Annotated in this window: 32 protein-coding genes and 1 pseudogene (1 of these 33 running past the window's edge); 18 read left to right on the forward strand and 15 right to left on the reverse strand. The window is 56.4% G+C overall.

Features of this window, described 5'->3' with window-relative positions; translation table 11 throughout:
• Positions 1-617: the 3' portion of a metallophosphoesterase family protein gene (locus IAE37_RS06325; RefSeq protein ID WP_201171066.1), read on the forward strand. Its footprint begins 112 nt before the window's first position; only the last 617 of its 729 coding nucleotides appear in the window; the start codon falls outside the window, past its left edge; it ends in the stop codon at positions 615-617.
• A 636-nt stretch (positions 618-1,253) separates the two neighbouring features.
• On the opposite strand, the gene IAE37_RS29145 is transcribed toward IAE37_RS06325, so the two are convergent.
• Positions 1,254-2,078, reverse strand: a complete 825-nt coding sequence (locus tag IAE37_RS29145) for an IclR family transcriptional regulator (protein ID WP_442967772.1) — start codon at positions 2,076-2,078, stop codon at positions 1,254-1,256.
• Positions 2,079-2,119: 41 nt separating this feature from the next.
• Here IAE37_RS29145 and IAE37_RS06335 point away from each other — a divergent pair, with 41 nt between their 5' ends.
• Positions 2,120-2,872, forward strand: a complete 753-nt coding sequence (locus IAE37_RS06335; RefSeq protein WP_201171070.1) for an SDR family NAD(P)-dependent oxidoreductase — start codon at positions 2,120-2,122, stop codon at positions 2,870-2,872.
• A 538-nt stretch (positions 2,873-3,410) separates the two neighbouring features.
• On the opposite strand, the gene IAE37_RS06340 is transcribed toward IAE37_RS06335, so the two are convergent.
• Positions 3,411-4,658, reverse strand: a complete 1,248-nt coding sequence (locus IAE37_RS06340; protein WP_201171078.1) for an amidohydrolase family protein — start codon at positions 4,656-4,658, stop codon at positions 3,411-3,413.
• Positions 4,659-5,869: 1,211 nt separating this feature from the next.
• Between IAE37_RS06340 and IAE37_RS06345 the strand changes: the two genes are divergently transcribed.
• Entirely contained in the window at positions 5,870-6,235 is a 366-nt protein-coding gene (locus IAE37_RS06345; protein ID WP_201171081.1) for a histone-like nucleoid-structuring protein, MvaT/MvaU family, read from the forward strand.
• Between the two features lie 173 nt (positions 6,236-6,408).
• Here IAE37_RS06345 and IAE37_RS06350 read toward each other — a convergent pair whose 3' ends face one another.
• A complete protein-coding gene (locus IAE37_RS06350; RefSeq protein WP_201171084.1) occupies positions 6,409-7,377 on the reverse strand; it encodes a hypothetical protein in 969 nt (322 codons plus the stop codon).
• 547 nt (positions 7,378-7,924) lie between these two features.
• Between IAE37_RS06350 and IAE37_RS06355 the strand changes: the two genes are divergently transcribed.
• From IAE37_RS06355 to IAE37_RS06365, 3 genes are all read left to right on the forward strand, one after another.
• Positions 7,925-8,971, forward strand: coding sequence for a DUF4062 domain-containing protein (locus tag IAE37_RS06355; protein WP_201171086.1), 1,047 nt, complete (start codon positions 7,925-7,927; stop codon positions 8,969-8,971).
• A 246-nt stretch (positions 8,972-9,217) separates the two neighbouring features.
• A complete protein-coding gene (locus tag IAE37_RS06360; RefSeq protein WP_236409810.1) occupies positions 9,218-10,150 on the forward strand; it encodes a DUF4041 domain-containing protein in 933 nt (310 codons plus the stop codon).
• Between the two features lie 37 nt (positions 10,151-10,187).
• Complete coding sequence (locus tag IAE37_RS06365) at positions 10,188-10,397, forward strand: hypothetical protein (protein ID WP_201171088.1); 210 nt, start codon at positions 10,188-10,190, stop codon at positions 10,395-10,397.
• A gap of 703 nt (positions 10,398-11,100) precedes the next feature.
• On the opposite strand, the gene IAE37_RS06370 is transcribed toward IAE37_RS06365, so the two are convergent.
• Positions 11,101-11,502, reverse strand: a complete 402-nt coding sequence (locus IAE37_RS06370) for a helix-turn-helix domain-containing protein (protein ID WP_201171090.1) — start codon at positions 11,500-11,502, stop codon at positions 11,101-11,103.
• Between the two features lie 432 nt (positions 11,503-11,934).
• Here IAE37_RS06370 and IAE37_RS06375 point away from each other — a divergent pair, with 432 nt between their 5' ends.
• From IAE37_RS06375 to IAE37_RS06390, 4 genes are all read left to right on the forward strand, one after another.
• A complete protein-coding gene (locus IAE37_RS06375; RefSeq protein WP_201171092.1) occupies positions 11,935-13,056 on the forward strand; it encodes an NAD(P)/FAD-dependent oxidoreductase in 1,122 nt (373 codons plus the stop codon).
• Positions 13,050-14,069, forward strand: coding sequence for an arsenic resistance protein (locus IAE37_RS06380; protein WP_201171094.1), 1,020 nt, complete (start codon positions 13,050-13,052; stop codon positions 14,067-14,069). The genes IAE37_RS06375 and IAE37_RS06380 overlap by 7 nt, the downstream gene beginning before the upstream one ends.
• A 101-nt stretch (positions 14,070-14,170) precedes the next feature.
• Positions 14,171-14,380 carry a hypothetical protein gene (locus tag IAE37_RS06385; RefSeq protein ID WP_201171096.1) on the forward strand — a complete coding sequence of 70 codons (210 nt, stop codon included), beginning with the start codon at positions 14,171-14,173 and terminating at the stop codon, positions 14,378-14,380.
• Positions 14,377-14,706, forward strand: a complete 330-nt coding sequence (locus IAE37_RS06390) for a hypothetical protein (RefSeq protein ID WP_201171098.1) — start codon at positions 14,377-14,379, stop codon at positions 14,704-14,706. The genes IAE37_RS06385 and IAE37_RS06390 overlap by 4 nt, the downstream gene beginning before the upstream one ends.
• A gap of 522 nt (positions 14,707-15,228) precedes the next feature.
• Here the strand turns inward: IAE37_RS06390 and IAE37_RS06395 are convergent.
• From IAE37_RS06395 to IAE37_RS06405, 3 genes are all read right to left on the reverse strand, one after another.
• Positions 15,229-15,459, reverse strand: coding sequence for a hypothetical protein (locus IAE37_RS06395; RefSeq protein ID WP_201164661.1), 231 nt, complete (start codon positions 15,457-15,459; stop codon positions 15,229-15,231).
• Between the two features lie 133 nt (positions 15,460-15,592).
• Positions 15,593-17,251 (reverse strand): UvrD-helicase domain-containing protein, encoded by a 1,659-nt coding sequence (locus tag IAE37_RS06400; protein ID WP_201171102.1) that lies wholly within the window; start codon positions 17,249-17,251, stop codon positions 15,593-15,595.
• The gene (locus tag IAE37_RS06405) at positions 17,248-19,179 is read right to left on the reverse strand and encodes an ATP-dependent nuclease (RefSeq protein ID WP_201171105.1); all 1,932 of its coding nucleotides are present in this window, start codon (positions 19,177-19,179) and stop codon (positions 17,248-17,250) included. The genes IAE37_RS06400 and IAE37_RS06405 overlap by 4 nt, the downstream gene beginning before the upstream one ends.
• Before the next feature lie 2,113 nt (positions 19,180-21,292).
• Here IAE37_RS06405 and IAE37_RS06410 point away from each other — a divergent pair.
• Both IAE37_RS06410 and IAE37_RS06415 read left to right on the forward strand, forming a co-directional pair.
• Entirely contained in the window at positions 21,293-23,026 is a 1,734-nt protein-coding gene (locus IAE37_RS06410; RefSeq protein WP_201171106.1) for a DUF262 domain-containing protein, read from the forward strand.
• Between the two features lie 187 nt (positions 23,027-23,213).
• Positions 23,214-23,771, forward strand: a complete 558-nt coding sequence (locus tag IAE37_RS06415; protein ID WP_201171107.1) for a hypothetical protein — start codon at positions 23,214-23,216, stop codon at positions 23,769-23,771.
• Between the two features lie 177 nt (positions 23,772-23,948).
• On the opposite strand, the gene IAE37_RS28745 is transcribed toward IAE37_RS06415, so the two are convergent.
• From IAE37_RS28745 to IAE37_RS06440, 5 genes and pseudogenes are all read right to left on the reverse strand, one after another.
• Positions 23,949-25,415 carry a tyrosine-type recombinase/integrase gene (locus IAE37_RS28745; RefSeq protein ID WP_236409811.1) on the reverse strand — a complete coding sequence of 489 codons (1,467 nt, stop codon included), beginning with the start codon at positions 25,413-25,415 and terminating at the stop codon, positions 23,949-23,951.
• A 72-nt stretch (positions 25,416-25,487) separates the two neighbouring features.
• The gene (locus tag IAE37_RS06425) at positions 25,488-26,138 is read right to left on the reverse strand and encodes a hypothetical protein (RefSeq protein ID WP_201171111.1); all 651 of its coding nucleotides are present in this window, start codon (positions 26,136-26,138) and stop codon (positions 25,488-25,490) included.
• Between the two features lie 41 nt (positions 26,139-26,179).
• Positions 26,180-28,252: an integrase gene (locus IAE37_RS06430; protein ID WP_201171114.1), complete on the reverse strand. Its 2,073-nt coding sequence runs from the start codon at positions 28,250-28,252 to the stop codon at positions 26,180-26,182.
• On the reverse strand, positions 28,239-30,581 hold the full coding sequence (locus tag IAE37_RS06435) for a hypothetical protein (protein ID WP_201171117.1): 2,343 nt from the start codon (positions 30,579-30,581) through the stop codon (positions 28,239-28,241). The genes IAE37_RS06430 and IAE37_RS06435 overlap by 14 nt, the downstream gene beginning before the upstream one ends.
• Before the next feature lie 548 nt (positions 30,582-31,129).
• A pseudogene (locus tag IAE37_RS06440) lies at positions 31,130-31,438 on the reverse strand (nicotinamidase); the annotation flags it as partial.
• A 138-nt stretch (positions 31,439-31,576) separates the two neighbouring features.
• On the opposite strand from IAE37_RS06440, the gene IAE37_RS06445 reads away from it, so the two are divergent.
• Complete coding sequence (locus IAE37_RS06445) at positions 31,577-32,281, forward strand: NUDIX hydrolase (protein ID WP_201171120.1); 705 nt, start codon at positions 31,577-31,579, stop codon at positions 32,279-32,281.
• A gap of 54 nt (positions 32,282-32,335) precedes the next feature.
• Here IAE37_RS06445 and IAE37_RS06450 read toward each other — a convergent pair whose 3' ends face one another.
• Positions 32,336-33,265 (reverse strand): DMT family transporter, encoded by a 930-nt coding sequence (locus tag IAE37_RS06450; RefSeq protein WP_201171123.1) that lies wholly within the window; start codon positions 33,263-33,265, stop codon positions 32,336-32,338.
• 291 nt (positions 33,266-33,556) lie between these two features.
• Entirely contained in the window at positions 33,557-34,150 is a 594-nt protein-coding gene (locus tag IAE37_RS06455; protein WP_201171126.1) for a helix-turn-helix domain-containing protein, read from the reverse strand.
• A 346-nt stretch (positions 34,151-34,496) separates the two neighbouring features.
• On the opposite strand from IAE37_RS06455, the gene glnT reads away from it, so the two are divergent.
• The 5 genes from glnT to IAE37_RS06480 all read left to right on the forward strand — a co-directional run bounded on the left by glnT (position 34,497) and on the right by IAE37_RS06480 (position 40,309).
• Positions 34,497-35,831: a type III glutamate--ammonia ligase gene (gene glnT, locus IAE37_RS06460; protein WP_201171129.1), complete on the forward strand. Its 1,335-nt coding sequence runs from the start codon at positions 34,497-34,499 to the stop codon at positions 35,829-35,831.
• 63 nt (positions 35,832-35,894) lie between these two features.
• Complete coding sequence (locus IAE37_RS06465) at positions 35,895-36,800, forward strand: class II glutamine amidotransferase (protein WP_201171138.1); 906 nt, start codon at positions 35,895-35,897, stop codon at positions 36,798-36,800.
• A 26-nt stretch (positions 36,801-36,826) separates the two neighbouring features.
• A complete protein-coding gene (locus IAE37_RS06470; RefSeq protein WP_201171139.1) occupies positions 36,827-37,501 on the forward strand; it encodes a protein glxC in 675 nt (224 codons plus the stop codon).
• A 15-nt stretch (positions 37,502-37,516) separates the two neighbouring features.
• Positions 37,517-38,842 carry an FMN-binding glutamate synthase family protein gene (locus IAE37_RS06475; RefSeq protein ID WP_201171140.1) on the forward strand — a complete coding sequence of 442 codons (1,326 nt, stop codon included), beginning with the start codon at positions 37,517-37,519 and terminating at the stop codon, positions 38,840-38,842.
• 165 nt (positions 38,843-39,007) lie between these two features.
• On the forward strand, positions 39,008-40,309 hold the full coding sequence (locus IAE37_RS06480) for an ammonium transporter (RefSeq protein ID WP_201171141.1): 1,302 nt from the start codon (positions 39,008-39,010) through the stop codon (positions 40,307-40,309).
• A gap of 118 nt (positions 40,310-40,427) precedes the next feature.
• Here IAE37_RS06480 and IAE37_RS06485 read toward each other — a convergent pair whose 3' ends face one another.
• Complete coding sequence (locus IAE37_RS06485; protein WP_201171143.1) at positions 40,428-41,840, reverse strand: purine-cytosine permease family protein; 1,413 nt, start codon at positions 41,838-41,840, stop codon at positions 40,428-40,430.
• Positions 41,841-42,186: the final 346 nt, after the last annotated feature.

Genomic DNA, 42,186 nt, shown 5'->3' on the forward strand with positions numbered 1-42,186 from the left:
GAGTAGACTGGGCGAACGGCAATTTCAAATGTCAGGTGATCTACGTCTGCGGCAATCACGAGTTCTACAAGGGCCATCTAGACCGGACGTTCACAAAAATGCGTGATTCGGCTGCTGAGCACGTGCACGTCCTAGAAAACCAAATCCTGATCATCGGTAACACGCGTTTTCTGGCCGCTACAGCTTGGACGGACTACACGGCTACGGGCGACTACAGAGCGGCGATGAGGGTCTGTGCGGAGTGGATGACCGACTTCAAGAGGATCCGCACCGGAGAGGGCTACAGCAAGCTTCGTCCTGTCGATCTCATCGCTCGAAATATCGCAACACGCGAGTTCCTAGCTACAGAGTTGGCGAAGGACTTTGACGGCAAGACTGTCGTTATAACCCACCATTGCCCCATCCAAGATGTCGCCGGCGAGGGTCACGAAGGGCATCTCGGCGCAGCGTACTTCAATCAGTGGCATGATCTGGTCGCTCAAGCTGATGTCTGGATTTTTGGTCACACTCATCAAGCAGTGGACACGGTTGTTGAAGGCTGCAGAGTGTTATCGAACCCGAGAGGTTATCCTGGCGAGCCCACGGGTTTCTCGCCTGATTTCACCATCGAAATTTAACCACACATGTGACGATTTCTGAGCGTTCCGCAGCGGTGCTGGCAGCCTGGGGATTGGTGCGATATCGATACATGATCTGGCACGCTTGGCCTCCTAAACGCTCACCGAAATCAATCAGGGGGAACGACTCTAATTGCTGAAAACGTAGGCCGGCCTCGGACAAACTTTCCAAAAAGCGACATTACTTTTATAGATGCGACATCCTGTCCACCCCCCCCTCTTGAAAATTTTTAAGCGAGACGGAGTTCTTATATTTGAGAGCAAGAGAAAAGCTGCGGTGCCGGAGCCTCGCCGTTTTGCCAGGAAAAACCGGGTCTGCTTTTCCCTTTTCTGCTTTTGCCTTGGCTCTTGATGTTGATCTGAAGGCACTCGGTTTTCCAGCCAGATGGGTCAGCCGACAGGCCGCGGTGGAAAAGGGGATCGGTATTTCGGCGGCAAGGCCGCCGCTTTCGCTTTGACTCCAAATGGAAGCTTCTGAAAGGCAAAAAAATTGAGCGCCGGACACAGGGCCTTTATTCGGATCAGTCTGTCCGGAATTTGAAGCTTGGCCACCCTCGATCGTAGGGATGCGGAAAGGCCATGCCGGCCTGAGTTGAGCGGCTAGCGATTTCAGCGCAAACCAACTTCATGGGCGGCCTACATGCAAACCAAAGATGCGAGCTCACGCACCGCTTGCCGGGCTTTCACTTCCATCCAGCGCGGCTCCATATCCTCTTCAGCCCCACTGATTCCGAGTGCTCCCACGAGTACTCCTTGGTGGCGCAGTGGAATGGCCATACAGTGGAGCCCAGGGCGGGATGCAGATATGTCAAAGGCAAAGCCAGATTCCTTGACGAGCATGAGTTCGTGTTCAAGGTCATGATCAAGCGATGCATTACGGCGAACGCGGCGAGCAAATGACCGGTCGTGCGCCAAGAAGATCTTACCTACCGCGGATGTCCTAACGGCATCTCTACGGGCATCGACATGGTCAGAAAGTGGGCTGCCTTGTTGATCGAGGCTATCCAGCGTGAGGTACGAGCGTGTGCCGCTCGGGATCGCGAGGTAACTGTTTCGCTGGCATATCTCGTTAAAGGCGTGCAAGGCTGGGGTGAATAGCTCCCTGACCCAATCTGCGCTGTCGGTGTGCACAGTGGTGATTGAGCGGATCCTGCTGCCAGAGGTGTATTCATTGCCCTCGTTTGAGACATAGCCGAGGTCGACTAGGGTGCTGAGTAATCCATGCGCTGTACTTTTACTCAGCCCAGTGTTTCGACAGAGAGTTGCGAGACCAGTACCGCGGGGCATTGTACTCAACTGCTCCAGCAGAGCCATCGCTCGCTCTACTGATTGGATATGCCGACTTTGCTTTGCCACGGCTGAAACCTCATCTGATCCGTGCTCCAAAGTCTGGAGCAAGCCTGAGCGTTCGACAATGTCGAATTTCGCACCCATTTCCCAAGCCAGCCTTTCGATCACCATTTGGATCAGTACAATGTCTTCATCAACACAGAGGATGAGACATGGATCTGGGATTGAAGGGCAAGCGTGTTTTGGTAAGTGGTGGCTCGCGCGGTATCGGGCGCGCCATCGTTGAGCTGTTTATGAAGGAGGGTGCTCAGGTCTGCTTTTGTGCTCGTGGTGCTGAGGGTGTGCGCAAGGCAGAGCAGGAAGTCTCAGGGTTCGCACGGGGCTTTGTCGTGGACGTTCAAGATTCTGCCCAAGTGACGCATTGGGTCAATGAAAGTGCCGAGCACATGGGAGGGATCGATATTGTGATCCCCAACGTCTCTGCGTTGGCGGGGGATGGAACCATTGAGTCGTGGCGTTTGGCATTTGAAGTGGACATCATGGGCTCAGTCCACCTGGTCAATGCAAGCCTGCCTCATCTCAAAGCCTCTGATGCGCCTGCTGTAGTGCTTATCTCGACCGTTTCAGGCCGGGAGATCGACCGCTTCGCTGAGCCATACGGGGTGCTGAAAGCGGCGCTAACGCACTACGGCAAGACCCTGTCGGTTCAGCACGCCAAAAGCGGCATCCGTGTGAATACTGTCGCCCCGGGTAACGTGTATTTCCCCGATGGGGTGTGGGGCGATATTGAGCGCAATGATCCGACCGCTTTCGCAGAGTGTCTTGCTGCTAACCCTCTCGGGAGAATGGCAAGACCTGATGAGGTTGCCAACGCAACGGTATTCCTGGCGAGCCCAGCGGCGAGCTTTATCACAGGGACGACCCTGCTGGTGGACGGTGGGTTGACTCGTGGCGTGCAGTTCTAGACCGGAAGCAGGCAAACGCTAGCCGAACGGGCGCCTTTGCTCTGAGGCATCCTCGCGTTGCTCATGTTCGGCAGGCGTTGCTCAGACATATGCGCAACGGCGATCTAGACCAAGCTGTAATCGAGGGGCGCGTTGAGATTCAGTTGTCAGAGTGTCAGTGAGAACGCTATCCGCTGTGCGAATGCCAAACGCTGAGAGTTAGAGGGCACACTCAGCAAACCGATAGGTGATCTCTTCGGCGCTGACCTTGGCTTCAAAAGTTTCCAGCTCGTCCGCCCGGGTGCCCCCCGGGGTGCGGTTGAGCGCCTAGTAAGCAATCTCAGTGCGTTGAGGAAGCGCGGTTTAACGAAACATGGCTGATGGTCTAGGTGGCGGGCGGCGCCTCAATGTTGAACTCGCCAGAAGCTGCTACCTGTTCGGTCGGGGGCTAACGCCAGCTGGATTGAGGTCTTTTAGTGCTGACAGGAACCACTTGATCGGTGGAGGCGGAGGTTCTGACGTCTTGGGGCTGTGGTGACTCCCAGTGAGGGTAGGGTGGCTAGCTCTTCAGCAGATGACGAACCCCCTCTCGAGCCTCCTCCGCTAATGCGTGCAAGTCCAAACCTAGCAATACTCCATCGCGCTTCACCAATCTGCCGTTAGCAATGACATTGGTCACGTCGGCAGGCGAAGCAGATTGGACAATGGTGGCGGCTGGATCAATGACGGGAAACATGCCGATATTCCGAGCGTTGATCATGATCATATCAGCTCGCTTACCGACAGTTATTGAGCCGGTCTTATCGCCCCACCCCATGATGTCGGCGGCCCCTTGGGTTGCCCAGTGAAGCACATCACGAGCGGTCATCGTTTGCTCGTCACCGGTGGTTGCGATGGCTAGGTTCAAACAGGTCTGCATGAGCATGAACGGGTTCGCGTTGCCTCCGAGCACTAGGGTGTCCACGCCAAGACTCACAGGCAGCTTCGCGAGGTGAAGTGCTGCCACTGGGGGCAAGCCGTACCCGACTCGCATTTCAGTCAGGGGAGTTAGACAAACGGATGCTCCGGATTCACGAATGCTCTCCAGATCTTGCTGATCAGCATGCGTTGCATGTACTAACTGCACTTTAGGGAGCAATAGGCTCCGGCTGGCAAGCTGCTGTATAGCCCGCTTTTTCTGCATCTGCTTGGTCACAGCAATGTGAGTGGAAATTGGCAGAGAGTGCTTTGCCGCGAACTCAAATTCTTCTATCCAGATCTCCGGGCCAGTGCGCTCAGGGCCGCGTACTGCCAGTCCCAAATCCAATCTCCCTCGCGCTGTCTGTTGGATGTGCTCGCTCACGCGCTGTATGTCAGCAAAATCCATAGGGGAGGTCTGTGGCAGATCCTGCGCATAGCCGTACCACAAGCGGGCACCGATACCCGATGCCGCCAGTGCTTTGAGCTCAGCTTGTGCAAATTCTGGGCTGCGGATGTTGTGTGACCAACTGTTCACCGTGGTGAACCCAGCGTTAATCGCTTCCGCTAAGCCGAGTCGCACGCTCAGCTCGGTCAGCGCCGGGGTAAAACGCTTGCTCGTGCGTTGCTGCGTCTCGAAGAACGCTGGCCCTCCCGGTATGGGAGCGCTGCTGCGCAGCAAGCTATTCCAAAGATGCCAATGGGTATCGATCATACCCGGCAACACAATCATGCCTGCGCCGTCGAGCACCTCGGATCCGGCAGCGGGGAGCGATTTGCCGATCTCTCGAATCGTCCCGTTCATGATGAGCACGTCAAAGCCTTCAAGATCACCCAGCTTAGGATCCATCGTGATTACTGTGGCGTTCTGGATGAGAAGGCTTGATCCCTGCGAGGGGGACGAGGGTGGGGCTGCAGCCGCTGCTCCTGGAAGTATCAGTCCAGCAGTTATGAGCGAACCTAGGTGAACAAACTGCCTACGATCAATCTCCATACTTCACTCCCTTGATGGCTGCTGACAGAATCCATGAGTTTTGAGTAGCTGAGCGCTAGCCATTTACCTTAGATGACCAACCTCGTGGTCTTGGATCCAGCATGTCGCGAAGCGTTTCAAAATGCTTCTCGGAATTGAGACTAACCCTGCCACCGGGCAGGCTAGGCTGTCGAAACCACTGTCGAGCTCTTCTCGTCGTCTAGAATGAGTCGAACGATCGCTTAGTTGAAGGCAGTGTCTGTTTGGGCCGAGCGGCGGCGCATTGGTTGGTGGAGCAAGCCGGAGGGCGTCTTGGATAAATCTGACAAACATCCGTCAATGCTGAGCGACGACGAGTACGCCGCAATGATGCGCGAATTCAGGTCGGCTTCGGAGTGGATGGCTGAGCAATTAGCAGCGAAGCGGGCTAGTCCTTGCTCCGATCAGGTGGTGGGGCTTGGGATGGCGAGCCCTAATGAGAGAGCATCGTTAGCAACGCAATTTTTGCCCAAAGCCCGAATTTAGGGGGACACGACTCCTACCCTCGTCGAACCCCGCTCGTTCGTGCAACCTAGGCATAGACACTTCAAACGCGTCTCGACCTTTCCTGGCAAAGAAAGCCTCCAATATGAGTGCTAGCTACTGCCCGATGCCCGGATTTCTGAGGGGGCTACAAAGCTTTGACAGCCGCTCGCAGGTGGAATAATCGCGTGTGTAGTTATATAGGATCGGAGAGGAAATCATCGTCGTCGGGTACTCAGGAGACGAATTACATTTAAACGATGTCGTATCGGCTTACGCGCAGTAGCGTCGCGTTGTAGTGGTTGAATGGGTAGGGTTGGGTGTCACACAGGTGAGTCGGATTACGGTGTGGATTCAAAAATATAAAACACGAAATTTGCAGCATTATTATCTGCCTAGTATTTTGGATTTTAACCAGTGGGAGTGATGCCTGTGTTTGGCATGGTCTGCTGGTGGAAGCTGTAGGTTGAAGTAAAATTTTTTTGAATATTTGACACCTGAGGGTGTATGGAACTAATATTTGCTCAGCATTGAAGCATCATCTCATTTAAATTCGAGGTAGTATCATGTCCCGTTTGGCAGAATTTCGTCAGCTTGAACAAAAATTGGCCGCGCAACTGGCTGAGCTCGAAGCGCTCAAAGGTTCGTCGGAACTTCAAAAAGAAATTGAGTTCGAAACCAAGCTCCGTGATTTGTTGGCCAAATATGGCTTTAGCTTGCGCGATATCATCAATATTTTGGATCCCCAAGCTAACCGTCGCTCCAATGCTCCTGCTGTTGAGACAAGCCCTCGTCGTGCTCGTCAGGTGAAACAGTACAAAAATCCGCATAACGGCGAAATAATCGAAACCAAGGGTGGCAACCACAAGCTGCTGAAAGAGTGGAAATCGCAATACGGCTCGGATGAAGTAGAGTCCTGGCTCGCTCATTAAGAATCATCAGCTTGCTAAAGCCCCTTTAAGGGGCTTTTTGCGTTGAGTCGTAGGGCAGTGCACGTGAGTCATAGGTAAGCGTCCGTTCAATTTCCTTGCACGCTGGGCTGCCAGAACGGCTGCACTCCGTTGGACATCAAGCGGGTTAGTGGGCACTTACCTTTTCAGGTTGGTCAGTCAGCCTGAAGGGCATAGCGGCACATGCCACACAGCCGAGTCATATCGTCGTCGTTGTCTATTTCCGACTCCAACGTCACGCCGCACTCGGTACAAGCTGGGCCTGGGCTGTCCTCAAGGCATAGCAGGCATTCAAATTCTTCTGTTAGGTAGCTGAAGTGGCCGCAGGAGGAGCAATGTTCCAGCGGGGCCTCACCTCCCTTTGTTAGGGCGTAGTACAGATCTGCGAAATAGTGTTTCGTAGCGATGGTTTCAGCTGCCTCGGCGTAACTAGCGCTATGGGCGCAACAGGTACATGCAAAGGCGATCTCCGATGCAGGACTCACCAAAGCGACGGGTTTGATGAGGGGCGATTTACAGGCAGGGCACTGCAGCAGTTCTACCGAGTCTTTTAGAAGCTCATGTCCCCAAGGTACCTCCTTATTGGCTACTTTGCAGATTTCCAGTTCACGATTGTAGAAAGCTTCCTGGGCCGTCAAGAATTTCCACAGGTCTTCGCCGAGTAGTTCGATTGGGGTTCGGTCGAGAAAGCGCGGTACGAACTGCTGGATGAGGTGGAAGGAAGCAGCCATCGCTTCGGCTAACCCTGACGGAGGCAGCTTGGAATAGTAATGCTCGACATCGTTACGCATGTTGGTCAGCTTTTTGAGAAGGCTCCAGTCGATGCCCTTAACTCCAAGGTTCTCAAGGCGCTCTTGGATTGTTCGTACATCGACTGTCTGTCCTCCTTTGCCAAGCCAAACGGGGTTGCCATCGGCATCCAGACCCGTGGTCACATGCTGTTTGAGAAAGGCTTCATTGGAATCAGCTGGGCTCAGCTCCTGAAGTTTCACCTTGAACATCAGCAGCAGGCCGGCTGAGAGATTTCGGATCGCCGACAGGGCGCGGGCGTCGTCGGCTGGAATGGTTTTGAAATCCTCAATACCCAAGCGGATCGAGGAAACAGCGTTGTCGAGCATTGTCACCGTTCACTTCCTTGCGAGGCTGCAGTGTCGTAGGCGGAGTGTAGACGACCATTAGTACACGATTCGATTGATCCTAAGCTCACCTTGTCGCCAATCCTAGAGGGCGCGCTCGCATGTCGGAGGCAGTCCGGGCCTATCACCAAGCTGAGGATCGAGGTGCACCGGAGGCAATAATGTAGCGGCTCCGTCTCGAAGCAGACCATCTTTACCAAACCGTTATCGACTTTCAGCTTTACGTGAATGGTTCGCTGGCCTCTAACCTCCACTGATTTGAGATTTTTCTCGGTAGCACTGTGTGGCTTGACAGCGCCCCATCAAGATCACAGCAGAAGAATAGATTTCCGCCAGCACCGGGGCAGATCCTTGTCTGATTCATGAGCCGGATTTGGCAGGGCCTGAATATGTATGGACATGCCCAGGGTTATAGCAGGGGATGACGGCTGATCATTCGCCATTTGAGCGCTAACTCATCTAGGTCGCGCGCTTTGCATCGGACTCTCTTAAGACATACAGTAGCCATCATTGCTGTCGGTTTTGGGGGATCACAATGAAGGTGTTCGTTAGCTCCGTGGTTGGAGGGTTCGAGCAGTACCGCGCTGTAGCTCGGAAAGCCATCACTCTCCTTGGACACACGCCAGTGATGTGTGAGGACTTCGGAGCCCGCCCATATTCATCACAGCATGCGTGTATGACTGAGGTCGACCAGGCTGATGTGGTGGTATTAATCCTGGGGGCGAGTTTTGGCTATCAGACGGAGACTGGGGAGTCTGTGACCCAGCAGGAATTTCGGCGTGCAAAGGCTTCAGGTAAAAAGATCTTGGCCTTCCTCGAAGCCGTGGAAATGGATGAGCGCCAGAAGGCATTCTCTTGGGAGGTATCGGACTACCTCGACGGGCTGTTCAGGGTGACCTTCTCCGATCAATACCAGCTCTCGGACGGCATCATTCAGAGCTTGAATCAAATGTCCGTCAGCCACAAGGCCATCACAGAGCAGGATTTTGTGCAGCGCTTGCAACTGCACAGTGGTCATGATCGTTGGAGTGGGTACAGCCATGAGGCGCGCTTAGAAGTAGCGTTTCTCCCACAGCCGGAAACTGTCGGGACGTTGCGGGTTGCTCACACCCAACATGAGTCTATCTTCCTCAAGATCTGCCAAGTCGGCCTTGGATCTCTCAGGGACGGCTACAAGGATTTCGACAGTGCCGACCAGACCGGGATCAATACACCAGCGATCAAGTGGCGGCATCATGAAAGCGGGCTTTGTTCCTTGTCTATTTCACTCGCGAACGCATCAAGCTCACGCAGCTTCATGGATTCCTTTTACCTCTCGCCCTCTCTGGTCAGGAAAGGGGCCGAGGCAGCATTCAATTTGCTAAGCGAAGGGAAGGGCGGGTGGTTTCAAATAAGTTTGCATGGTGTCGACCACAAGCTCTTCGCAGAGCCTCCTGCGACTGCGACCAACAGCCTATCGATGCCGCACCGCTCGCAGCAAAATCTAGAGGAGCGCACGTTGTTGATTCCCGCCACGCAGGCAGCATACCTTCACTGGCTGGACGAGGTAATGTTCCGATTTGAGCGCAAGATGTCGATGTAGCTATGTATACGGGTGGGAGTAAAGCAGGCTGAGCGATGCGGCCTGCGAGGTTGGTTCTCCTGACTGCTGCTCTAGGGGGACTAGTCGCGTATTCACCGCCATTCAAGAACAGCGTTCGTCGCTCGGCATGCTGCAGACCGGTTTTCTGCCCTGCCCATCATCACTGCGCGGTGATGGTCTTAGTGGCTAATGGCCGTCATGGCAATGTAGGATTCTCCTTTCATTTCAGACAGGGAATCGCTGCAGATGGAGCTTATAGCAATAGTCGCAGGCATCACCGCCTGTGTGTTTCTCATACAGAGCATCCGGGCAAAGGGCGTGATTGGCCAGTTGAGGATGGAGCTTGCGGCTAGGCAAAACGATCTCAAATCCACCGAGGAGGAATCCGCGGCGCGGAACTCCAGGCTGCAGCAAACCTTGATTGAATTGGAGCGTTTCAGAGAAATTCTCGATGCCGAGGCAGAAGCTGCGAGGATCCTCGGCGAGACTCGAGTCGAGCGGAGCCAACTGCTTCAGCAGGCGCAGGCCAAATTGACGGAGGCCGATCACCTACTAAAGCAAGCCATTGCAGATGCCGAAGCCGAAAAAGTCCAAATACTCAGCAAGGGCAGAGCAGAGCGCGATCAGCTATTGCAGCAGGCTCAATTGAAGGTCAGTCAGGCTGAGAGCCGCTTGCAGCAAGCTGTTGCAGATGCCGACAAGATCGTCGCTGATGCTCAGGCGCGTGCTCAGCAGGTTGCGGGTGATGCTTTGGCTGCAATGGGAAAAGCCAAGCACTACGCCGATGCTGCCCAAGCCATGAAGAACGTTGTTGAAGGGTATGGCGATGCTTACATCGTTCCGACCTTCAGCCTCCTGGATGACCTAGCCGAGGAATTCGGTTTCACCGAGGCTGGCCAGAAGCTCAAAGCAGCCCGGGAATACACACGCTTTATGGTCAAGGCCGGAAGGGCTGCGGCTTGCGACTATGTCGAGGCTAACCGTCGCGACACCGCTGTACGCTTCGTCGTAGATGCTTTTAACGGCAAGGTGGATTCCATCCTCACGCGTTCCAAAGCTGACAACCATGGGAAGCTGGAGCAGGAAATCCGCGATGCTGCCGCACTGGTCAACCTTAACGGTGCGTCATTCCGAAATACGCCGAGCTTCAACCGACCTGTAGACAAGCTAATGTGTTGAAGGGTGGAAGGCCTCAGTAACCATTGAAGGAGCAACCATGAAGGATCGAGTCCGGCAGCCGCTGCTACCTGATGACCCGATGTATCAGCTAGCTGTTGATGCTATGAAGAAATATGACCAGGCCAAAGCGGATGGTCTGCCCGATGCGGATTTAGATCGACTTCGACTAGAGGCCGAGTACGCATTCCAGTCAGTTACTGACTACCAACTCGAGATGCTCGGTGGCCCATCACGCACGCGCCATTAGTCATGACTGGCGGCGAACTGGCGATCGTTGGGGAGTCTTCTAGCTTGCGATGTGGGCTGGTATGCCTTCAGGAATCACATCGATTACTGTGCGGCGCGTCTTCAAGCGCAGCGGCTAGTGTTTCCAAGGCATCCGTCAGACGGGCATCCTCGCGTGCGTCTCCGCTATTGGGGACAAATTGTTGGCAGTGCCTTAACAAGGCATCACGATCGTTGTGGTTTAGATCCAGCTGGACAAGCATAGCGGTTCCAAAATGATTGAGTTGCAGTCAGCGCCTTGGCTCGGCACGATTTAGAGGGCTATTGTGCGCCGATTTAAAGTCATGAGGGCAAGTAGGTGAAGGCTCAGCAGGAGGCCTCTGTCAGGTTGTGCGCCGCCGCACATTATCGTGAACACCTTTCATCGATAGTGAGTGATGCAGTGATCAGCTACTGCCGCAAACCCGGACTAGACAGCTTGACACGCATCCATAAACGGGACGTCGGAGCCGCGGCATTTGCGGTGCTCGAACGCCTCTTACCGAGCGCTAATGTGCCGTGTACAGATAGCAGTTATATCTACGTCCGGCAGCAGCTGCGGTCTCATGTGAGTGTGCACGTGCTCAAGCGACTTGTGGATGATCAAGCCGCGCCCGCTGAGCTTAGGGATACGCTATTTGAGATTGATCTTGGGCTTTGATTCCGAGACGAGTTCGCACGTTTTTCTATTCAGCGAAGTGCAGCTCAGTTTGAGGTGAGGGGTAAGCTTGTGTCCGCCGGCGGGGTTGGGCAGCTCTTGTTGCGCAGACGGCTGGCCGCGATGAGATCCCTAGCGCTTTGAGCGCATCGTTGGCGTCCAAGTCTGCAATATCAGCTTTGAGTCGCTGCAATAGGGTGTCAATGGGTTCACCGCGCTCTAGGCTCAACGTCAATGTGAACAGTGTGAGAGGGCTGAGCCCCAGGGCCTCACTGATGACCGTCAGCTTGTCGACCGTTGGGCTTGATCGCCCCTGTTCCAGTTTTGACATATACCCCCGACTGCTGGCTTCAGCCATGTGCTTATGCGTCAGCCCGCGGCTTACTCGCATTGCTTTGAGTACAGTGGCGAAACCTGTTTTGAGCGACATGCATGCTCCTGGCCAAATATGGGCAAGAAGGGCTCCCACACAGCTGCAGCAGCAGAAAACCCAGACCTAGAGCATTGGAGAGTACCACAGGGATTCTCGCGGTTTGTCAGCCCCCGGAGAATGCAAGCGATCGCACGCGGGTTGCGTAGGTTTTCATACCGCGCTTAGGGGGTGGTGGCGGGTTGGTATCTTTCCGGGGGTGACGGCTGGTTTCTGTACGGTGCCAATGTTGCGCGCGCTGAATGGATGATAGCCGTAAATGGATATGTTATAACGTATCAATTGGTCTTTTTGCACCGGGTCTGATCGCTTGCGTTTGCGGGACGATTTTCGCCCTTTGGATCATCTCAAGCGCGGCTGACTGAGAGACTTTCAGCCTAACGATAGGACGCAGGCTGGCTTAAAAACGGTTGAGCCTTCCAGAGGATAATCATGCGCAGCGTTGACGTGGTAATTGTAGGCGCCGGGCCAGCGGGCATTGGCATGGCCATGGCACTGCAGCAAGTTCATGGGCTGGAATGTGAGGTGCTGGAGCGTGGGCAGCTCGGTGAGTCGTTCCGTCTGTGGCCCACCCAGACGCGTTTCATAACCCCCTCCTTCTACAGCAATCCTTTTGGCCTGGCTGACCTGAACGCAGTTGATCCCATCAGTTCACCTGCTTTGTCTGCCGGTACAGAGCATTTGAGCGGTCTGCAGTACGCAGATTACTTGAAGTCGGTTGTAGAGACTGCGCAGTTGTCAGTGAGCTGTGACTGCGAGGTGCATGAAGTTGCGTCAACCGCAGATCACCGCTTCCGCTTGACGACCGAGCAGGGTGACTACGATACAAAGTTTCTGATCTGGGCTTGTGGCGAGTACCAATTCCCTGACCTCAAGCCTTTTCCGGGTGCGCAATGGTGCATGCATTATGCAAGCGTGGCAGATTGGCGGGATATGGAATCAGGCCATTTTACAGTCATCGGCGGCTACGAAAGTGGAGTAGATGCTGCATTCAACCTCCTACAGCACAATCATGGGGTTCGCCTGCTCGTACGCCGGAAGACTTGGGATTTGCCCGATGTAGATGATCCTAGCCAAGTTTTATCGCCATATAGCCGCGAGCGCTTGCGTGTGATGGAAGACGCTGGTGCACTGGAAGTCGTCTACGGGGTCGATGTCGTCGAGGTGAGCTGCGATAACCAAGGGGGTGTCCGTGTCCATGCTGGTGATGGCCGTTACTGGGACAGCCAGACTCCACCGATACTGGGAACTGGTTTCGTCAAGGGCGGTGGTGCGCGGCAGATTGCTGAACATTGGTCGTGGGATGAAGCCGGGCACATTCGACTGAGTGAAAATGATGAGTCCTTGCGCACGCCTGGCCTATTTCTGGTCGGCCCGCAGGTTCGCCATGACGCGATGATTTATTGCTTCATCTACAAATTTCGACAACGATTTGACGGTATTGCGCGCGAGATCGCTAGGCGTTTAGAGCTTGACTGCACTGCGCAGATCTTGACTAGCGGCACTTGGGGCCCTTTTGGCAATCCTGAATGCTGCGAGGGTTGTGCATGTTGAAGACGGTGTTCTCCTCCCCAATGCCACTGGGCGCGAGTTTGGCTACCATCATTTTGCTGTGCTCCATCGCGATCGGTGCCGCGGTGGGCAGTAGTGCGCCAATCGCAGGAAAATGGCTGGGCCAGCAGGTGGATTACACACTGTTACTGTTGGTAGGTTCTCTGTTTTTCAGCGTGCGCTTGGATGCATTGCTGGAGGTAAAAAAGCATTGGCTGTTCATGCTTGCAGCTTTGGTAGCAAACTTCGTCATTGTACCGTTGATTGGTTATGGCGTAGCAACGTTCTTCCTAGGCTCGCAACCCCTGGTGTTCGTTGGCTTGGTGATCTATTTTATGTCGCCTTGTACCGATTGGTTTTTGGGATTTACTAGGCTGTCCGAAGGTAATGTTGCGCTCGGTTCAACGCTGATCCCGATAAATATGACCTTGCAGCTGCTGCTTTACCCACTATATATGATTCTCTTCGCGCAGCATGCGGTCACCTTGGATTCAGGCGTCATTGGTACCACGCTGTTTCAATGGTTTTTGGCGCCACTGGTGGTCGCGTTATCTGCGCATAAATTTTTACGTGCCCGACTAGGCACAATCCGGCTTCAGAAACTTCTATCGCACATTGACCAGGGGCTGCCTTGGATAATGGGGCTGCTGGTGATGGAAATATTTGCCGCTAACATCGACGTAATCCTTTTGCACAGTGGCGTGTTTGCCAAAGCACTCGTCGCAGTCTTCATCTTCTTCGTGCTCACCTTTTTGATGGGAGAAGGACTCAGTCGTCTGCTACATTTCCGGTACCCTGAGCATGCATTGCTGAGCATGACCACTGCAGCTCGTAACGCACCGCTAATGCTCGCCGTGACCATGGTGGCGCTACCGGGGCAGCCGCTGATCTACGCCAGCTTGATAATAGGGATGCTGCTTGAGTTTCCTCATTTAACCGCTCTGTGCCGAGTGTTGTTAGGCTCGCAGCGACGACAAACCGTTGCTCATTTGAAATCAGCGGCTGGGGATCCTTGATTTGGTTTAGGTCGCCTACCGAAGTCGCTGTTGGATCTCCGTGAGTATTGGCTCACCGAGGCTCTACTCGATCACAAGATAACGCTATCAAGGGAGGCGTGATGAACAATCATCTGATTTTACAATATGGCGCGGAAGTCTTTGTAACTGGCGGTTTCAAAATCTGTATTCGGCAGATTCAGGAAGATACTTCGCAACTGCTTATTTTTGATGATGAACAAATCGATGGGCTGATAATCGCTTTACAGCGGGCTCAGCAGCAGGCGCGCCACGAGAGGAAGTTAGACATAAATCAAGGAGGCGAAGAGTGACGAGCTCTGGATACTCGCCCTCGCCTGAACAGGCATACTTCGATGTCCCAGAAGTATCTCTTGAAGCTGCTCCTATTCGAATTCCTCACAAGTTTTCGTACGCAAACGATTCTTACCAGATGTTCGTGCATTTACTGGGTGTGGGCAGTGAATTTAGTTCGCCGCGCTGGGCGGTTGCGATAGAGGTGCTTCAAGGCCAAGAAATTATTTTGCCTGTAACTCGGGTCGACAGTGAGCTGTATGACTATGTTGACACGGCGCGGCAGGTTGGCCTTAAACACGTGATGCAATGGGTAGAAAACCACCAACTTTCTGACAGCGTTTGATCATGCGCAATAAACGCTCAACCTCGGTGTGACCCTAGACCTTGCCTCCGATTTGTACAGGGCGCGGCTCGCTGCGTTTACTGTTCTTTTCCCAGTGCTGTGCCGATTGGAAATTGCCAGATGGTTTGGCGACCCGCAGACGCTGACGCTTCTCGGCCCAGATATCTACCGCCGACGCTGTCCGGTCTCGTTGTGATGAAGCTCTCGCCGAAATCCCAACGAGATTCTCAGGTACCTATCAGCATCGAAATCCCTTTCCACTTGTTAATTCATACCGTGAAAAGGCCATATTCATGTTGAGATGGTTACGCCCGCTTTATCCGAGGGCTTGCCTGGGTACTAGAGCTTTCAGGGGACGAGGGTCAACAGACCGGCCATCACTCGCCCAGACGTGAGCAACGCGGTGATGACCGGCGCTTCAGTTAGCCGTATAGAGGTAGCCTTTAGTGGGAGAATGCAGACGCGCTGCGCCGGGAAGCCAAGAGCACCTACGCGTCCGGTCAACCCAATGACAGCCACTGATCAACATTGAGCGCTAAGGTTTGCCTCGTTTGCATACACCAGTGCTTCTTCCGCCAACTCGAGCATTTTCGCTAGTGTTTCAGCATCCACGGCGTGTGCATCACGCAGCGCGTATGCCTGGTGCAACAGTTCTCGATGATGCTTCGTGGGTTCGCTGATCAGCGCATCGGTGTCTTGGAGGAGGTGATACCACTCGGGAATGGTGATCAGCTTGGTTTGTTGAGCGAGCATGTGGAACCTGTGACTTATGCTGTATGTGCGTACAGTATTAGAAAACGTTTCTCAAGTACAGGGCAGTGTGAGCTTCGTCTGGATTGAGCTGCGCCCAGTGTATGAGTCGCATCACAAATGTTGCCCCGAGAGCCTATAACCGGCCCGTAAGATGCCTTATCACTTGAGAGACGAACTCGCCATGAGGAGTGCGGTGCTCTGTCCAGCGACCCGCGCCCGTGGGCTTCGCTCGGTGCTCTGCTGTTGTGATCAAAAGTCGTTCTTTGGCACGTGAAACGCCTACAAAATAGACGCAGCGTTCCTCCGCAAGCTTGCCCCAGAATGCCTGGGTTTCGACCCCGAGAATGATGACCGTGTGAAACTCAAGCCCCTTGCTTTTGTGGATTGTGAGAAAGCGTACGGCCTGGTCGTCTGAAAGCCGGGCGAGCGCACCGGGAATGGTGTTCTCGCTGACGAGTAGCGCTCCGATCCTATCTCGGACTTCGCGCAGAATTTCACGCAGGCGCGGCTTCGACTCGTAGTCTCCAGAAAGCGCCGTTAGAATCGGATAGCCTACGTCCTTGAGGAAGCTGCTTGAGAGAGTCCACCAGGCCTCATAGGGCGAGGTGGTTTTAGCCGCGGCCTTAACTTGGCGCACATGGGCGCGGTATGTCGTTTCAAACAACCTGTGAAGGTGGTCACGACTGGCCTCCTCATAGGGGGTGAACAAGTCCATCAGACGCGCCCAGGCATCCGACTGGCCTTTGCCATACAAGCAGGTGAGGTAGTCAATTATCAGCCGGGCTGCAGGCTCTTTTAGCAAGTCCTGCAGCTCGCTGTCGTTCCGTGCAGCAATGCCCCGGCTGGCAAGCTCCGCCATCAGGGCCGAGCCGTAATCGTCTACTTGGCGAGGCATCAATACTGCGATTTCCCGCGGTGGAACTCCCGCTTCGATCCACTGGCGAATGTTGTCAGCCAGCACCATCGCTTCTTGTGAAGAGTGCTGGAAATGAACCGCCAAGACCTCCCCCTCATCACCCGAGATCAGCTCTGCCGGCGTCACTGCTGCGGGGTCAATTTCACGGATGATTTCATTCTGAACGCGCAGCAGATTGGGCTTCGATCTGAAATTCGCGTATAGGTGGAGGGGAAGGGCATCGAAGTCAGTCGCATACGTCTTGAAGATGCCCTCCAGCGCTCCCGCCCACCCCATGATCATTTGCTTGCGATCTCCGACTGCGGTGAGGTGGATGCCGGTACCGAGGAAGAGCAGCTTGATGAGCTCATACTGGTCAGCGGTGCAATCCTGGAACTCGTCCAGGAACACATGCGCGTAGGTTTTGCGGATTGCGTTCCGGGCAACCTCGCTGCGCTGAATGATCTTGATGGCGAGGGGCAGAAGCTGCTTGAAGGTGATCTGCTTGCCTGGAATGGCCTCTGCGCCAATTGCGTAATCCGGACTTAAGCCTTCCTCCGCAATGATGGGGAGGAATTTATCGATGATCCGTTTTGCGAAGCCATGGAACGTCACACTGTCGAAGCGTGATGCGAAGTTCCAGCCACAGCGGAGCTGAATCCTCTCCTTCAGGTTACGGCTGGCATCTGTCTTGAACGACACCGCAAGGATTCGCTTGGGGAAGCGGCAGCTGTTGGTTCGCAAAAGGTAATCGGCACGTTGGGCCAGCACCTCGGTCTTGCCGGCGCCTGGCCCCGCGGTAAGCAAGATCGACCGATCAAGCTCGCGAACCACGCTCCATGCATTTTTCTCCAAGCGCACGCCAGGCGAGGGAGCCCATTGATCATGAGAAATCACTCGGGAGATTCCTCGAGCTTGGCTTTGAGCCGGTCTGCTAGCCGATTGAGGGACGGTGGAAGCGAGGCCAACAGCTCCGCGTCAGTAAGGTTGCCCAGCGCATCCAAGTGAGCTGCAGGCTTACTGCTGAGCTTGAACAGCTTGTGGTAGGCCGCGAAGAGTTGCTGCTCATCAGCATCGTACTGCCCCGGATTGAAATGGCTCTTGCCAAGGACGGTTACGTGATCGTGCGGTGTAGGGGCTGAACGCTCGGCACCAAAAGCATCGGGAAACGCTTTGAGCATCGCGAAATCCAGATCCAGTGGATCCGAGAAAAACACGTCTCGTTTTTCCAGCTCCGCAAATATGCTTGTTGGGCCTTCGTCGCCATTTGGGAAACAGTGCGCACTCCTTATCAGATATTGAGGATTATCCCAGGCAAGGCGCTCCCAATCACTGGGGATGTTACGCGCGGGATCAAACCTGTCGAGTTGGTCACGTATGTAGTTCACACGGCCCCAGCCACCTTGATAACGGCCAAGGTCGAGGTCGAGCAGAGTAATGTGAGGTGTACCTAGCGCGTTCAGCAGTCGCCAGAAGTGATTCACATGCCGGCCTCCCAACGGAGCGATCGCCACAGCGTACTCATCAACGGGAGCTCCCTTGGCTTGAAGAATGCGAGGCAGCACGATCTCTTCACTGTCGCCTTCACCGAGCACCACCAGGCGTGCGAAATAGAGCTCGGGGAAGGCTTGGACAGCTTCTCTGACGAACTTGTATGCGTCGCTGCGCTTGTCTGGGAGCACGATGGTCGACACATCCGTTTCGCGCTTTGAATTCAGACGCAGGTACCTAATCTGGTCAGGCTCAACTCGCTTGAGCATCGATGGGGCCTGCGTGGCGATCAATGCTTGTGCGTCCACACCCACGGATGATTTCAGGGAGCTCACGATACGCCCCAGGTAATGGGGAGACAGGCTGTTCTCGGGTTCTTCGACCGCCAGAATTGTATAGGCAGCAGGCTTAAGCTTGAGGGGATCGAACGAGGTGTTCAGTCCTGATCTGACCTCACGGCCAATGGTCAGGGATGTGAGAACGAGCGACAGATACAGCATCGATTTCTGCCCATCGCTCAGCCTGGCGTAGTCCACGTGGCTTTCACCATGGCCAGGCGTGAAGGAGATCGAGAGGTGCCGCAGGATGGCCTCTATTTCAGAGTTCGCGAAGGTAATAGATGGATTTGCGAAGAAGTCGCCCTTGTGAAGACGTTGCCATGCACCGCTTAGGCTAGTGCTCAAGGTCTTGATCGACTCGTTTTCCGACAAGCAGTCAGTGATTTGCTCAGTTAGCTGCTTAATTGAGTCCCGGTCATCGCTCCAGTTGACGGCTCGAAGGAGGCGGCCTAAAAGCGCGCTAGCACCAAAGGCAATATGATCAGCAGGATCCCGGCGAGCAGGTAGGTAATGAACGTGTATCTCGTCTCGTTCACGCTTCGCAACGGGCTTGAGCGTCGTGGGTTGCCCATGCTCGTCCATCCGGGTCACGTAGAGTAAACGCTCCTCTACCTCGCCATCAGCGTGGAGAACGCCTTCCAGGCGGTAGCGAATACGGGGAACCCCATCAGCCGCCTGCAGCGTCATTTGCGTAAAAAATGGCGGTACTGTGTCGTCTTCCTCATCATCGAGCGTTTCTTCGAACGTGAAGTCCGCCTCAATCCAGAGCGAGCGCTGAGCGGGTACCTCCTGCTCGTTCAAGGGGACATGGAAATCTGATCGACGCAGGCGACGTAGGCCTGGCTCGAAACCAAACATGCGCGCTAATGCTTGCAACGTCGCTGTCTTACCTGCGCCGTTCGGCCCTAGAAGGTATGTAACGCCATCGAAGGTTATGTCAGTGACGTCTCGTCCAAACGACTGAAAACCGCTGATCCGCAGACTGCAAAGCTTCATGTGGTGAGATTCCTTTCGGCTCCTCCTGATCGCTCGCTCTAACTTACGGGGGTGTGGTGAGGAGGTGGCACCGTGCCGCTACAAGATACGGCATGCTCCCAGGGGGTGACTAGATGGGTCGGATTTCACAGCGTATAGCCTATAGGCCAGCGATTCGGTGTTGGTTCGATCGAAGTGATCCATGGCTGGGGAGGGGGAGTTGGGCAGAAGCGTGCAAGGAAAAACGTATTCGAGCAGCTAGGGGTGAGCAGCGTATGCTGAAGTTTGGCGGTGGGCTCTGCGGAGAAGCGTATAGCGGATTGAAGTCATCGCCTATCCCCGCAGCAGCGAGGGCCACGACGTCTGCGTTGGCTGGCGACGATCTTCAGAAGACGACCATTGTGACCCCTAGTATTACAGCGGAGCTTTCGTTGCTCAGATGCTGTAAACCTCTTTTTTGACTTGTAAACCTGTTCGATTTACAGATCAAAAAAATGGTTTACAAGCCGAGGGCGGCGTGTAGATGCCTGAGGCCCGCCTTGGGGGGCTTTGCCCGTAGACTTACCGGGGAGCCGCGTTGACCTTGGTTCAGTTTTACAATACTGCAGGGCGACCGGTGCGCCGTTCATATCTCTAAGCAACCCATGATGGCCGCGGCTCGAGCAGCGGATCACAGAAAGTCCAACGATCGCAGCGCAAAGGGCGCTCCCAATATTGAGGCCCAAGAGCGCCTCGAGTTTGCGGAAGAGGAAGCTTTGCTTCAGCTTGGAAACTGGTAGCCACGTCAATCATTAGCGCTGATCGTCGGGTGCTTCGTGCTCGATAGGCATGATGAACAGTAGGGCTCACAAAAGCAGAGGGCTCTTGCGAGCCCCCGCTCAGTACTGGAGTTCTAGCATTCCACGCAGTTCCTTCAGCGTTTCCGGTATCGACATTGATCTGCGAACCTCCAGTCCAGTGATCACCCGATCAAGCCCTGCATTTGGGCCCCACTTATGGATCAAAATGCTTATCTGGTGTGACAGCATCGGTCTCTTCGGATCACGTCTCGATGGAAAGAGATATGAGCCAGGCTCTAGCTTACTGGCTGCTGCGTACGCCGATAGCTCCTTGGACATGATGTGTTGGTAAGTAACTCCGGAAAACTTCCAGTGCACAGGGCACCTGGCACCCTCTGCGCTGACGAGGGCATACTGAATCTCTCGCAACCGAAACCCTGAGATCAGTAATTCGAATAGGGCATGGCCGCGTAAATCGCCTGTCTTCGCTAATGCATTCTTGATAGCAAACAGCTCGTGCGGCGTCAGTGGCTTTACTCTGTCGGGCCACGCGTATTTACCTGGCATACCTTCTGTTCGCTCGATTGAGCGAGATTCCCGCACTTTAAGGAGCGTGCGCCCATGGCGATTTGAGGTGCCGCGGCCTGACTCATGAGGAGCCTCTGGGTTGGAAGCAGAATCAGGGAGATGGCTGAGAGCCTTTAGCACGTTCAGTGGCAGCGACCTCACAAGCGGTTCCAATGTGAAGGTTACTGGAGTTGTCGCCTGGTCGCGGGACAGCCTTTCACTTATAGCTCCTGCTAGAAGAGCAATGACTTCTTCTTCGCTAGGTACTTGGGTCTCATCCGATAGCCCGTCGACTGACTGATGCGCATCGTGTTAGTCGCGGTAGCCCAAGCCTCTGGCCAAAACTTCTAACGCCTGTGACAAGGTAATTTGCTGCGTGCTGGGCCAGGTTCGGCGAAGATTTTTGGCAAGTCGCTTGAAGCCTTGTTGTGGCAGCAGGTCGGCAGGGGTGAGGGGGACGCGCATCGCAGTTCTCCAATACTCGTCAGGGTGCTGGCTGTCCGCTGACTATTGTCGAAATGCGTACAAGGAGGAGGGGTAAAACACCTGTGACTACGTCTGCGCTGGCCAGCCGCTCGATCCAGGTCGACCGATAAGCAAAGCGTATCATTTGCGGTTGGAGCCTGTCTAACTCTCCCGGGGGAAGCTACGACGATGACTCCATTTAGCGCATTGCCATAATTTGTGGCACAGTGCTATCGCGCGGGTTTGCCTGCGTTTCAGTGCTGCTGGTCAGGATTTTTTGCCAGTACATTTACGTTGAGCGAAAGCCCAGAAAGGAGGTTGCCTTGCTTGATGCTGCGCAGTTGCGAATTGAGGCCGCACACAAGAAAGTAGCGGAAGTCTTTTCCAAAGAGTATGCGTTCACTATCCCGGCGTATCAGCGCCCTTATGCTTGGGAGGCGACCCAGGCGGAGGAGCTATTGGCAGACTTGAAAGACGCCATGGCGCAAGACTCCGCAGCAGGAGGATTCTATTTTTTGGGTAGCATCGTTCTGGTGAAAACCCATGGAAATCCGGCATCGCGCGTGGTGGATGGTCAGCAGCGGCTAACCACGCTGACGCTCCTGTTCAGTGTTATTCGCGACCTGACGACGGACGCTGAGAAGCAAGTGCAGCGCGAACGCTACATCAAGCAGGTTGCCAATGATGATGAGGGTATCCCTGAGGCACTGCGTCTGCAGTTGCGGCCTAAGGATCAGGGTTTTTTTGAGAAGCATATCCAGAAGCGTGGTGTGACTGATCACCTCCCGTCACTGGATGGTCTGACAGACTCTAGGGCACGAATCGTAGAGAACGCCAAGCTCATTCGCGATAGGTTAACCGCGATGGGTGAGAAAGAGCGCGATGAGCTACTGCGTTTCCTGCTGCAGAACTGCTATCTCGTCGTTGTCGAAGTGCCATCGGATACAGCTGCGCGACGTATTTTTACTGTTTTGAATGCTCGCGGCCTCGATCTTTCGGCTACTGACATCCTGAAAGCCGATCTGCTGGAGAGAGCAGGTGTGGAAAAAGAGTCGTACCTTTCTCAGCGCTGGGAAGAGGTAGAGACGGCACTTGGTCGCGACAGATTTAGCGCCCTGTTCACTCACATCCGCATGCTCCATGAGCGTGACAAGCCTCGGTCTGCGCTTGAAAGCGGCTTTGCAATTCATGTTCCCGTGTTTCGTGATAATCCCGGCGCATTCATCGATACGGTGTTGGAACCTTATGCTGACGCGCTCCTGTTGGCGCGGGATGACCAGCAGCTCCGCAAGCGCTTCGGCCCCAAGTGCGCTGACCTGGTGCGCTCACTGGAACGTCTGGATAACCGAGACTGGTTGCCACCTCTGCTTCTTTGCTTGCGACAGTGCAATGGTGGAGCGGACATAGACGTCCTAGAGTTTGTGTTCCAGCTCGAAAGGCTTGCCTATTTCCTCTTCCTGACCCGTGCCGATGTGAATGCGCGGATGTCGCGCTATGTTGATGTACTGGACGAGATCGACCCGCCCATTGAGCCGAAAGCTCGCTCTATCCATCGCGGGCGCTCCGGCGGACTGAAGATTGGGCAGCCTGAGGCATCGATGCTGTTCAGCGCATTGGATGGCAACGTGTACCTGGTCTCGAAGGTCGTCAAACCACTCTTGCTTCGTCTGGAGCAAGCTTCAACTGATGGCTCGGCCAACTACGACTATCCGGTGATTTCGGTTGAGCACGTATGTCCCCAAACCATCGCACCTGGTTCACAATGGGCTCAGTGGTTTCCCGACGCTGATGTTCATGCATCATGGGTGCACACCTTGGCGAACCTCGTGCTGCTCAACACGCGTAAAAACTCTGCGGCACAGAACTACGACTTCGACAGGAAGAAGACGAAGTATTTCGCCTCTGGCGATACCTGTGCTTTCACCCTCACCAACGAAGTGCGTAGCTACCCTCAGTGGACACTCGAGGATCTGGAGCATCGCAGGGTCGAATTGCTTGAGCGGTTCGCCAAGACCTGGCGTTTGGAGTCGAGCCTTGCAAAGTGGTGGGAGGAGTAATGGCGAGGGCGTGAAGGGTACCTTGTAGTAAGCTGCCGCTTGCGTATTCGTCGGCGCAGGGGTTCGCTAAAATCAAGGGATGCCTGAGTGCCGAGGCCGCCTGTGCGGTTACGTAGATACCGAGGTCTGACGGCTGTTTCGCACGGCCTGAGGGCTTTGTCCTGAGCTACTGGAAGCAATAAAAAGCATGCATCAACCGATTTCCGAATCTCAATTCGAGACGCTTTATGACCACTACATGGATGTCCTTTCCGGCTACCTGGACGACCTATCTCAGGGTGTAGAGAGCACCAGTACGCCTCCCTGGTTTTCTTGTGTTGTGCCTGATGCCATCTATGAGCTGGTGAGCGTAGCGGGTGTCAGGGACAAGCTCTCAGTACGCAAGCTCGATGAGCTGTGGCGCCTGGCGGGCAAGCACTACTCCGGGTTTGAGCTGTATCGGATTTTCAGGGAGAGGATTGGTGGTAGCTCGGCAATCGAGCTGTACTCGCCCATCATGCGCAAGATCGCTCGAAAAAGCCCGGAGCTGGAGGCGGGGGCCAGTGTCTTCGAGCCTCTCTCAGCGCTTGGCGCTGCGCTTTACGCCGCGTCGCAGGAGCAAAGAGAAGAGGGGCTGCAGGTGGACACCTTGCCGGAGCTTGCTTGGCGAGATTTCAACCAGGTTCTGCTCAAGCGTCTGGTGCTTGATGGTCATCTGGCAGGCGAGAATCGCGATATGCTCATGGCACGGGAACTCGGGCTGTGAGTTGGTAGGGCGCTGCTTTTGGGGTGACTCTCGTGGCAGGGTGTTGGAGCAGGAAAGAGGGGGCTGCCCTTTCCGTAGCCCCAAGCAGGCTAAAGCAGGCCCTGTCTCTTAGCTTGATCATCCCGCTAACTCGCTCGCACGCTTAGGGGTTCTTAGGCCGAATGGGCTGCGGGAAGATTAAGATCCCTCCTCAAAGAACGTTTTCCGGAGGTCGTCTAGTGACTCGTCGCCGGTACTGACCCCAGCCTTCAGATCTTCATCGCGCTGCCGCTTAAGCTCGTTGAGGCGCAGGGTATATTCTGGGACTGGTAGGCCCTTCTGCAGCTCCTCAAGCAGCTCTTCTTCGGCACGGTCATAAATCCGGTTGGTTCGAATGATGTGCACAGAAGCAACTGTTTCCTCGTAGCCGTCGAGGCGGGCAAAAGCAAGGTTGATATAGCGCTCTACCGATGATGGAGACTGCTGCCCTGTCCACATCATTACATCAGTGATGAATTTAGCGCTATTGATTAATGCGTTTCGAAATTCGTCCTTATGCTTAAATTTGTGACGCTTGATCAGTAATACAAATAGGTTGGTGATGAAAGCATGGCGGAACATGTGGCCGCATGCCTGATGCTCGATCCCAGCGTGTTCCCGAAGCGCGCTGATTTCACTCGTCAGCGTGTACTTGGCCAGCGGCTTGCCAGTGACTTCCTGCACCATCAAAAAACCGTGATCCTTGCCCCCCTTGTAGCCCCGCATCGTTTTTTTTCGGGCCATTTCGATGTATTTCTTGGCTTCGGTAAGCACTGCCCGGGAAATAGGAATTAGACGCTCTGAGGGCCCGCCCACTTTAAGAGTAATCAAGCGCAGCATCGGCTTTTTCATGCTCAGGGCATTCTGGATGTCATTCACGCGGATGTTGGCGATTTCCCCTCGCCTGGCGCCCGTGTGCTCGTACAGCGACAACATCATATTGCGCCTGAGCTGTATGTGCCTCGATGAGCCAATGCTGTTGACGGCAGCCCTCAAGGCTTTAATGTCTTCGAGCGTCATAGGGTCGCGAGTATGATGGCGACGCCCGACAATGGTAAGCGAGTGATGGTGCAGGAAGGTTCGCTTGATGGTGCGCCCCCCTCTGGTCGTTACCAAAAACTCTTTTTCAGTAACGCGGATGCTTCCTTCTTCAGATACGAATTGGGGTTCACCATAGAAACGCCCAACGAACTGGAGAAAATCGATACACGCCCTGCCTATCTCTAGCAGCGTTGTCTCAGTCCGGGCAGGGATCGATGGGTTGTCTGGTGATTTTTCTTTCCTCAGACTCACAATAAGCTTGGTGAACAACTGGTCATTGAGCTGAATGAAGTCGAGATTCTGATCGAAACAAAAGCGGATAAGGGGGCTGATCTTCGTGGCGTATACCCCAATCGTCCCTCCTTGTCCTCCATCTCGCGACATTCCGCGGCTGCGGCCCCGTCCTGGTCGATCGCGAAGGGCAAGCATGTACAGATTGGCCATAGAGCATGGCGCGCCATTGGGCCACGTTATGAATGGCAGACCACCAGATTCCTTGATCTCAGTTTTCCCCAGTGCTCGATGCCCGAACAGTTTGAGGTCGGGCAGGACGGAAAAGAGTTTTCGGGTTTTCTCGTTTTTCATAATTTTAACAGTGAGTAATTGGCCAGATTCCGGTGGTTTTTATGGCTTTGGATTGTCGCTGCCAGGACTCAGTTATTTCCGGTAATCGTCCAAGTCCGTCACCTTCCGGTCGACCTCCTTAGTGACTTGGCCAGCATGGCTAGGAGGGCCAGGTTGGCCTTCCGGCTGCAGGCTATTGAACGGAGGAGGGTTGAGACTCACGAGGGCGGTAAGCGTCTCTATAGCATCCTTGGCGCGCATCTCCATGAGCGCCGGCTTGACGTCTTGCCGGATGGTGCGGAATTGGCCAATGGCTATGGACAAGCCTTGGAGCAGTACCATGTTGATCATCTGATGCTGCTCCAGCTGGGCTTCAAGTTCAGCAGTGCGTTTGGATAGGCCGTCCTTTGTCCTCTTGTTCGAGGATTCGCGTCGATTCTTGAAGCCAGTGATCGCCTCCGCCGCGCCGACTCGCAATGCATCAAAGCCCTCAAAGCCTAGCTCAAACACGTTAGCCGCGTGGGCTTTGAGTGTATTGGTGCTCATGCGATCTTTGCGCTTGAGCTCGCCATCCTCCTCGAATTCGATCTCAAGAGCAGCAATAGCGCCCTGACTCCTTAAAGCTTTCAAGAGCCCTTCGTTTTCTGCGAAACGTGCCGGCTGTCGGATGGCCAGTTGCAGAAGATCTCGAAGCACCAGTAAGGATTTGGAATTTTTTTCATATGCAGCGGTTACTTTGTTCATCTCTCACCCTTAAATGCTCAAATACTTCATTCTAACGCTGGTCATGCTGCGGGCTCCACGATTTTTACGACGATCTGCATTTGTTCCCCGTTTTCATCTTCAAAGAAGTCAGGCTCGATCTCCACAATGCCTTCTTTTTGGAGTTGAGTGATTTCATCCTCGAGTTCATCCATGTCCCAAAGAAGAAAATCATCCGTGCCGTAGCGCTTCTTCAAAAGCTTCCTCAGGTTCTCATAGCTTTCCGTCCCGCCGTAGTGCAGCTGTTCAGCCACATGCTGGGATTTGGAACTCATCAGTTCCGCTCCTGTCAGGCTCTCAGTAATGTAGTTCCAAACGTGCCGCCGGTTGGTATGCGCAAGCATCCACTGAAGGGTTTCAAGTCCACCAAAGGAGCTGCTGTGGTAGAAAAGCATAGCAAAAAAACGCCTGAGTTGATGTTGTCTAATGTAATAGCGCTCTCCGGCCTCGTTTTTTGCAGTTTCGAAATAGTCGCAAAAAAAATCAAAGTTTGTTGCAAAAATGTCTTTGGTGCATTTGCTGAATTTTCGCGAACCTTGTGGGCATGGAACAGAAAAGAGACTGGTCATTTCTTTAATGTAACCAATTCGTTTCAAAATCTTTTGCATGCGGATGAGATTCTTGATCATTTCCACTGCAACTGGCTCAATGGGGCGTGCCTGGATGTTACGAATCCCGAATGTGGCTGTTGTGCTCTTCCTATTGAGAAATAGCAGCCACTGTTCAGTTGAGTCAAGGCAGGTCATGGTTTTGAGATCAATCAGCTCGCCAGATCGGCGAGCCATCAGTGCTCCAACGACTACCTGAACGCTACCGATATAAACTCGAACAAGTTCACACAGAGATGTGTTGTTTCGAAGTTTAAGATAGTAGTCTTCCCTGGAATGTCTAATCGCTGTGCGTGAGCGAAGGGAAACACTCGTCACGCCTAACTTAGTGGTCTCAGGGCGTAAAATAGTGAGTAAATTTTGTCCCTTAAATGCAATCGGAGGTTTTCCAGCTTTCACGCAATGAAGGGCTAGTCGGCAGAAGCTGCTAATAAGATGCTCGCCATGTTTGAAATGGTACTCAATGGCTTTATTTACGGCCCCAAGCACGATTGTGCTAGGTAATGTGCGGAATCGCCCACCTGTCGATACTTCAGCCTCATGGGACATAAGGCCCTCAAGGTCATCAATGTGTGGAGCCGGGACGCCGCTTTCGTGTAGGCACCCCATTCTATACAATGTGGTCTGATAATTGATGAAGCGATGGCTCAACACTTTACCTTGCGGGCCAGTGTGAATGCGAACTGCTGGAAACTCTCTCCCGTGATTGTGGTGTTGCGTATCAAAGGAAAGAGTAGGAATGAGGCGGCGCACTCCGCTTTTAGCGAAAAGAGTGTTTGGGTAAATGATTGCTGTCAGCTGAGGAACGTTTACTCGCCAATGGTTATGAACTTTGCGTAGAAGTCCCTGGGTGTAAAGCGCGGCGCGCGCATACGGAATTTCCGAGGCGGGAATTCCCAGGTTATTTTTATCCTCCTGCTCGGGGCTAACGAGCCTCATGGCTGGATGCTCATCCAAAACATCTTCTAGTAACTGCTTCGGTACGGATTCAATGATTGATGTGCTTAATTTCCCTACTGATACTTCCCAGTCAAAAATATCATCGGCATCTTTGGATTTTCCGGTTTTTTCAAGGATGTCGATAAGTTGATTTTTTCCGAGCCCTTCAAGACCAAATGTCGCAAGTTGATAATTTTTGCTGTTGATCAGGATGTAGTCAATAATGTGTCCGGTATAATAAAAGTTAGACTGCTGGCATGTAATTGAATTTGTTTCGGAGAGCATGTCTTTGGCGTTTTTGGTTGATGAGATGAGGTATTGTTTCAAGCCCTCGAGCAGGTCGTTGTGTTTAGGGTGTAAAAGGCTTTCACCATCGTCCAATGTCACATTCCAATCTACCGTACACACACTTTTTGTGCCGAGCTGGTACTCCCAGACGGGGGCGGAAAAATCACTGATCAGCCACTCCGCCTGTCGGAACATGGAGGTGTTATCGGCGAAGTAAGCATCCAGATAGTCGAACTGGCTCGGCGAATTAAGCAGCGTCATAGATCAATTCCTCCATGCGGGCAGCGTCGCACTGCTGTCTAGCCGATGCCAAATGTTCATGCAGCACTCCGTCGTTATCTCGCTCGATTTCCGCAGTCAGAACACTAGCGAATTCCGCCCAGTACTTTGCCTTCCCGCATACATCTCTGGGCCTTAATGCTTGCTTGACTGCTAACTCGAGCGAAAGCAGCGCAGCCAGACTGCCAGCACCAATACCAATATGAATTTGGCCTTGGTTATGTGCAATATCAGGCCGCTGGGTTCCCGTGCGCTCAGGGTCTTCAAGATGTTCTGGAATCTCTTTGATGGTATGGTTTTTCAGAAACACGTCAAGTTCAGCCATGCTAGTGAAGCTCGTCGCCTTGAGGAGATATGGACTGTCTTTCATCGCTAGGACGATAAACCCTTTTTGAAAGATGCGTACCCACCTAGATTGGAAGAAGGCTAGAAGGGATTGCGGGAGATAATGTGCAAGCAACTGTGCAGAGTGCTTAGCATGGCCTAGCGCTTTCGCCATCTCCTTGACGTCGCGGGTTTTGAGGTAAACCGCTACGCCGCAGGATGCCCGTAGCCTGGCCAGAGATACCCTTGAGATGTAATTCACCAGCTCTTCGCCGCGTAATGGAGTGTGTGGTTCAAACTGCTGTTCGATACGAGCTCTGAGATTAGGGTGTTTTTTTAGGCTGTTGGGCGTCCACGCCTTGTTAGTTTTTCCTGGGCTACTGAATGCATCACTACAAGAAAGGAACAAGTAGCGCCAGCTATCATCATTCTCTTTTCGCAGCTTGTCTCGCAGTGGCTGAGTAATCTCAATGACCTCCTTTACCCAGCGAGCTGATTCTTCGGTCAGGTCAATCTTGATTTCACTCAGCTTCGCGCCGCGACGATCCTTGTAGCAAGTTAGCTGGTAGCCAGTATCCGTCGGTAGGAATCCGCTCACAACTCCATTGGGGTTGTAAAGCTCTAAGTTTAAAATAGAGTGATGGGTAATCTTAGGGTGCGCGGACACCAAAAGGCATTGATGCGCGAACAATGTGCCCGCGGTAGGAATGCCTAGGTCGTACGCCATAGTCGTCTGAATTGATTTCTCACCGTATTGGCGTCTGAATTCACTGAGATTGGCCGGAAGTCCATATGCTTCGAACGTTGCGCAATGGTCTTCGAGGGGAGTGTTTTGCTTGCTGGGCCGTTTTGGTTGTCCAGGGGTATACGGCTTTCCAATTTTTGCAAGGTCTTTGCGCCGGCTCGCCCGCTCATAAAGGCTCTTAGATTGAGTCAAGGCCCAACTTTGGACAACAGAAATGTCGTATTCCACCTTGTGAAAAATGAGCTCAACCGCTTCGTTATCCGTGATGTGCAGAGGAATCTCGGTGATGAGTTGGTTTTGAACCTCAATGCCTTGGTCGTTGACTTTAATTTTGTGTTTGAGCGCGCCGATCTGGTCGCGCTTTTGAATTCGTGGGAGTGGAGTGAACGGTCGCGCCCACAAACCAGGCGCAATAAAGGCTGTTTCAACATTACTAATAAAAATGTTCCAAGACATAATGATGGAATGCTGCGTTTGAGCTGACTTGGCTTCTTGGTTCTTCTGTTTTTTCTGGCTTCCCTGAGTCGATCCACTGGTGAAAAATTCCCTCATATAGCTCAAGAAAAGTTGTTTCAGCTCTAAGGGGTTCTTGAAGGTTGAAATGGGCCATGCGTCTGAATTTTTGGCTAGGAATTCACAAAACCGATTAATTTCCGTTGTACTCGGCTTGGCATTTTTTCCGACAAATGCGTTCCATGCCTGATACAAATCCTCGGTGAATTTCGGCCCATGAGAATGCCAGAGCATCGACAGCTTTAAATATGCTGGCGCTCCGGTTAGCGCTACGATAGGCCAGCCCTTCCAATAATGAACAGCATGTTGGTCAAGGTGTTCGAAATTCTTGCCGGAAAGGTTTTCCCATTCTAATTTACACCGTTCAGAATCCGCTGTGTCCAGCGAAATGACAGGCATCCCTGGAACCTCTGCGCGGAGGTAGGATAAGCAGTCAATGAATCTCTTAATCCATCTTCTTTTTGTATCAGGCGATCCTTTAACAAAATTGTCTGACAGAATTGCGCCTACAAAGCAGTTAACAATCTTTGTAAACACTTTCTTTCGCGAAAGCGTAGTGTAGTTAAATTTGATTTTTGCGATATCGCAAAAGCATTCGAATAACTTCAGGGATGGCCCGATCGGGCTAATTTTATTTTTTTCTGCATGGCGCTCCATCGCCCTGACAAAGGCGAAGGGCAGGGTTCTGTGTGCATATCCGGCGAGGTAGTGCGAGGAGGCGATAATCATTGAGTAATCCAAACCAAGTCTTTTGCGAGTGATTGCTGCAGCCATCCGCAGCTGAGTTCGCTGCGAGTTGGAAGGGCATTGCGAACACCGTGCATGGGCCCAGGAATGTCGCTTTGAGCATTACCTGGTCGCGCTAGGCATCTCTCGGAGTTCCTAGGTCGTTCGCAGGCCAAGCCGGAAGCTGACCGAGCTGAGCACTGCTGAACGCTAGCTTTTCTGCGTATAGCTAGAGGACGAGAGCGATAACGCCGGTGTCAGGTGCGCGGTATTCGACTGGAAGACGGCTTGCAGGGTTGGCGAGGAGTCCTATTGAGGATCACTGCAGGGGTATGACGGGGGATTGGCTGACCCATAGAGCTGAGCTGTTCCGATCCGGGGCGGTAGCGCGGAGGAGCGCCTAAGGCCGACGACTCTGCGTGCCGGCAAGGAAAATGCCCTTGGTTGATAGTTGTCATCGTTGAAAAAGACTGCTTTTGTGACTGAGTTAGCCGTATCATAGGGCTTACACCCTACGTTGACAAGATCATGCAATCAGCAAACGGCTTCAAGTAGTCGTAGTCGATCGGGGCGGGCAGGCCGGGCAGCAGCTCGAAGCCGGGAGTGCCCGGCACGCAGTGGCTGACCCAGGTGAGGTCGGCGTTGGCCAGGGGCAGAGGCTGAAGCATCTGCCCAGCTTCGGCGACCACCCAGGCGGCGTTGGCGGGGTGGGCGTCCTTGCTGCCCAGGCGCAGGTCGGCGCGCAGGGCCATGGCGTTGAGATCCGGGGCGATCTCGTTGCCCTCCGGCACCGGCAGCTCCTGGGGGGCGTTGGCGGTGAAGCCGTTCTGCGCGTCGACATCGAAACTGGCGATCTTCATGGCAGTTCTCCTCGCTGGAATGGCAATATAATCCACCTGGTGAATTAAGTGTGTCAAGCCTTAATCCAACAGTAGCTTCAGGCTTGCCTTACTTAGATGCTCTGGTGGAATATAGCGGGATCAAAAAGGAGGCTCCCGGTGAGTACAGTAGAAGTCCTGGCCAGTGTCGATATCGTCGCCTTGCGCCTGGCCCCTGAAGCCCAGCATCTGCAAGTATTGTTGCACCGCCGCGAACGTGAGCCGCATGCCGGGCAATGGGCCTTGCCGGGCGTCATCGTCAATGGTCGCACCGCGGACAACAGCCTGGACGCCGCCGCCGACCGCGCCCTGCGCGAAAAGGCCCAGGTGCTGCCGCGCTATCTGGAACAGGTCGGTACCGAAGGCAATGCCTTCCGCGACCCGCGTGGCTGGTCGTTGAGCACGTGCTACCTGGCCTTGCTCGACCCGCAGCAACAGGCCGAGGGTGAGCAGTTGGCATTTTTCGACTTGGACAGCATCCTGGCGCGCAAGGTCCTGCTGCCGTTCGATCACAACCTGCTGGTGGAGCGGGCGCGCGAGCGGCTGGCGGCCAAGACCGTGTACAGCAGCCTGCCGCTGAACCTGCTGGCGGACAGGTTCACCGTGCTCGATGCGTTGGGGGCGGTGCAGGCGTGTCTGGGGCAGGCAGTGAACAACACCTCGCTGCGCAAGCGCCTGGAGCGTTTGCGCGAGCTGGGGTGGGTGAGGGACACCGGGGAGAAGAACCAGCCGCGGCTGGGGCGGCCACAGCAGTTGTATCAGTATACGCCGCAGGGTCAGCGGGCGTTCATGTTCGATCGGAGTTTGTTGCCTGAAGGTTCTTGAGCGGACCCTGCCCGTGTAGGAGCGGCCTAGTGCCGCCCCACAGGGTCAACCCGGTCAATGCGCGCAGCGGCTGGTATCGCCTTGTTCGGCCGGGGCCTTGCGCGCCGCCGCCAGAAGGGTCGCCAGCACGATCAGCGCAGCCCCCGCCGCCATGCGCAGGCTCGGCTGGTCGCCAAACAACCACCATGCGCCAAGGATCGCGTAGACCGGCTCCAGCGCGATGATCATGCCAGCGGTACGCGCTTCCAGGCCTTCCAGGCTCTTGACGAACAGGAACTGCGACAACCCGGTGCAGAACACGCCCAGCAGTGCCAGATTGACCCAGTCGCTGCCGGCCAGGCTGGTGCTGCCCAGGTGGGTGAAGGCGAACGGCGCCACCAGTGCTGCGACCACCACGTTCTGCCAGAAGGCTACCTGCATGGCGTTCATGCTCGATTTGTTGCGGCGGTTGGCTACGGTCAGCAGGGCGAACGCCAGGCCCGAGCCCAGGCCCCAGAGCAGGCCGACGGTGCCTTTGTCGAGCAGGTCGAAAGTGGGCACCACCATTACCAGGCCAGCGGTCACCATCAGCAGCAGCAAGCCTTGCACGGCCCCGATGCGCTGGCCGAACACGCCGCGTTCGATCATGGCGATGAAGGCCGGGAAGCTGGCGAAGCCCAAAGTGGCAACGGCCACACCGCCGACCTTGACGGCAATGAAGAAGGTCACCCAGTGGGTAGCCAGCAGGGCACCGGTCAGGCCCAGGATCGGCAGGTTGCGCAGGGTCAGCGCATCGAGCAGGCGGGTGCCCTTGAGCCCGGCGACGAAGCCCAGAGCGATGAAGGCGAAGGTGGCACGGCCGAAGGTGATGATGCTGGCGTCGGCCTCGATCAGGTGGCCGAGGATGCCGGTCAGGCCGAACAGCACCGCGGCGATATGGGCCACGCACAGGGCGTTGCGGTGGCCGGTGGCAGCACCGGCTACAGGGATTGTGGTCGCGATCATGGCAGTCAAGTCTTCACAATAAAGCGGGCGCAAGCACTCCCTACTTGGCGCGGCGCGGGTCTTCGATTCTGGGAGTTTTATAGTTAGCCCGGACGAACTGCCCGGTGCAGGGCGCCACAGCGTTGGAATTGTGAAGCGAGGCTGTTTTACTCGCGGATACCACACCGACGAGCCCACGGCGCGGGGCTGGTCGATGTGTGTATTATTTTTGTAGACAGGCTTTTGCAGCCGATTGCGGGCGACGTGTGCTTGTCCAATCGCGACATGTGCACGTGTCGCAGGGCGACAGGCTCAGTCGTCGCCGTAGTTCATGATCGACAGCAGGCGAATCGGCACCTGCACCAGTTGCTCGGGGCCGTGCGGGGTTTCGCCATCCAAGGTCAGGCTGTCGCCGGCCTGCATGTGGTAGAGCTGGTTACCGTGGCGGTAGACCAGTTCGCCTTCGAGCAGGTGGAGAAATTCCGTGCCGGGGTGGGCGAAGGTCGGAAACTCCTCGCTGGCGTCGTCCATGCTCACCATGTACGCCTCGAAGTTCTTCTTCGGCCCCCTGGCGTGATTGAGCAAATGATAGGTGTGACCCTTTTCCGTACCCCGGCGCACGACCTCCAACCCTTCGCCAGCCTTTACCAGCAGGGCATTGCCATCCGGCTGGTCGTACTGGCTGAACAGCTTGGCCATTGGCATGCCCAGCACGTCGCACAGGCGGCTCAGGGTGTCGAGGCTGGTGGAGACCTGGGCGTTCTCGATCTTGCTCAGCATGCCCTGGCTGATTCCGGCGATGCGTGCCACGTCGGCAAGCTTGAGGGACTGGGCCTGACGCTGGCGCTTGATCTGCAGACCCAGGTATTGCTCCAGGCGAAGGCGCGGTTCGGTTGCGGTCGACATCGGATGTCCTGCACGGTTTCAGTTCAAGAATAAAGTTTTCGCACTGGGAATGTGCGAAAGGCGGCTGCGTTGGTCGCCTCTTTCCTCAGGTGAAAGCAAGTTTCCCATAAATACAGCAGAAAAACCTGCCTGTGTTGTGTCTTGCCTGTGCTGGCCTCTTCGCGGCTAAAGCCGCTCCTACACGGGGCGCGCGACTTCTGTAGGAGCGGCTTTAGCCGCGAAAGGGCCGGCACAGCCCACCCAAGATCATCCCCCTGAACCAGAGTTGGCAAGCGCATTGCATTCCTGTGAGGAAAGTAAGTTTCTCATGCGGAATCAGTGCCCCTCACCCAGGAGTGATCTATCCATGTTGCCAGCAGAAACCCAGCGCACCCTCGATCAGCACGGCATCAAGTACGTGCTGGCGCAGTTCGTCGATATCCATGGTTCGGCGAAGACCAAGTCGGTGCCGGTATCGGGCCTCAAGATGGTGGCTGAAGAGGGTGCCGGCTTTGCCGGGTTCGCCATCTGCGGCATGGGCATGGAGCCCCATGGCCCTGACTTCATGGCCCGTGGCGACCTGTCCACGCTGATTCCGGTGCCCTGGCAGCCGGGCTATGGCCGGGTGGTGTGCGTGGGCCATGTCAACGGTCAGCCCTGGCCCTATGACACCCGGCATGTCCTGCAGCAACAAGTGCAGCGCCTGGCCGACAAGGGCTGGACCCTGAATACTGGCCTGGAACCTGAGTTCAGCCTGTTCCGCCGCGACGAAGGCGGCAAACTGCAACTGGTGGACGCCTCCGACAACCTCGACAAGCCGTGCTACGACTACAAAGGCCTGTCGCGCTCGCGGCTGTTCCTCGAGCGCCTGACCGAGGCGCTGCAACCGGTCGGTTTCGACATCTACCAGATCGACCACGAGGACGCCAACGGCCAGTTCGAGATCAACTACACCTACAGCGACGCCATGGAGTCGGCCGACCGCTTCACCTTCTTCCGCATGGCCGCCGGCGAAATCGCCAACGACCTGGGGATGATCTGCTCGTTCATGCCCAAGCCCGACCCCAAGCGCGCCGGCAACGGCATGCACTTTCACCTGTCGCTGGCCAGCAGCAGCAACAAGAACCTCTTCCACGACCCATCCGACAGCAGCGGCATGGGCCTGTCGAAACTGGCCTATCACTTCGCCGCCGGCCTGCTGGCGCACGGCCCGGCGCTGTGCGCCTTCGCCGCGCCCACGGTCAACTCCTACAAGCGCCTGGTAGTCGGCCGCTCGCTGTCCGGTGCCACCTGGGCCCCGGCCTTCGTCGCCTACGGCGCCAACAACCGCTCGGCGATGGTGCGCATTCCCTATGGCCGCCTGGAATTCCGCCTGCCGGACGCCGGCTGCAACCCCTACCTGGTGACCGCCGCGATCATCGCTGCCGGCCTCGACGGCATCGACCGCGAGCTCGACCCCGGGCAGATGTGCAACGAGAACCTCTACAACCTGAGCCTGGAAGAGATCGCCGCTCGCGGCATCACGACCCTGCCGCAGTCGCTCAAGGAAGCCGCCGACGCCCTGGAGGCCGACCCGCTGTTCCGCGAGGTGCTCGGCGCTGAGATCGTCGATGAGTTCATCAAGCTCAAGCGCATGGAGTGGGTGGAGTACTGCCGCCACGTCTCCGACTGGGAAATCCAGCGTTACACGGAATTCTTCTGATCACCCAATCCCCTGGGTGGCGCGCCATGCCGTGTCCGCCCACTGCCTAGAAGGAGTATCACCATGTGTGGAATCGTAGGTCTGTACCTCAAGAAGCCTGAGCTGGAAGCCCAGCTCGGCAAGCTCTTCGAACCCATGCTCGAGGCCATGACCGACCGTGGCCCGGACAGTGCCGGCTTCGCCATCTATGGTGACGAGGTCGCCGATGGCTGGGTCAAACTGACCCTGCAGGCGCCTGGCATCGACTACCCCTGGGCTGCCCTGATGGGCCAGCTGGAAGGCCGCCTGGGCTGCTCGCTGGACTGGTTCCAGAACGCCAGCGCCGCCGTGCTCAAGTTGCACACCAGCGAGGCAGCCGCTCGCCAAGCCCTGGCCGAGCTGGCGCCTGACCTGCGCATCATGAGCGCCGGGCAGAGCATCGAGATCCTCAAGGGCATGGGCCTGCCGGCAGAAATCTCCAGCCGCTTCGGTCTGGCTGGCATGAAGGGCAGCCACATCATCGGCCATACCCGCATGGCCACCGAAAGCGCCGTGACCATGGAAGGCAGCCACCCGTTCTCCACCGGCGCCGACCTGTGCCTGGTGCACAACGGCTCGCTGTCCAACCACTTCCGCCTGCGTCAGGAACTCAAGCGCGAAGGTATCCATTTCGAAACCGACAACGACACCGAAGTGGCCGCCGGCTACCTGACCTGGCGCCTGCAACAGGGCGACAGCCTGGCGAAGGCCCTGGATGGTGCATTGGAAGACCTCGACGGCTTCTTCACCTTCGCCATCGGCACCCGCAATGGCTTCGCGGTGATCCGCGACCCGATCGCCTGCAAGCCGGCGGTACTGGCCGAAACCGACGACTACGTGGCCATGGCCTCGGAATACCAGGCCCTGGCCAGCCTGCCGGGCATCGACAAGGCCAAGGTCTGGGAGCCGGCGCCGGCCACCCTGTACGTCTGGGAACGCGAGAGCGCCTGACCCTCACTGAATCTGCGGAGACTTGCATGAACACGATCGACCTTTCCAGCACTTCGGTGCGCGAACTCAACCAAGCCTTGCACGGTGAAGTACAGGGCAGCGAGTGGCAGGTCAGCCACCCGGACGGCAAGCACAACCTGGCCGTGGGCATCGACCAGGCAGTGACGGTGGATATCGACGGCCACGCCGGCTACTACTGCGCCGGTATGAACCAGCAGGCCAACATCACCGTGCACGGCAACGTCGGCGTTGGCGTAGCCGAGAACATGATGTCCGGTTCGGTACGGGTCAAGGGCAGCGCCTCCCAGGCCGCCGGTGCCACCGCCCATGGCGGGCTGCTGGTGATCGAGGGCGATGCTGGCGCGCGTTGCGGTATTTCCATGAAAGGCGTGGATATCGTGGTGGGCGGCAGCATCGGCCACATGAGCTGCTTCATGGGCCAGGCCGGGCGCCTGGTGGTGTGCGGCGATGCCGGCGATGCCCTGGGCGATTCGCTGTACGAGGTGCGCATCTACGTCAAGGGTTCGGTCAAGTCGCTGGGTTCGGACTGCATCGAGAAGGAAATGCGCGCCGAGCACATCCAGGAGCTGCAGGCCCTGCTCGACGAGGCAGGCCTGGCGCACCACGCCGCGGATTTCAAACGCTATGGCTCGGCCCGCGAGCTGTACAACTTCAAAGTCGACAACGCCAGCGCGTACTGATCAAGGAGCATCCCCATGAGCGAGCAATTCCCCCCGGTACTGCGTGAGTCGGCCACCTTCGATCGCCTGACCATCCAGGAAATCCAGCGCGCCGCCGAAACCGGCATCTACGACATCCGTGGCGGTGGCACCAAACGCCGTGTGCCGCACTTCGACGACCTGCTGCTGCTGGGCGCCAGCGTGTCGCGCTATCCGCTCGAAGGCTACCGCGAGAAGTGCGGCACCGACGTGGTGCTGGGCACGCGCTTCGCCAAGAAGCCGATCCACCTGAAGATCCCGGTGACCATCGCCGGCATGAGCTTCGGCGCGCTGTCGGCCAATGCCAAGGAAGCCCTGGGCCGTGGCGCGACCATCGCCGGCACCAGCACCACCACCGGTGACGGTGGCATGACCCCGGAAGAACGCGGCCAGTCGCAGCACCTGGTGTACCAGTATCTGCCGTCGCGCTATGGCATGAACCCCGACGACCTGCGTAAGGCCGATGCCATCGAGATCGTCCTTGGCCAGGGTGCCAAGCCGGGCGGCGGCGGCATGCTGCTGGGCATGAAGGTGACCGAGCGGGTCGCTGGCATGCGCACCTTGCCGATCGGTGTCGACCAGCGTAGCGCCTGCCGTCATCCGGACTGGACCGGCCCGGACGACCTGGCGATCAAGATTGCCGAGCTGCGCGAGATCACCGACTGGGAAAAGCCCATCTACGTGAAGATCGGTGCCAGCCGCCCGTATTACGACGTCAAGCTGGCGGTCAAGGCCGGTGCTGACGTGATCGTGCTCGACGGTATGCAGGGGGGCACTGCGGCCACCCAGGAAGTGTTCATCGAGCACGTCGGCATCCCCATCCTGCCGGCCATTCCACAAGCCGTGCAGGCCCTGCAGGAAATGGGCATGCACCGCAAGGTGCAATTGATCGTCTCGGGCGGTATCCGCAACGGCGCCGATGTGGCCAAGGCCATGGCGCTCGGTGCCGATGCCGTGGCGATCGGCACGGCGGCGCTGATCGCCCTGGGCGACAACCACCCGCGCCTGGACAGCGAACTGAAGAAGATCGGCTCGGCCGCCGGCTTCTATGACGACTGGCAGAACGGCCGTGACCCGGCCGGCATCACCACCCAGGACCCGGAACTGGCCAAGCGCCTGCACCCGGAGGAGGCCGGCCGCCGCCTGGCCAACTACCTGCGGGTGCTGGTGCTGGAGGCGCAGACCATGGCCCGAGCCTGCGGCAAGTCGCACCTGCACAACCTCGACCCCGAGGACCTGGTGGCGCTGACCGTCGAAGCGGCGGCCATGGCGCGGGTGCCGTTGGCCGGTACCGCCTGGGTGCCGGGGCAGGTGCAGTACTGATCCATTGGTGATTGGGGCCGCGTTGCGGCCCATCGCGGCGCAAGGCCGCTCCTACCGGGGAACGCATCGTCCGAGCCATGCGCGATCCCCTGTAGGAGCGGCCTTGCGCCGCGAAGGGCTGCAACGCAGCCCCAGCCCACCCACCTTCCGCACAGGAGTGACTCCATGAAGCTTGCCCTCGCTGTTGTGTTGTTCGCATTGACGCCGTTGGCCCACGCTGCCGAACCCACCCTCGATACCGGCAATACCGCCTGGATGATCTGCGCGGCGATGTTCGTGCTGATGATGTGCATCCCCGGCCTTGCGCTGTTCTATGGTGGCATGGTGCGGGCGAAGAACTTCCTCTCGGTGTTCACCCAGCTGTTCGCCGTGGCCGGGGTCATCGGTATCCTCTGGGTCTTGTTCGGCTACAGCCTGGTGGTCGACACCACCGGCATGGTCGCGGGCGAGCTGACGTGGAACAGCTTCATCGGTGGCCTGGACAAGGCGCTGATGCTGAACATCGGCCACGACAGCCTGGTCGGGACCATCCCCGAGGGGGTGTTCGCGGTGTTCCAGCTGACCTTCGCCATCATCACCCCGGCGCTGATAGCGGGTGGTTTTGCCGAGCGCATGAAGTTCAGCGCCTCGCTGTTGTTCATGGTGGCCTGGTTCATCCTGGTGTACGCGCCGGTCGCGCACATGGTCTGGGGCGGGCCGGGGGCGTTGATGGTCGACTGGGGCGTGCTCGACTTTGCCGGTGGCACCGCGGTGCACATCAACTCGGGCGTCGCGGCCCTGGCGGCCGCCCTGATGCTCGGCAAGCGCAAAGGCTACCCGCAGGTGGCGATGCCGCCCCACAACCTGGGCTTCACCCTGGTCGGCGCGGGGCTGCTATGGGTCGGCTGGTTCGGCTTCAACGTCGGGTCCGGGCTCGCCGCCAACGAAGGGGCAGGGGTGGTGATGCTGGCGACCATGGTCGCGGCCTGTGCCGGGATCGTCGGCTGGTTGCTCAGCGAAAAGCTCATGCATGGCCGGCCTACCGCATTGGGCGCCGCTTCCGGCGCACTGGCCGGGCTGGTCGGCATCACCCCGGCGTGCGCCTTCGTCGGGCCCTTGGGAGCGGTGGTGATCGGCTTGCTGACCGGGGCCATATGCTTCCTTGGCGTGACCCGGCTGAAGCAGGCGCTGGGGTATGACGACAGTCTCGACGTATTCGGGCTGCATGGGATTGGCGGCATCGTTGGCGCGATACTGACCGGGGTGTTCGCCGCGCCTGCGCTGGGGGGATACGTGGAAGGTGTGGCGCCGGTGGCGCAAGTGCTGGTGCAGCTCAAGGGGGTGGCGTTCACCTTCGTCTATTGCTTCGTGGTGAGCCTGGCGATTCTGGGGACGTTGAAACTGGTGATCGGCTTGCGGGCCAGCCGGGAGGAAGAGGAGCAGGGGTTGGATCTGGCCGAGCACAATGAGCGGGCTTACAACCTGTAAGTGATGGGTTGCCCGTGCTGGCCTCTTCGCGGGTAAACCCGCTCCTACAGGGTCTCATTGCCTCTGTAGGAGCGGGTTCACCCGCGAAGAGGCCAGTACAGGCACCATCAACCTCTGATCAACTGCCCATCGCCAACTTGGCACTCACCTGCCGACGACGATACGCACTGTCGCGGCTCGCCAGCCACCAGTACAGCGGCGAGGTGATCACCAGGCCCACCAGCCACGACAGGTCGGCACCGTTGATATGCTCGGAAATCGGCCCGACATACAGCGGGGTGTTCATGAAAGGAATCTGCACCACGATCCCCACCGCGTAGGCGATCAGCGCCTGCGGGTTGTAACGGCCATAGATCCCGCCATCGACCTTGAAGATCGACTGGATGTCGTAGTCGCCCTTGTGGATCACATAGAAGTCGATCAGGTTGATCGCGGTCCACGGCACCAGCACCACCAGCAGCACCAGCACCATGTCGACGAAGTGGCCGATGAAGTCCGCCGAGGCGAATACTGCCACCACGCAGCAGGCCGCCAGCACGATCAGCGACAGCACTGCACGGCTCTTGGCGGTGGGGATCCAGCGGTAGGCGAAGGTCTGCACCAGGGTGATGATCGACAGCACCGCGCCATACAGGTTGAGCGCGTTGTGGCTGATCACGCTGAGCAGGAACAGCACCAGCATGATCGGGCCAAGGGTACCGGTAGCCAGTTTGACCGCGTCCATGGTGTCCATGCCGGCCGGGATCGCCAGCACCGCCACGGCGCCGAAGATGAACGACAGGCTCGAGCCCAGGGCCGAGCCCAGGTAGGTGGTCCAGAAGGTCGAGCTGACCTTGACGTCGGCGGGCAGGTAGCGCGAGTAGTCCGATACGTAGGGGGCGAAGGCGATCTGCCACAGCGCCGCCAGCGATACGGTGGCCAGCCAGCCGGCCAGGTTGAAGCCGCCGCGGGTCAGGAAGTCGTCGCTCTGCACATGGCTGAAGATGTAGCCGAAACCGACCACGATGCCGATGCCCAGCACCCAGGTGCCGATGCGGTTGAGCACGTGGATGAAGCGGTAGCCGATGATGCCGATGATCCCCGAGCCCAGCGCGCCGACGACGATGCCCACCGGTACTGGCACGGCCTCTACCACGCCATGCAGCGATTTACCGGCCAGTACGATGTTGGAGGCGAAGAAGCCGATGTACATCACCCCGGCGATCACCACCACCAGCAGGGCACCGAGCGAGCCGAACTGGGCACGGCTCTGGATCATCTGCGGGATGCCCATCTGCGGGCCCTGGGCCGAATGCAGCGCCATCAGCACGCCGCCGAGCAGGTGGCCGACCAGGATGGCGACCACGCCCCATACCAGGTTCAGGTGAAACAGCTGCACGCCGAGCGCGCCGGTGACGATGGGCAACGGCGCGATGTTGCCGCCGAACCACAGGGTGAACAGATCCCTTACCTTTCCATGGCGGTCTTGCGGCGGCACGTAGCCGATCGTGTGTTTTTCTATGAGGGGTGCCGTATTGGCTGCACTGGTCATGACTGACTCCAAGGCAAGGTAGGGCGACGGAAGCTGCCCGGGGGCGTGCCGGCGATGGGCGACGCGTTCTTGTTGGAGCGATGATGCGGGGCGCCGGGATGGTGGGAAATTAGTAAATTTGTGCCCATAGACGTTAAAAAAACTAAGGCTGACAAAAGCTTAAGCGGGGGACGGTAGCAAGGAGGGTGCCAGGTGGCGGGAGGGCTTGGAATAGAGGGGGTTGTGGTGTGATGGGCCGGGTGGGGTGGGCTATGGTGGTGCACAGTGCGCGGTAAAGGGGCGGGTGAGTAGGTTGCCAGTGCTGGCCACATAGCCGGGGTAAAAAACACCCCCAACGAAAAAAATA

The organism is Pseudomonas sp. S31 (genome assembly GCF_016648105.1).
GTDB lineage: Bacteria > Pseudomonadota > Gammaproteobacteria > Pseudomonadales > Pseudomonadaceae > Aquipseudomonas.

Excerpts from the sequence above, each read along its gene's own strand:
- IAE37_RS06425 (WP_201171111.1), bottom strand. The coding sequence starts at position 26,138 with ATGAACAAAGTAACCGCTGCATATGAAAAAAATTCCAAATCCTTACTG.
- IAE37_RS06465 (WP_201171138.1), top strand. The coding sequence starts at position 35,895 with ATGTGTGGAATCGTAGGTCTGTACCTCAAGAAGCCTGAGCTGGAAGCC.
- IAE37_RS06435 (WP_201171117.1), bottom strand. The coding sequence starts at position 30,581 with ATGATTATCGCCTCCTCGCACTACCTCGCCGGATATGCACACAGAACC.
- IAE37_RS06385 (WP_201171096.1), top strand. The coding sequence starts at position 14,171 with ATGAACAATCATCTGATTTTACAATATGGCGCGGAAGTCTTTGTAACT.
- IAE37_RS29145 (WP_442967772.1), bottom strand. The coding sequence starts at position 2,078 with ATGGTGATCGAAAGGCTGGCTTGGGAAATGGGTGCGAAATTCGACATT.
- IAE37_RS06430 (WP_201171114.1), bottom strand. The coding sequence starts at position 28,252 with ATGACGCTGCTTAATTCGCCGAGCCAGTTCGACTATCTGGATGCTTAC.
- IAE37_RS06485 (WP_201171143.1), bottom strand. The coding sequence starts at position 41,840 with ATGACCAGTGCAGCCAATACGGCACCCCTCATAGAAAAACACACGATC.
- IAE37_RS06480 (WP_201171141.1), top strand. The coding sequence starts at position 39,008 with ATGAAGCTTGCCCTCGCTGTTGTGTTGTTCGCATTGACGCCGTTGGCC.
- IAE37_RS06395 (WP_201164661.1), bottom strand. The coding sequence starts at position 15,459 with ATGCTCGCTCAACAAACCAAGCTGATCACCATTCCCGAGTGGTATCAC.
- IAE37_RS06340 (WP_201171078.1), bottom strand. The coding sequence starts at position 4,658 with ATGGATCCTAAGCTGGGTGATCTTGAAGGCTTTGACGTGCTCATCATG.
- IAE37_RS06370 (WP_201171090.1), bottom strand. The coding sequence starts at position 11,502 with ATGTCGCTCAAAACAGGTTTCGCCACTGTACTCAAAGCAATGCGAGTA.
- IAE37_RS06475 (WP_201171140.1), top strand. The coding sequence starts at position 37,517 with ATGAGCGAGCAATTCCCCCCGGTACTGCGTGAGTCGGCCACCTTCGAT.
- IAE37_RS06335 (WP_201171070.1), top strand. The coding sequence starts at position 2,120 with ATGGATCTGGGATTGAAGGGCAAGCGTGTTTTGGTAAGTGGTGGCTCG.
- IAE37_RS06355 (WP_201171086.1), top strand. The coding sequence starts at position 7,925 with ATGAAGGTGTTCGTTAGCTCCGTGGTTGGAGGGTTCGAGCAGTACCGC.
- IAE37_RS06415 (WP_201171107.1), top strand. The coding sequence starts at position 23,214 with ATGCATCAACCGATTTCCGAATCTCAATTCGAGACGCTTTATGACCAC.
- IAE37_RS06375 (WP_201171092.1), top strand. The coding sequence starts at position 11,935 with ATGCGCAGCGTTGACGTGGTAATTGTAGGCGCCGGGCCAGCGGGCATT.
- IAE37_RS06470 (WP_201171139.1), top strand. The coding sequence starts at position 36,827 with ATGAACACGATCGACCTTTCCAGCACTTCGGTGCGCGAACTCAACCAA.
- IAE37_RS28745 (WP_236409811.1), bottom strand. The coding sequence starts at position 25,415 with ATGAAAAACGAGAAAACCCGAAAACTCTTTTCCGTCCTGCCCGACCTC.
- IAE37_RS06360 (WP_236409810.1), top strand. The coding sequence starts at position 9,218 with ATGGAGCTTATAGCAATAGTCGCAGGCATCACCGCCTGTGTGTTTCTC.
- IAE37_RS06365 (WP_201171088.1), top strand. The coding sequence starts at position 10,188 with ATGAAGGATCGAGTCCGGCAGCCGCTGCTACCTGATGACCCGATGTAT.
- IAE37_RS06345 (WP_201171081.1), top strand. The coding sequence starts at position 5,870 with ATGTCCCGTTTGGCAGAATTTCGTCAGCTTGAACAAAAATTGGCCGCG.
- IAE37_RS06455 (WP_201171126.1), bottom strand. The coding sequence starts at position 34,150 with ATGTCGACCGCAACCGAACCGCGCCTTCGCCTGGAGCAATACCTGGGT.
- glnT (WP_201171129.1), top strand. The coding sequence starts at position 34,497 with ATGTTGCCAGCAGAAACCCAGCGCACCCTCGATCAGCACGGCATCAAG.
- IAE37_RS06450 (WP_201171123.1), bottom strand. The coding sequence starts at position 33,265 with ATGATCGCGACCACAATCCCTGTAGCCGGTGCTGCCACCGGCCACCGC.
- IAE37_RS06380 (WP_201171094.1), top strand. The coding sequence starts at position 13,050 with ATGTTGAAGACGGTGTTCTCCTCCCCAATGCCACTGGGCGCGAGTTTG.
- IAE37_RS06405 (WP_201171105.1), bottom strand. The coding sequence starts at position 19,179 with ATGAAGCTTTGCAGTCTGCGGATCAGCGGTTTTCAGTCGTTTGGACGA.